Annotated in this window: 58 protein-coding genes and 5 pseudogenes (1 of these 63 only partly in view); 36 read left to right on the top strand and 27 right to left on the bottom strand. The window is 59.2% G+C overall.

All coding sequences use genetic code 11. The features are described from left to right. Nucleotides 1-1,721, bottom strand: partial view of a heavy metal translocating P-type ATPase gene (locus BM225_RS18940; RefSeq protein WP_058123748.1) — the 5' portion only. Its footprint begins 790 nt before the window's first position; only the first 1,721 of its 2,511 coding nucleotides appear in the window; it begins with the start codon at nt 1,719-1,721; its stop codon lies off the left edge, out of view. A gap of 152 nt (nt 1,722-1,873) precedes the next feature. On the opposite strand from BM225_RS18940, the gene BM225_RS18935 reads away from it, so the two are divergent. Beyond that, a complete protein-coding gene (locus tag BM225_RS18935) occupies nt 1,874-2,074 on the top strand; it encodes a heavy-metal-associated domain-containing protein (RefSeq protein WP_024099389.1) in 201 nt (66 codons plus the stop codon). 42 nt (nt 2,075-2,116) lie between these two features. Here BM225_RS18935 and BM225_RS18930 read toward each other — a convergent pair whose 3' ends face one another. The 7 genes from BM225_RS18930 to BM225_RS18895 all read right to left on the bottom strand — a co-directional run bounded on the left by BM225_RS18930 (nt 2,117) and on the right by BM225_RS18895 (nt 7,697). Continuing rightward, nucleotides 2,117-2,848 carry a DsbA family protein gene (locus BM225_RS18930; RefSeq protein ID WP_092465202.1) on the bottom strand — a complete coding sequence of 244 codons (732 nt, stop codon included), beginning with the start codon at nt 2,846-2,848 and terminating at the stop codon, nt 2,117-2,119. Nucleotide 2,849: 1 nt separating this feature from the next. Next, entirely contained in the window at nt 2,850-3,332 is a 483-nt protein-coding gene (locus BM225_RS18925; protein ID WP_058123693.1) for a c-type cytochrome, read from the bottom strand. Next, a complete protein-coding gene (locus BM225_RS18920; RefSeq protein ID WP_092465201.1) occupies nt 3,329-4,723 on the bottom strand; it encodes a multicopper oxidase family protein in 1,395 nt (464 codons plus the stop codon). The genes BM225_RS18925 and BM225_RS18920 overlap by 4 nt, the downstream gene beginning before the upstream one ends. A 43-nt stretch (nt 4,724-4,766) precedes the next feature. Then, nucleotides 4,767-5,684, bottom strand: a complete 918-nt coding sequence (locus tag BM225_RS18915) for a c-type cytochrome (RefSeq protein WP_092465200.1) — start codon at nt 5,682-5,684, stop codon at nt 4,767-4,769. Between the two features lie 2 nt (nt 5,685-5,686). Next, nucleotides 5,687-6,280, bottom strand: a complete 594-nt coding sequence (locus BM225_RS18910) for a c-type cytochrome (protein ID WP_007803403.1) — start codon at nt 6,278-6,280, stop codon at nt 5,687-5,689. 369 nt (nt 6,281-6,649) lie between these two features. Beyond that, complete coding sequence (locus BM225_RS18900) at nt 6,650-7,108, bottom strand: c-type cytochrome (protein WP_078523124.1); 459 nt, start codon at nt 7,106-7,108, stop codon at nt 6,650-6,652. 28 nt (nt 7,109-7,136) lie between these two features. Further along, nucleotides 7,137-7,697, bottom strand: a complete 561-nt coding sequence (locus BM225_RS18895; protein WP_078523123.1) for a L,D-transpeptidase — start codon at nt 7,695-7,697, stop codon at nt 7,137-7,139. Nucleotides 7,698-7,852: 155 nt separating this feature from the next. Between BM225_RS18895 and BM225_RS18890 the strand changes: the two genes are divergently transcribed. Both BM225_RS18890 and BM225_RS18885 read left to right on the top strand, forming a co-directional pair. Next, nucleotides 7,853-8,155, top strand: coding sequence for a DUF2933 domain-containing protein (locus BM225_RS18890; RefSeq protein ID WP_043754567.1), 303 nt, complete (start codon nt 7,853-7,855; stop codon nt 8,153-8,155). A 283-nt stretch (nt 8,156-8,438) separates the two neighbouring features. Then, a complete protein-coding gene (locus BM225_RS18885; RefSeq protein WP_078523122.1) occupies nt 8,439-10,568 on the top strand; it encodes a protein-disulfide reductase DsbD family protein in 2,130 nt (709 codons plus the stop codon). Between the two features lie 28 nt (nt 10,569-10,596). Here the strand turns inward: BM225_RS18885 and ccmI are convergent, their stop codons facing one another. The 7 genes from ccmI to BM225_RS18850 form a co-directional block, all read right to left on the bottom strand. Next, nucleotides 10,597-11,748, bottom strand: a complete 1,152-nt coding sequence (gene ccmI, locus BM225_RS18880; RefSeq protein ID WP_092465198.1) for a c-type cytochrome biogenesis protein CcmI — start codon at nt 11,746-11,748, stop codon at nt 10,597-10,599. Continuing rightward, nucleotides 11,745-12,218 carry a cytochrome c-type biogenesis protein gene (locus BM225_RS18875; RefSeq protein WP_078523121.1) on the bottom strand — a complete coding sequence of 158 codons (474 nt, stop codon included), beginning with the start codon at nt 12,216-12,218 and terminating at the stop codon, nt 11,745-11,747. Before BM225_RS18875 ends, ccmI begins: the two co-directional genes overlap by 4 nt. After that, a complete protein-coding gene (locus tag BM225_RS18870) occupies nt 12,215-12,781 on the bottom strand; it encodes a DsbE family thiol:disulfide interchange protein (protein ID WP_007803389.1) in 567 nt (188 codons plus the stop codon). Before BM225_RS18870 ends, BM225_RS18875 begins: the two co-directional genes overlap by 4 nt. Before the next feature lie 8 nt (nt 12,782-12,789). After that, nucleotides 12,790-14,790 (bottom strand): heme lyase CcmF/NrfE family subunit, encoded by a 2,001-nt coding sequence (locus BM225_RS18865; RefSeq protein WP_092465197.1) that lies wholly within the window; start codon nt 14,788-14,790, stop codon nt 12,790-12,792. Nucleotides 14,791-14,855: 65 nt separating this feature from the next. Then, a complete protein-coding gene (locus BM225_RS22220) occupies nt 14,856-15,161 on the bottom strand; it encodes an SHOCT domain-containing protein (protein ID WP_233486461.1) in 306 nt (101 codons plus the stop codon). Beyond that, on the bottom strand, nt 15,097-16,563 hold the full coding sequence (locus tag BM225_RS18855) for an ATP-binding protein (protein WP_024099404.1): 1,467 nt from the start codon (nt 16,561-16,563) through the stop codon (nt 15,097-15,099). The genes BM225_RS22220 and BM225_RS18855 overlap by 65 nt, the downstream gene beginning before the upstream one ends. Next, nucleotides 16,563-17,285, bottom strand: a complete 723-nt coding sequence (locus tag BM225_RS18850; RefSeq protein WP_058123704.1) for a response regulator — start codon at nt 17,283-17,285, stop codon at nt 16,563-16,565. The genes BM225_RS18855 and BM225_RS18850 overlap by 1 nt, the downstream gene beginning before the upstream one ends. 188 nt (nt 17,286-17,473) lie before the next feature. On the opposite strand from BM225_RS18850, the gene BM225_RS18845 reads away from it, so the two are divergent. The 7 genes from BM225_RS18845 (at nt 17,474) to BM225_RS18815 (ending at nt 22,106) form a co-directional block, all read left to right on the top strand. Then, complete coding sequence (locus BM225_RS18845) at nt 17,474-17,947, top strand: rhodanese-like domain-containing protein (RefSeq protein WP_024099405.1); 474 nt, start codon at nt 17,474-17,476, stop codon at nt 17,945-17,947. A gap of 89 nt (nt 17,948-18,036) precedes the next feature. Next, nucleotides 18,037-18,474, top strand: a complete 438-nt coding sequence (locus tag BM225_RS18840) for an ion channel (protein WP_040104431.1) — start codon at nt 18,037-18,039, stop codon at nt 18,472-18,474. 161 nt (nt 18,475-18,635) lie between these two features. Further along, nucleotides 18,636-19,085 carry a DUF6010 family protein gene (locus BM225_RS18835; protein WP_024099407.1) on the top strand — a complete coding sequence of 150 codons (450 nt, stop codon included), beginning with the start codon at nt 18,636-18,638 and terminating at the stop codon, nt 19,083-19,085. A 3-nt stretch (nt 19,086-19,088) separates the two neighbouring features. Then, a complete protein-coding gene (locus tag BM225_RS18830; protein WP_038008367.1) occupies nt 19,089-19,751 on the top strand; it encodes a TVP38/TMEM64 family protein in 663 nt (220 codons plus the stop codon). 1 nt (nt 19,752) lies between these two features. Then, entirely contained in the window at nt 19,753-20,739 is a 987-nt protein-coding gene (locus BM225_RS18825) for a cation diffusion facilitator family transporter (protein WP_038008366.1), read from the top strand. Nucleotides 20,740-20,745: 6 nt separating this feature from the next. Continuing rightward, complete coding sequence (locus BM225_RS18820; protein WP_009807996.1) at nt 20,746-21,657, top strand: sterol desaturase family protein; 912 nt, start codon at nt 20,746-20,748, stop codon at nt 21,655-21,657. Continuing rightward, nucleotides 21,654-22,106, top strand: coding sequence for a DUF411 domain-containing protein (locus tag BM225_RS18815; protein ID WP_009807995.1), 453 nt, complete (start codon nt 21,654-21,656; stop codon nt 22,104-22,106). Before BM225_RS18820 ends, BM225_RS18815 begins: the two co-directional genes overlap by 4 nt. Before the next feature lie 5 nt (nt 22,107-22,111). Here BM225_RS18815 and BM225_RS18810 read toward each other — a convergent pair whose 3' ends face one another. Beyond that, nucleotides 22,112-22,726, bottom strand: coding sequence for a Crp/Fnr family transcriptional regulator (locus BM225_RS18810; RefSeq protein WP_052068523.1), 615 nt, complete (start codon nt 22,724-22,726; stop codon nt 22,112-22,114). Nucleotides 22,727-22,753: 27 nt separating this feature from the next. Between BM225_RS18810 and BM225_RS18805 the strand changes: the two genes are divergently transcribed. The 3 genes and pseudogenes from BM225_RS18805 to BM225_RS18795 all read left to right on the top strand — a co-directional run bounded on the left by BM225_RS18805 (nt 22,754) and on the right by BM225_RS18795 (nt 25,402). Further along, on the top strand, nt 22,754-23,278 hold the full coding sequence (locus BM225_RS18805) for a hypothetical protein (protein WP_038008363.1): 525 nt from the start codon (nt 22,754-22,756) through the stop codon (nt 23,276-23,278). 106 nt (nt 23,279-23,384) lie between these two features. Next, nucleotides 23,385-23,708 (top strand): annotated as a pseudogene (gene petA / locus BM225_RS18800) (ubiquinol-cytochrome c reductase iron-sulfur subunit); the annotation flags it as partial. A 77-nt stretch (nt 23,709-23,785) separates the two neighbouring features. Then, nucleotides 23,786-25,402, top strand: a pseudogene (locus BM225_RS18795) (ISL3 family transposase). A gap of 25 nt (nt 25,403-25,427) precedes the next feature. Here BM225_RS18795 and BM225_RS18790 read toward each other — a convergent pair. The 7 genes and pseudogenes from BM225_RS18790 to BM225_RS18760 form a co-directional block, all read right to left on the bottom strand. Beyond that, nucleotides 25,428-25,881 (bottom strand): annotated as a pseudogene (locus BM225_RS18790) (L,D-transpeptidase); the annotation flags it as partial. A gap of 140 nt (nt 25,882-26,021) precedes the next feature. Next, nucleotides 26,022-26,579, bottom strand: coding sequence for a methyltransferase family protein (locus tag BM225_RS18785; RefSeq protein WP_009807988.1), 558 nt, complete (start codon nt 26,577-26,579; stop codon nt 26,022-26,024). After that, nucleotides 26,576-27,493 carry a cation diffusion facilitator family transporter gene (locus BM225_RS18780; RefSeq protein ID WP_009807987.1) on the bottom strand — a complete coding sequence of 306 codons (918 nt, stop codon included), beginning with the start codon at nt 27,491-27,493 and terminating at the stop codon, nt 26,576-26,578. The genes BM225_RS18785 and BM225_RS18780 overlap by 4 nt, the downstream gene beginning before the upstream one ends. Then, nucleotides 27,483-28,238 (bottom strand): transglutaminase-like domain-containing protein, encoded by a 756-nt coding sequence (locus tag BM225_RS18775; protein WP_092465208.1) that lies wholly within the window; start codon nt 28,236-28,238, stop codon nt 27,483-27,485. The genes BM225_RS18780 and BM225_RS18775 overlap by 11 nt, the downstream gene beginning before the upstream one ends. A 95-nt stretch (nt 28,239-28,333) precedes the next feature. Next, on the bottom strand, nt 28,334-28,930 hold the full coding sequence (locus BM225_RS18770; protein WP_009807985.1) for a cation efflux transmembrane domain-containing protein: 597 nt from the start codon (nt 28,928-28,930) through the stop codon (nt 28,334-28,336). Between the two features lie 198 nt (nt 28,931-29,128). Further along, nucleotides 29,129-29,455, bottom strand: coding sequence for a YnfA family protein (locus BM225_RS18765; protein WP_009807984.1), 327 nt, complete (start codon nt 29,453-29,455; stop codon nt 29,129-29,131). Nucleotide 29,456: 1 nt separating this feature from the next. Then, nucleotides 29,457-29,885 carry a MerR family transcriptional regulator gene (locus tag BM225_RS18760; protein ID WP_039965742.1) on the bottom strand — a complete coding sequence of 143 codons (429 nt, stop codon included), beginning with the start codon at nt 29,883-29,885 and terminating at the stop codon, nt 29,457-29,459. 172 nt (nt 29,886-30,057) lie between these two features. On the opposite strand from BM225_RS18760, the gene BM225_RS18755 reads away from it, so the two are divergent. From BM225_RS18755 to lnt, 10 genes are read left to right on the top strand one after another with little or no spacing between them, the layout of a single operon-like run. Next, the gene (locus BM225_RS18755; RefSeq protein ID WP_232617642.1) at nt 30,058-30,660 is read left to right on the top strand and encodes an SCO family protein; all 603 of its coding nucleotides are present in this window, start codon (nt 30,058-30,060) and stop codon (nt 30,658-30,660) included. Nucleotides 30,661-30,665: 5 nt separating this feature from the next. Continuing rightward, a complete protein-coding gene (locus tag BM225_RS18750; protein ID WP_009807981.1) occupies nt 30,666-31,088 on the top strand; it encodes a disulfide bond formation protein B in 423 nt (140 codons plus the stop codon). Further along, entirely contained in the window at nt 31,085-31,744 is a 660-nt protein-coding gene (locus tag BM225_RS18745) for a DsbA family protein (RefSeq protein ID WP_009807980.1), read from the top strand. Before BM225_RS18750 ends, BM225_RS18745 begins: the two co-directional genes overlap by 4 nt. Nucleotides 31,745-31,767: 23 nt before the next feature. Then, complete coding sequence (locus BM225_RS18740; protein WP_009807979.1) at nt 31,768-32,235, top strand: copper chaperone PCu(A)C; 468 nt, start codon at nt 31,768-31,770, stop codon at nt 32,233-32,235. Then, entirely contained in the window at nt 32,235-32,861 is a 627-nt protein-coding gene (locus BM225_RS18735; protein ID WP_009807978.1) for an SCO family protein, read from the top strand. The genes BM225_RS18740 and BM225_RS18735 overlap by 1 nt, the downstream gene beginning before the upstream one ends. Then, a complete protein-coding gene (locus tag BM225_RS18730; protein ID WP_092465196.1) occupies nt 32,858-34,231 on the top strand; it encodes a M23 family metallopeptidase in 1,374 nt (457 codons plus the stop codon). The genes BM225_RS18735 and BM225_RS18730 overlap by 4 nt, the downstream gene beginning before the upstream one ends. Nucleotides 34,232-34,234: 3 nt before the next feature. Continuing rightward, complete coding sequence (locus BM225_RS18725; RefSeq protein WP_009807976.1) at nt 34,235-34,690, top strand: DUF411 domain-containing protein; 456 nt, start codon at nt 34,235-34,237, stop codon at nt 34,688-34,690. A gap of 12 nt (nt 34,691-34,702) precedes the next feature. After that, on the top strand, nt 34,703-35,485 hold the full coding sequence (locus BM225_RS18720; RefSeq protein WP_027238629.1) for a ZIP family metal transporter: 783 nt from the start codon (nt 34,703-34,705) through the stop codon (nt 35,483-35,485). A 28-nt stretch (nt 35,486-35,513) separates the two neighbouring features. Beyond that, a complete protein-coding gene (gene lspA, locus BM225_RS18715; protein ID WP_092465207.1) occupies nt 35,514-35,972 on the top strand; it encodes a signal peptidase II in 459 nt (152 codons plus the stop codon). Beyond that, the gene (gene lnt / locus BM225_RS18710) at nt 35,939-37,546 is read left to right on the top strand and encodes an apolipoprotein N-acyltransferase (protein ID WP_102856007.1); all 1,608 of its coding nucleotides are present in this window, start codon (nt 35,939-35,941) and stop codon (nt 37,544-37,546) included. The genes lspA and lnt overlap by 34 nt, the downstream gene beginning before the upstream one ends. Here the strand turns inward: lnt and BM225_RS18705 are convergent. Both BM225_RS18705 and BM225_RS18700 read right to left on the bottom strand, forming a co-directional pair. Next, nucleotides 37,527-38,039: a L,D-transpeptidase family protein gene (locus tag BM225_RS18705; RefSeq protein ID WP_009807972.1), complete on the bottom strand. Its 513-nt coding sequence runs from the start codon at nt 38,037-38,039 to the stop codon at nt 37,527-37,529. The genes lnt and BM225_RS18705 overlap by 20 nt on opposite strands. A 63-nt stretch (nt 38,040-38,102) precedes the next feature. Further along, nucleotides 38,103-40,457 carry a heavy metal translocating P-type ATPase gene (locus tag BM225_RS18700; protein ID WP_092465195.1) on the bottom strand — a complete coding sequence of 785 codons (2,355 nt, stop codon included), beginning with the start codon at nt 40,455-40,457 and terminating at the stop codon, nt 38,103-38,105. Between the two features lie 182 nt (nt 40,458-40,639). Here BM225_RS18700 and BM225_RS18695 point away from each other — a divergent pair, with 182 nt between their 5' ends. Continuing rightward, nucleotides 40,640-40,924, top strand: coding sequence for a hypothetical protein (locus tag BM225_RS18695; RefSeq protein ID WP_092465194.1), 285 nt, complete (start codon nt 40,640-40,642; stop codon nt 40,922-40,924). Nucleotides 40,925-40,972: 48 nt separating this feature from the next. Here the strand turns inward: BM225_RS18695 and BM225_RS18690 are convergent, their stop codons facing one another. Beyond that, nucleotides 40,973-41,635: a L,D-transpeptidase gene (locus tag BM225_RS18690; protein WP_092465193.1), complete on the bottom strand. Its 663-nt coding sequence runs from the start codon at nt 41,633-41,635 to the stop codon at nt 40,973-40,975. Between the two features lie 103 nt (nt 41,636-41,738). Here BM225_RS18690 and BM225_RS21680 point away from each other — a divergent pair, with 103 nt between their 5' ends. Then, nucleotides 41,739-41,933: a hypothetical protein gene (locus tag BM225_RS21680; RefSeq protein ID WP_123618725.1), complete on the top strand. Its 195-nt coding sequence runs from the start codon at nt 41,739-41,741 to the stop codon at nt 41,931-41,933. 280 nt (nt 41,934-42,213) lie between these two features. Here the strand turns inward: BM225_RS21680 and BM225_RS18685 are convergent, their stop codons facing one another. Beyond that, nucleotides 42,214-43,293: a hypothetical protein gene (locus BM225_RS18685; protein WP_092465192.1), complete on the bottom strand. Its 1,080-nt coding sequence runs from the start codon at nt 43,291-43,293 to the stop codon at nt 42,214-42,216. Between the two features lie 226 nt (nt 43,294-43,519). Between BM225_RS18685 and BM225_RS18680 the strand changes: the two genes are divergently transcribed. From BM225_RS18680 to BM225_RS18625, 11 genes and pseudogenes are all read left to right on the top strand, one after another. Next, nucleotides 43,520-44,401, top strand: coding sequence for a recombinase family protein (locus BM225_RS18680; RefSeq protein ID WP_092465191.1), 882 nt, complete (start codon nt 43,520-43,522; stop codon nt 44,399-44,401). Between the two features lie 134 nt (nt 44,402-44,535). Continuing rightward, the gene (gene repA / locus BM225_RS18675; protein ID WP_040179904.1) at nt 44,536-45,729 is read left to right on the top strand and encodes a plasmid partitioning protein RepA; all 1,194 of its coding nucleotides are present in this window, start codon (nt 44,536-44,538) and stop codon (nt 45,727-45,729) included. Then, nucleotides 45,713-46,642, top strand: coding sequence for a plasmid partitioning protein RepB (repB, locus tag BM225_RS18670; protein WP_092465190.1), 930 nt, complete (start codon nt 45,713-45,715; stop codon nt 46,640-46,642). The genes repA and repB overlap by 17 nt, the downstream gene beginning before the upstream one ends. A gap of 213 nt (nt 46,643-46,855) precedes the next feature. Beyond that, a complete protein-coding gene (repC, locus tag BM225_RS18665) occupies nt 46,856-48,067 on the top strand; it encodes a plasmid replication protein RepC (protein ID WP_092465189.1) in 1,212 nt (403 codons plus the stop codon). A gap of 180 nt (nt 48,068-48,247) precedes the next feature. After that, a pseudogene (locus BM225_RS18660) lies at nt 48,248-48,637 on the top strand (ParB/Srx family N-terminal domain-containing protein); the annotation flags it as partial. 48 nt (nt 48,638-48,685) lie between these two features. After that, entirely contained in the window at nt 48,686-49,396 is a 711-nt protein-coding gene (locus BM225_RS18655) for an IS6 family transposase (RefSeq protein ID WP_092465188.1), read from the top strand. Between the two features lie 43 nt (nt 49,397-49,439). Beyond that, nucleotides 49,440-49,844 (top strand): annotated as a pseudogene (gene scpB / locus BM225_RS18650) (SMC-Scp complex subunit ScpB); the annotation flags it as partial. A 176-nt stretch (nt 49,845-50,020) separates the two neighbouring features. Next, the gene (locus tag BM225_RS18645) at nt 50,021-51,103 is read left to right on the top strand and encodes an AAA family ATPase (protein ID WP_092465187.1); all 1,083 of its coding nucleotides are present in this window, start codon (nt 50,021-50,023) and stop codon (nt 51,101-51,103) included. Nucleotides 51,104-51,134: 31 nt separating this feature from the next. Then, complete coding sequence (locus BM225_RS18640; RefSeq protein ID WP_245780549.1) at nt 51,135-53,474, top strand: S8 family peptidase; 2,340 nt, start codon at nt 51,135-51,137, stop codon at nt 53,472-53,474. Between the two features lie 105 nt (nt 53,475-53,579). Next, entirely contained in the window at nt 53,580-54,152 is a 573-nt protein-coding gene (locus BM225_RS18635) for a hypothetical protein (protein WP_092465185.1), read from the top strand. A gap of 1,141 nt (nt 54,153-55,293) precedes the next feature. Further along, nucleotides 55,294-55,821, top strand: coding sequence for a hypothetical protein (locus BM225_RS18625; protein ID WP_092465183.1), 528 nt, complete (start codon nt 55,294-55,296; stop codon nt 55,819-55,821). Nucleotides 55,822-55,878: the final 57 nt, after the last annotated feature.

Genomic DNA, 55,878 nt, shown 5'->3' with positions numbered 1-55,878 from the left:
ACGCCGTAACCTGTGACCGATTGAAAGCCTTCGGCCCCCGCAAGAGGTGCGCCCTCGGCCCGCGCGGCACGGACGATGGCGTCCGCGACAGGATGCTCGGAGAGCGACTCCACGGCGGTGATCTTCGAGAGCGTTGTTGAACGATCGAACCCTTCGGCCAGCACCAGGTCAGTCAGTGCGGGTCGCCCCTCGGTCACCGTGCCTGTTTTGTCGAGGGCGACCACATCAACGGAATCAAGTTGCTGCAAGGCGTCGCCCTTGCGGAACAGGACACCCATTTCCGCAGCACGTCCCGTCCCGACCATGATCGAGGTCGGCGTCGCAAGCCCCATCGCGCAGGGGCACGCGATGATCAGCACCGACACACCGGCGATCAGCGCCATTGTCAGGGCCGGATCAGGCCCGAAAACCAGCCAGACCAGCACGGTCGCCGCCGCGATCGCCATGACGGCAGGTACGAACCAAAGCGTGATCCGGTCGACCAATCCCTGGATCGGCAGCTTGGCGCCCTGGGCCTCTTCGACCATGCGAATAATTTGCGCCAGGGTTGTGTCGGCGCCGACCCGGGTGGCGCGGAATTGCAGACTTCCGGCACCATTGACCGTCCCGCCGGTCACCGGATCTCCGGCACTTTTTTCAGCGGGAATCGGCTCGCCTGTCAGCATGCTTTCGTCGACGCGGCTGGTCCCCTCGATGACCTCGCCATCAACCGCGATGCGTTCACCAGGGCGCACGATGACGATGTCACCCTGAACTAGCGCATCGATCTCGATCTCTATGCTTTCACCGTCCCGCATCACGCGTGCGGTCCGCGCCTGAAGCCCCAGCAGCTTCTGGATGGCCGCGCCCGTTCTCCCCTTAGCGCGCGCTTCAAGAAAACGCCCCAGCAAGATGAGGACGACGATGACCGCTGCCGCCTCGAAGTAGACAGAGCGCAGCGTGTCAGGCAAGGCCGATGGTACGAATGTCGCAACTACGGAATAGAAGTAAGCCGCCCCGGTGCCGACCGCGACGAGGCTGTTCATGTCGGGCGCGCCCCGGAATAGGGCCGGGAAACCCTTGGTGTAAAACGTCCGGCCCGGGCCGAAGAGAACGATTGTCGTGAGAACGAATTGAAGAAGCCAACTCGTCTGCTGACCAATCGTGGTCTCGATAAGCATATGAACGGCCGGAATGACGTGGCCACCCATCTCGATCAAAAAGACCGGCAAGGCGAGGATGGCTGCAAAGGTGACCCGTTTGGCAAGCGCCAGAGCCTCTTCCTCCTTGCGCGCAACCCTGTCGTCACCGGCTTGGGCCGTTGCCACGGTGGCCGGATACCCTGCCGCGCCGCTTGCATCGATCAGATCGGATGTCGTGACAAGACCTTCGACGTAAACCACCGTCGCCGTCTCGGAGGCGAGGTTGACGTTCACCTCGACCACCCCGGGCACCGCGGCAAGCGCCTTGTCGACCCGCCCGACACAAGAGGCACAGGACATGGCCGCAATCGTGAGTTCGGCCCTGACCGTCCGCGCAGGGTAGCCCAGCTCGCGGAGAGTTTCGATGACTTCCGGAACGCGCTTGAGCGCGTCCACGCTCATACGCGCGGTTTCGGATGCAAGATTCACCGACACATCCTCTACGCCGTCGATTGCATTCAATGCGCGATCGACCCTGCCGACACAGGACGCGCATGACATGCCTTCGATCGGCAGGCTGATCTGTTTGGGTTCGGGCATATGTTTCACCTGTTTTTCCATTCGAGGTGGAATGTAGGGCTTCCAGTAACTGGAGGGTCAATGGGAGGGCGCCAAATAAATTTCTTCTCTTGACCTTCCAGCGCGGGGAAGCCCCATGTCACCGGCAGAAATCAGATCAAGGAGTGGTTCCGATGAAGTTCAGCGTTCCGGACATGAGCTGTGGGCATTGCACCGCAGCAATCGAAAGCGCAGTGAAAACCGCAGATCCGAATGCAGGCGTAGAATGTGACCTTTCTGCCCGACAAGTGCGTGTCGACAGCGTGTTACCAGCCGATCAGGTCCAAGCGATCATTCGGGATGCGGGCTATGACGTGGAACCTGCGGCCGCTTGATGCAGTGCCCGGACCACCCAGGGGCGGTCCGGGCAAGAACTTTCAGTCTTCGTCTTCGCGGGCTTCTTCGACCAAGTCGGCAAGCTGCGCCTTTTCGACAAAGCCAGGCACCAGCGCGTCACCGATCACGAAAGACGGCGTGCCGTTGAAGCCCAGAGCTTGGGTCAGTTGCATGGATGTCGCAATGTGCTCTTCGACCTCGGGGGCCTCCATGTCCTTGCGCAACTGCGCGATATCCAGGCCGATCTCCTCGGCAACGCGCAGCACGGAGGCCTCTTCCGCGCGGCCTTCCAGCCCCATCATCGCCCAGTGAAACTCTTCGTATTTGTCCTGCTTGCGCGCTGCCAAGGCCGCTTTCGCGGCGAACACCGATCCGTCTCCGAGAATGGGCCATTCACGATAGACGAGGCGAATGTTTGGATCCTCTTCGATCAAAGCCCGCACCTCGGGTTTGACCCGCCGACAATAGGGACAGTTGTAGTCGAAAAATTCCACAACGGTGACGTCCCCTTCCGGGTTGCCGAGAACCGGCGCATTCGGATCGTTCTCGATCAGATCGCGCTGGTCATTCAGAACTTGGGCCTGACTGAGCTCCTGCGCTTGCGCCTGCCTCTGTTCGAGGATCGCCACGGCCTCCATGACAATCTCCGGGTTCTCGCGGATTGCCTCGAGCACAAGTTCCTTGACCCGGGACTCTGACAGTTCGTCGGCGAGTACCGGTATCGGAAGCAAGGCAGCTATCGCGACAGTCGTGAAGGCTTGTCTGAAACGCATTTTAATTATCTCCCCGTTGTTCGTCGGCTTCTGTCCGCGCGGCCTGGACTTCGCGAACGCGGTCTGGCCAGGTGGACCGGATGAAGGCCAGGATGTTGTGAATTTGCTGGTCGGTCAGCACGTCTGCGAAACCCGGCATTCCGCTGTCGTATTCGACACCCTGACGCGCCAGAAGCGCCGCACCCCCCAGTTTTGTGTAATCGAAGAGCAGGCTGTCAGGATGATGCCAGGTGTGACCCGTCTCATCATGCGGTGGTGCTGGCAGGCGCCCATCCGCGCCGGGCGTTCGCCATTCCGGCTGGCCTTCCAGATTTGCGCCATGACAAGACGCGCAGTTGTCTGCGTAGAGCAACGCGCCTTCTTGGATGTCGGAGCTCTCCGCCTTGGACGCGCTGCCGACATCCGAGGATGCACTGGTCGAGAGCCAATAGGTGAAAGCGGCTGCGACAACAGTGATCGGAACGGACCAAACGAGATACCTCATGTGACCCGCATCCAGGTTGTCATGCCGGACGCGGCGTGGCTGAGCATGTGGCAATGGAACAGCCACTTGCCGGGATTGTCCGCCGTAAAGGCGATCTCGCGGGACTCGTTGCCAGCCAACAGGATCGTGTCGCGCATCGGTCCGAACGCGCCGTCGGGGCGCAGCTCACGGAAATGCATTCCGTGCAGGTGCATCGCATGTGGGAACACGGTCTGGTTCTCGATCTTCAAGCGCACCGGCTCGTTCAGGGATAGATCGGCCAATGGCGTGTCGGTCATTTCGGCGACATCATTCAGGGCCCAGAATTTGCCCGCTTGGGCAAGCTGACGGAATCCAAGACGTTCCCCGCCAAGCAATGCGGACTGCATTCGCCCCATTGCCCCGCCGGACATGACCAGTCGCAAATCACGCGCATCGGCAAGGTCCGGGGCGTGTGCCGCGGGGTTCGGCGGCAACGGCAGTGGCTTGCCTCTTGGTACTGAACTGGCTGTGCCGTTGACCAGAAAACTCACCAACGGGGTCAGTTGATCATCATCGCCGATGCGAAGCAATTGGGCGGTGCCGCCTTCATCTTCGGTCACATCCACAATTAAGTCGACGCGCTGTGCCGGGCCGAGGATCAACTCACCGTCAATCTGCTGGGGTTGGCCGATTGGCATTCCATCGACGGCCACCCTCCAGCCACTCAACCCCGAGAGCGTCAGCGGGAAAATCCGCGCGCTTGCTGCGTTGATGATCCGCAAGCGAATGCGTTCGTTGCGCTTCGCGGACAAGGTCAGTTCATAGCGCCCATTGGTCGTGATAAAGTTGCCGATGCGTCCACCGTGGCTCATCATCATAGGCTGCTCGAAATTGTCGAAAAGCTGCCCGCTTTCGGGATCGAGCAACCAGTCCTCCAGAACGATGACTTCCTCGCGGTCGATGTCCGGTCCATTGGCCTCTTCGACGATCAAAGCACCGCGCAAACCACGCGCGACCTGCTCGTATGAGCGATTATGCGCGTGATACCAATAGGTGCCCGCGTCCGGTACGACGAAGTCGTAGTCAAAGGTTCCACCCGGCGCTACGGCCTCTTGGGTCAGCCCTGAAACGCCATCCATCGCGTTGTCGATCCGGATTCCGTGCCAGTGAACCGAACTGGGATCGGGTACCTCGTTGCGAAACCTGCGACGCACCCGATCGCCTTGTGTGACCCTGATTTCCGGGGCCGGAACGAGGCCGTCATAGCCCCAGATCTCTGTTTCCGGGTAGGTGTCCGGAAGAAGCTGTCGACGTGCAACCTTGGCAATCAGGTCCTCGAACGGGGTCGCGGCAAAAGCCGACTGCGGGATGGCCGCCGCGCAGGCCGCCAGTGTTGCATGGCGCAAGAAATCCCGACGTGTTTGTCTCATTTCGATCCTCGAGAAAGCGGGGGCGTGTTGCCCCCGCGTGGTGTTAGTTCGACGCGGGGTTCTCCGCCTCGACCGTGTACTTGTTCAGCAGGAAAAGCGCCATCGCTTCGCGATCGGCAGGTGTCAGAAACCGAGTTCCCTCGCGAACCACTTCCGCCATGCTGCCGCCGAAAGCATCGCCCGAAGGGGTGATGCCGGTCTGGAGCGCATAAGCGAGGTTTGAAACCGTCCAGTCATTTTTGACCAGGTCTTTTGGCCGTATCGCGGGGGCCTTGCTGCCACCGGGAAGCTGGGCGTTGCCTGCAAAGGAAGCACCGATATCGCGGCCTCCCGCAAGATTGCGCGGCGTATGGCAGGCTCCGCAATGTGCCGCACCGCGCACCAATTCCCGTCCTCGATTCCATGCGTCGCTTCGCCCTTCAATCGGTTCGGTATCCGGATCGTAGAAGAACGCCGCTCGCCAGAGCTTCAGCCCCCATCGTTGGTCGAATGGGAAGCTGACATCATTTTCTGGTGCAGGCTCGTCCACGGGCGGCACGGTTTGAAACGCCGCCCAGAGGTCAGCGATATCCTGATCAGAAAAATCCGCATAGAAGGTGTACGGGAAAGACGGATAGTACGGCGTTCCATCGGGGCCGATGCCTTGCCGCACGGCTTTTGCGAACTGTTCTGCCGTCCATTCGCCCATGCCATGTTCCGGGTCTGTCGTCAGGTTGGGCGGGTAGAACGTTCCGAACGGGGTTTCGAGCGGCGCCCCTCCGGCAAGTGGTGCGCCGCCCGCTTCAAAATTGGTATGACAGGCAATGCACCCACTGGCGCGCGCCAGATATGCGCCCCGGTCGACATTGCCCTCTATTGCAATCGGAGTCACTGCACTGCCGACAGGCCATGCAATCACGACGCCGAGGCTGGCCGCGCCCAGCACGGCGGCCCCGCTGACGAGTGTCAAGAACCGGCGCATGGTCAGTCTTCTTCCGCCCGGAAGCGTTCATGGCATGCGGAACAGACCTGGGTCGTCATCGCGAATGCTGCGTCGGCGGGCATTTCGGCAATGGCGGCCGCATCCATCATGTCGCCTCGGCCCATCATCGTGCTCCCGCCCATCATGGTTGTATCGCCTCCCATCATTGACCCGCCGCCCATCATCGAGGCGCCATCCATGGAGGTATTGCCGCTCATGCCGCCCAATCCATTGTCGGCTGCGCGTTCCAGGCCCTCAGAGTATTCTTCCAGCTGACTTGCCAATGCCGCGAAGCGCTCCCAGTCGGTCCACACCTCGTCCTTGGCTTCCGAGGGCATGCCCCCTGTGCCCTCTGGGAACAGCTTTGTCATGCTCTCACCGGCGTGCTGCTGGAACAGGCGCGCGGCATCGCGCACTGTTTCTGCGTCATAGGCCGTTTCGCCCCGCATCATCGGGGCCACGGTCTTGACCGCCTTCCCCATTGCAAGCATGGCATCCATGCGCTCTTTCACGATGCCGGTGGCACCGCTATGCGCGAATGCCGTGACCGCAGTACCTGCAATCAACACTGCCGCTACGATAGTCGTCTTTTTCATGTCTTCGATCCTTCTTTGGGTCTGCTTTTCGAGCGATGTGAAATCAGACCCACCGTCGCGGCGGTGGAGGATCGCTGGTGGGGCGCAACTCGGTTCGTTGGGTCGCGCCGTCTTGCATGACGGCTTTCAGAAAAGAAGGCTCGTACGCCATGTTCGGCTGAAGCAATAACGCTGCCGGGACAGAACAATCGAGGCCTGGATGGCAGTGGCCAGAGGCCTCGGTCCATGGCCCTGCGTCTTCGTGACCATGGTATTCCTGCCCCAACGACGTTTCACCATGATATACCGGCGCCTCTGGCACCCCGAGAACTACAAGGAAAAGGCCGAAAATGGCCGACAGAATCCATCGGTTCGTCTTCGACCAACGCATCAGTTGATCCCGTTGGCCCGCTGCAATTCGCGGACATAGGCGGCCACCATCTTGACGTCTCCTTGGGTCAATCCCTCGATCTTAGGCATATTACCGAAATTCCAGTGATGTGCACGGACGCCGTTTTGAGCTGCCAGAACAAAAGCCATGTCCGAATGGTGGCTCGGTTCGTAGATCTTGTGCACGAGAGGCGGCGCAACACCGTTGCGACCGGCGGCATTTTCGCCGTGACACTCGGAACACTTTGCCTCGAATATGCTCTTTCCAAGCGCCGCCTGTTGCGAGAGTTGGGAAGGCAGCTGGACCTGAACGATCGGGCCGCCTTCAGCGATCTCACTTGTGTCGGGTGGCGTCATGGAGTGGCCAACCGCTGTATCTTCCGCTCCAACGAACTGCCAAACGGCAAAACCCCCGCCGATAACAAAAACGGCACCAATCAGCGCAGTCAATTTGTCCATGCCTGTATCTTCCGCCTTGCCCGTTCGGTCAGATGAGTTTGACTTGAGTGCCGACAGGTGCCCGCTCGTAGACTTCCTCGATCTGTGCGTTGAACAGGCCGATGCAGCCGTTTGACGACCGGCGGCCGATCTTGCGCGTATCCTGTGTCCCGTGAATACGGTAGTACTGCCACGACAGGTACAGTGCACGAGTACCCAATGGGTTGTCCGGATCACCCCCCTCGACACGAGCCGGCCATTCCGGATTGCGTTCCCGCATGGAGGGCGTTGGCGCCCAGCTGGGGTTTTTGCGTTTTTCCACCACTTCGGTGTAACCGCGTTTGGTGAGTTCGTCGGTCAGCGGAACGGACGTTGGGTAGATCCGCATTTCGCCATCTGATGTCCAATGCTGGAGCGCCTTCGTCACGGTATCGGAGATGATGATCCCCTTTCCGAGTGCGTCGAAGTGATCTTGCCAGTCATGAACTCGGAAAGAAGAAATGTTGCGGCGAATGGTTTCGGCTCGAACCACGCTTGGTGCAACCAAAGCGACAGCCGCATACCCCAACAGGCTTCGTCGATTGATCTTGTTGTTTCGCGATGTCGTCATGACACACTCCTAGCCTACGGTTTGTACATGTCTTTTACGGGAGACCCGGCATCAGGCAACCTGACAAGGCCGCGAGAAGTGTATCCATTTGTATCCTTGACCTTACCCTGCTGGAGGGTCGCAAATGACGCCGGGAACGAGACAAAGAGGGTGTCATGGACCACCACAGCCACAGAAAAAAGCCGATCACGGACAGGCTCATGCATTATGGTATGATGGCGTGTTGCGTCGTCATGCTGCTGCCCGTTGCGGGGTTTTTTCTTGCCGGCGGCACATTGGCGGGCATGTGGGGCAATGCAGCGGCTTTCGCCCCGCTCCTGCTGTGCGTTGGGGCGCATCTCGTGATGCACAAGTTCATGGGAAAATCGTGCCATTCCGACAAGGCAAAGGATACTATCGAGGAAACGACCGAGCCCATAACCTCCGCGATTCCAGTCGTGGTCCGCGACAGGCCGTGATGTGCGCGGGAAGGTACGCGTAGGCGCGTTGCTGTTGTCGGGTTTCATGCTTGGGGGATGTGCAGGAAGTCTTGAAGACTGCTCGGATCGCGGCGCTATCGTGTCCACGAAGCAAGCGTCAGACCTTCTGCCGGATGGGTGTCGAACCCTTTCATCTTCTGCGACTGGCGTTGCGCGAATTGTCTGTGCGGACGGTCGTCAGGGTTTTGCCACAGGTGGACTTTGACGCAATTTCCGCCGTCCTGGCGAAATCTGCGGAAAATATGGGAAGGAAGTAGGTATCTTGATCGATTGCCTTTTGATCCTGCGACGGGTTTTGCTTATTCCCTTCGTGCTCCTGGCCGTTGTCTCTGGAAGTGTCGCGGCAGCAACCTCTGCTGAATACCAGAGCGCGCCACTCACCGCGCATCTCATTAGTGTACAGGACGGCGTTCCCGAGAACACACAGACTCTGTCAGCCGGGCTTCACCTTCAACTGAACGAAAACTGGAAGACCTATTGGCGGTCGGCGGGCGAGGTGGGAATACCGCCTTCGGTCGAATGGAGCGGTTCCGAAAACGTCGCAGATGTCGAATTCATGTGGCCCGCCCCGACGCGCTTCACCGCCTTCGGCATCGAAAATTTTGGTTATGCGGGTGAAGTCGTCTTTCCGCTGCGCATAACGCTCGAAGATCCCGGCGCACCTGTGACTCTTTCCGCGCAGGTCAAACTGCTGGTGTGCTCCAATGTCTGTGTCCCGGAAGAGTTTGACCTGTCACTTCGCCTCGGACGGGGCAACGTCATCGACAGCACTTCGGCTGGGCTGATCGGTACGTTTTCCGAGCGCGTCCCCGAAGGGGCCAAGACGAGCGGCGTCAGCGAGGCAAATGCCTTCATCGACGAAGACCTCACGGAGTTGATCGTCAGCCTTCGCGTCGATGAACCACTCCAGTCGCCGGATGTGTTTCCCGAACTGGGTATGGGTGTTGCGCTTGGCAAACCCGATATCCGTTTGGGAGAAGAGGATCGTTTGCTTTGGGCGCGCTTGCCGATCCTCTCGTCGAATACGGATGTGACAGTGGCTCCGTCGATTACCGTCACCGACGGCGAGAACCGGGCCTTCACGATCATCGCGGATCGCGTGGCGCAAGGAATAGCACCACCCTTTGAGCTGGCCGCCACGACACCGGACATGATGGAACTGATCTGGATTGCCGCGATCGCGCTGCTGGGCGGATTGATCCTGAATGTGATGCCCTGCGTGCTGCCGGTGCTGTCCATCAAGGTGTCGTCTGTGCTCAAACACACCGATCACGACACAACCCGTGTCCGGTTCGGTTTCGTCGCTGCCAGCGCCGGCATCATGACGTTCATGTGGGGTCTGGCGCTCGTCCTCTGGGCGCTCCAGACGGCAGGCCTCAGCGTCGGGTGGGGTCTGCAGTTTCAAAGCCCGCTGTTTCTTGCGGTGATGATCGCTGTTCTGCTCGTCTTTTCGGCAAATCTGTTCGGAGCGTTCGAGTTCGCCCTTCCACACGGCATTCAAACGCGGCTTGCAGGGGCCGGTGGACGCAACGGGTATTCCGCCGACTTTTTCACTGGCATGTTCGGTGCCGTCATGGCGACGCCTTGTTCGGCACCGTTCCTCGGCACCGCTGTGGCCTTTGCTTTGGCCGGGCGTGGCTTGGACATCCTCATAGTCTTTTCGAGCCTCGGGTTCGGCCTCGCCCTGCCCTATCTCGTCATCGCCGCGTTCCCGCGTCTGGTCGCATTCATGCCTAAGCCTGGTCGATGGATGCTGGTCATCAAAAGCGTCATGGGGGTCTTGTTGCTTGCAACCGCCGTGTGGCTGTTCTGGGTGCTCGACGGTGTCGCCGGGTTTGTGTCTGTCATCGCGGTCGCGGCGTTGTCCGGTCTCGCCGTTCTGATACTATCTCTCCCGAATGTGCAGTCCCAGTTCAGGTGGTCTATTGCCATAGCCAGCCTTGTCCTGGCCATTGCCGCAGGTCCTCTCTTGCAGCAATCAGCACCTGCGCGTTCGACGCCGCAGTTGGCAATGGCTTGGATCGCATTTGATCGTTCGGACATAGCGAAACGCGTGTCCGCAGGAGAGGTCGTTTTTGTCGATGTGACCGCTGACTGGTGCCTGACTTGCAAAGCGAACAAGACACTTGTCATCGACCGGGAGCCAGTCCGGAGCGCGCTTGAAGCGCCTGGAGTCACGGCGATGCAGGCAGATTGGACACGCCCGGACACGCGCATTTCCCGCTACCTTGAGAGTTTCGGCAGATACGGCATCCCCTTCAATGCCGTCTACGGACCATCGGCACCGAACGGCATTGTGCTGTCCGAATTGCTAACAACCGAAGCCGTGATGGACGCCTTGGCGCAAGCCAGCGGTCGGGATGTTTCCGCAAAGGTTGCCGGACAGGAGTGACCTGCCCGGGCGGGACACCGACCAGCAGTCAGCCGCCGAGCCGCTCAAGCGCGGCACGGACCGCCGCACGCCGAGGATCACTGGCGGGCTGCTGCTCCAACAGCGCTTCAGCCTTGCGGTAGGCCTCAACGGCGCGATCGGGCTCCTCAAGGACCGTATAGGCGTTTGCCAGCCGCATCCAACCATCCAGATCGTCCGGTTCATCCTCAAGACGCTCGGCCAGCCGCGAGACCATCGATCGGATGAACTCCGCGCGGTCCGCGTCATTCATCTCCGACGCCGCCGCGACATCTGCCGCACTCGGGCCGGGTGGGGATGTCGGCCCGCTGGGTAGATTGACGACCGGGAGGTCAGCTGCCGCTGCAATCCGGTTGATCTGCAAAACGTATGTTTCCATCCAGGGCACGAACGTCTTTTCCTGGTTCAGCCGGGAAACGAGCAGATCGTAGGCCTTACGCGTCTCTTCTTTTTGAAGATGGTAGAGAGACTCGAAATAGGTTGCCGCAGGATTGGATGGGTCAAGTTCCAAAGCGCGATCAATGGCCAATTTCGCCCGTGGAATAACAACGCCATCATTGGCAACCGCGACAGCCTCCGCCAGCATGGAGAATGTCGCGGAGGTGGCATCCTCCCGTTTGGCGACAACTTCGAATGCTTCGACAGCATCAACTGTTCTGCCCATGCGCTGATAGGTCTGGCCCAACAGCATCCACCCTTCGCTGGGGCCGCCGGTCGGATCGGATATAAGCCTTTCGCGAAGTTGTATTGCCAGCGCCGTCACTTCATCAGTCTGTGCGCGCTCCTCTGCACGGGCAGCGAAGGCCATTGAAGGCACCTCCGGCGATCCCATTGTCAGGTAGTAGCCCGCGGCAATAACCGGCGCGAGGACCGCCGCGACAACAAGAGTGCCTCTGCCACCACTACGGGACGATCCGGCTTTTGGTTCCAAATTGCGGGTCGTCGCGAGGATCCGTTTCTTGATCTCGAGTCTGGCTGCTTGAGCTTCTTGTTCAGAAATCAAACCGCGGTCCATGTCTCGTTCGATTTCCTGCATCTGATCGGCGAGGATGGCCGGTACCGCATCTCCTCTGGTGAGAGTGTTCGATTTGGACAGCAGCAGCGGGTAGAGGACTATTCCGATCGCGACCAGCGTCAGAAGACCGAAAATACCCCAGATCATGACGCATCCCCCGCTTCGTTTTGTCTGAGAATCTCGGACACGGTGTTCTCATCCTCCGCGCCCAAATCTTCAAAAGCCTCTTGCTTTCGCCGACTCATCAGTACCCCGCCACCAACGAAAACCCCGATCAGAACGAAAGCGATCGGCGCAAACCAAAGCGCGTAGGTCGCAGGCTCCAGAGGCGGTTTGAGCAGCACGTAATCCCCGTACCGCGCCCGAATGTATTCGATCACCTCCGCGTCGCTGTCTCCGGTGACCAGTCGCTCGCGTACGAGCAGACGCAAGTCCCGCGCCACACCCGCGTTCGAACTGTCGATGTCCTGGTTTTGACAGACGACGCATCGCAGATCCTTGGAAATCTCCCGCGCACGCTGTTCCAATACCGGGTCGGCCAGCATTTCGTCTGGTTCGACCGCATTGGCGGCAAAGGGAAAGAGCCCGATGCAAAACGCGAAAATCAACTGTCTCATGATGCTGCTCCCTTTGGCAGTGCGCCTGCCTGCTTCAGGGCTTGCGTGAACCGTTCGACGGCGTCCGGACCCACGACCGGCCCGACATAGCGAAACAGAACAGTACCATCGCCATCGACGATGAAGGTTTCCGGCACGCCTGAAAGGCCCCATTCGATCCCTGTCCGGCCTGAAAGGTCGGACCCGATCCGTTCGTAGGGATTGCCGAGGTCATTGAGCCACTTCACGGCATCTTCTGGTTTGTCTTTGTAGTTGATGCCGAACAACCGCATGCCCTCGCGTTCGACAAAGCGTGTCAACACGGCATGTTCCGCGCGGCAGGGCACGCACCAGGACGCAAAGACATTGACCACGACCGGTCGTTCGTTGCCTACAAGATCGCTTCGGGCCAGGCCGGGTGTCTCCAACCCCGGCACGGGATCGAGGTCGAACGCCGGGGCCGGTTGCGAGATCAGGACGGAAGGGATCTCGTTGGGATCCCGGTCGGGATTGAGCCCCCAGAGAAAAAAACCCCCGAATATGACCGCCGCAATAAACGGCAGCCCGGCAATGAGACGTTTCATCTTCTCTCCTACTCGGCAGGAACAGCATCGCTGGCTGGCTGTTTGGCGCGGCGCGGCGCCCCGACCCTCAAACGGCGATCCGACAAGGACAAACAGCCACCGATCACCAGCAGGATCGAGCCGATCCAGATCAGGTTGACGAGCGGTTCATAGAGGATCCGAAGGGTCCATGCTCCGGCGTTGTTCACTTGATCGGAGGCTGGCGTTGCAATCGACGTATAGAGATCACCCGCCAATGTAGAGCGGATGGCCGACTCCGTCGTCTGGCTTTCCGCGACCGGGTAATACCGGCGTTCTGGGAAAAGCGTCGTGACCAGCTCGCCATCCCGACGGACCACAAGGGTGCCGCGATCCGCGATGTAGTTCGGCCCTTGAACCTGTGTGGCCCCTTCGAAGGTGATGTCGAACCCCGCGATCGTGACTTCGGTCCCGGGGGCGGCAAAGACGATCTCCTCACTCTTCCATCCGGTCGAGCCGATCATCCCCATCATCAACACAGCGACGCCGGCATGGGCGAGTGTCATACCGTGAGAGGCGCGTGGCAGGTTGCGCGCGCGTCTCGCGCTCTCTGCAAGGGGAACCTCGAACAGGCGGATGCGTAGCGCCCATTCCCGTAGGGTTGCAAAAAGCAGCCACGCTGCGCCAAGGATGGCAAGATAGGCCATGATCGGCCCACCGTTCAGAAGATACCATGCGGCCAAAGCTGCGATGAACGCCAGAACGACCACGAACCGAATGCGATCGAGCAACCCGGCGATATCAGCCCGCTTCCACGACAGGAATGGACCAAGACCCATGAACACGACCAGCGCCAGCATCATCGGAATGAAAGCCGCATTGAAGAAAGGTGGACCCACCGAGATCTTGTCCCCCGTGATAGCCTCGAGGATCAGCGGATAAAGCGTCCCGAACAGAACGGTTCCCGTAGCGGCGGCCAGAATGAGGTTGTTCACGAGCAGCCCGGCTTCGCGGCTGATCGGGCGAAACAGACCACCCGGCTCCATTTCGGGCGCCCGCCAGGCGTAGAGCGCCAGCGACCCACCGATGGACACGGCCAGCAGACCCAGAATGTAAAGCCCGCGCTCTGGATCGACGGCGAAGGCATGCACGGAGGTAAGCAGGCCGGATCGGACAATGAACGTGCCGAGAAGTGAAAGCGAGAAAGTCAGGATGGCAAGCAGGATGGTCCAGCTTTTGAACGCGTCGCGCTTTTCGGTGACGATGGCGGAATGCAGCAGCGCCGTGCCCAGAAGCCAGGGCATGAAGCTCACGTTCTCGACCGGGTCCCAGAACCACCAGCCGCCCCAGCCCAGTTCATAATAGGCCCACCAAGATCCAAGAGCGATACCTGCCGTAAGGCTGACCCACGCGGCCAATGTCCACGGGCGGACCCATCTGGCCCAGGCTGGATCGACGCGCCCTTCCAGAAGAGCCGCAACGGCAAAGGAAAATACGATGGAGTAGCCGACATACCCGAAATACAAAAGCGGCGGGTGCATGGCGAGACCCATGTCCTGAAGCAACGGGTTGAGGTCATTGCCGTCGAGCGGCGGCGGAAACACCCGCTCGAAGGGGTTCGACGTCAGCAGCAGGAAGGACAGGAAGCCGACGCTGATCCACGCCTGCACCGACAAGGTGCGCGCCTTGGTCTCGGCGGGGATGTTCGATCCGAACCAGGCGACGCCCGCGCCGAACACCGCGAGTATCAGGATCCAGAGCAGCAGCGAACCCTCATGGCTGCCCCAGGTCCCGGCCACCTTGTAGAGCATCGGCTTGAGCGAATGGGAATTCTCGACGACGTTCCTGACGGTGAAGTCGCTGGCGATGAAGGCCTGCATCAGCGCTGCGAAGGCTATGGCCACAAACAGCACTTGTCCTATTGCCGTCGCCTGGGCGGATTTCATCCAGACGGCGTTTCCACGCGATGCACCTGCAATCGGCAGAACGCTTTGAACAAGTGCGAGGGCCAGCGCGAGGGCCAGTGCGAAGTGACCAATTTCCGGGACCATGGCGTTCTTTCCTATCCAGTGTCGGTGGGCGTCGCGTCGGACGGCTTTGGCGTCCGCGGCGGGGTCTATTCGTCGAGCGTTGCTTTGCGGTGACGGAACTCTTCTTCGTCGATTTCCCCATTCGCAAAGCGGCGCCGGAGCGCTTCCTGCGCGTCCGAGTCCGGGGGACGGGTGCCATTGTCCCGCAGCCTGAGTACCAGAAACACGATCAATGCGATCACGGCGCCCCAGAAGGCGAGCATCATGAAGCCGCCCATAAAGCCATAGCCTCCGCCCCATATGTGACCTGTCCAGGAGCCTGGACCATCAGCTCGCGCCATGCTGGCGGGCAAGCTGGCCAGCAACGTTGGAATGAGCGTTTTCAGTTTCATCTGTTTCTCCTTCGATTAGTTCGCTTTCATCCAGTGGGATGGTGACAACAGCGCGCAAACCCGCGCTGTTATGGTTGACCAGCTGGATATCGCCGCCATGGGATTGGACGATTGTCCTCGCGATTGAGAGCCCAAGCCCATAACCGCCCGTTTCCAGAGACCTCGATTGCTCGAGGCGATAGAAGGGATCGAAGACCTTTTCCAACTGGTCGACGGGAATGCCGGGCCCATTGTCATCGATGTTGAGTACGAGGTTCGAACCGTGGGTCGCCCAGCTGACTTTTGCGGCACCACCGTAGCGAACGGCGTTCTCAAGCAAGTTCCTCAGTGCCCTTCGGAACGCGTTGGGTCGAAGCCGCACGGCAACATCATCACTCGGGGCAAAGGTGCAGTGTGCCGCCATATCGCTGCACAAGCTGTCCAGAAAATTGCGCAGATCGACCACTTCGGAGCCTTCTGATCCGGTAAGGCCCCGTGCAAAGGTGAGCGTCGCTTCGACCATACTCTGCATCTCTTCGACCGATGCGATGAGGCTGTCCCGCGTCTCTTCTTCGTCAACCAGCTCCGCGCGGACACGCATAGCAGTCAACGGCGAGCGTAAATCGTGACCAAGCGCTGCGAGCATCCGTGTCCGATCACTGACAAACCGGGTCAGCCGTCGTTGCATGCGGTTGAAGGCGACGGTCAGATCCCTGACCTCGGTCGGCCCTGCGACGGTCAATTCAGGCACATCCTCGCCCCGGCCAAGATGGTCCGAGGCCTTCGACAGGTGCCGCAAAGGACGCGTCAGGCGCGTCATGACAAACCAGAAAATCGCCACCAAAAGCAGTCCGGCGGAAATTCCAAAGGTCAGCATCGAATAGAAAGGCCATTGGATTGGTGGACGCTCGAACCGCGTTCCGACATTCAGCCAACGCGCTCCCTTAATGGCGATCGACAGGTTCATTTCAACCGCTGTCAACTCTCCGCGCATCATCGCGAGATGCATTTCCGTCATTTCGTCAGAAAGATTGGGCAAGGGCCTCAATTCGCCCTCGATCTCGTGCAGTTCAACGCGAATATCGCGGCTGTAGCTATCGTCCATTAGCGCACGGATACGCCCTTCAACAAGGTCGCCATGCGAATGACTGGTGTGTTCCACACTCGGAGCGTCTGACAGATCAAACCGGATAAGTGGTGAATTTGCCGCGCGAAGGATGGAATTCTGCAGGTCCAACGGGGCCTCTTCGATCAACCGCGCCACATTCGCTGCGCGTCCAGCAGCCTCGAACCCCAAAGCAGCACGGATGGCCAGGCTGCGCTCGTCAGCGAACAGGAACAGGCTGATCGCCTGGGCCACGACAAGTGCCGCGACCACAAGCAGGATCAACTGGCCGCTCAGAGATCTCATCGCACGGCGCATCACGGCGCATCCTCGACATCGGCAGCCAGGCAGTATCCGCCGTTCCGCACAGTCTTGATGACACTCGGTCGCAATACATCCGGCTCGATTTTGCGACGGAGGCGGCTGATCTGATTGTCGATGGTGCGATCCATCGGGCCTGCCGTCCGACCAGCGGTCAGGTCAAGCAACTGGTCACGGCTGAGCACCATCCTCGCGCGTTCCAGCAGGACCGCCAGCAATTTGAACTCGGAGGTCGTCAATGGCGTTTCGGTTGCGGCCTCGTCAATCAGCACCTGCCGGTCGGTATCCAGTATCCAGTGCGCAAAACAAATCTTCCTCCCAGCCAGGGTTCCGGCCACGGGTTCGTCGCGGTTGCTTCTCCGAAGAACCGACTTGATGCGGGCGAGCAGTTCTCGTGGATTGAATGGCTTGGCGAGATAATCGTCCGCACCGATTTCCAGCCCCACGATCCGATCCGTTTCCTCACCAAGCGCCGTTAGCATGATGATCGGAAGATCACCTTCTGGCGCAAGTCTGCGGCAAACCGACAAACCGTCCTCGCCCGGCATCATGACATCGAGCACGAGCAGGTCGAAGTGACCGGTGGCCAGCTTGGCATCCATCTCCACGGCATCCCTGGCGACGGTCGTGCGCATTCCGTTCTTCTCCAGAAAGCGCGCGACGCTTTCACGTATCTGTGCGTGGTCATCCACGATAAGGATATGAGGTGGCGGTCCCATGGTGTCTTTCCTAAATCATCGTTGCATCGTGTTTCATGGGCAGAATTGTAGCCATTTGTATCAGGTCAGTCCCTTGCTACAGATGGATACAAATCTGTGCCTGCACCGTGTCGTGCTCCCGGGTAGCGTTGCTGGCATGTTATGTGACCTTTGGGATCGCAACCGATCAAAGGATGAGGTTTTCGAATATGGCTCTTGATTTGAACCGGCGCCGTTTCATTCTGGGTGCTCATATGACGGTGCTGACCGTCACGGCGTCACCGCTGCTGGCGCAGAGCCGATCTGTCTGGTCGGCAGAGAATGCCTTTGACGCGCTTCTATCGGATACGGCGCGGATCATCGATGTCAGAACGCGCGAAGAGTGGCAAGAAACCGGCGTAGGTGCTGGTGTATGGCCGATAAGCATGCACGCGTCCGGTTTTCCGGACCGATTGTTCAGGGCGAAGGAACTGAGCGGTGATCGCACCGTTGGACTGATCTGCGCCACTGGCGGACGCTCCGCATCGCTGCTTCGAGCGTTAAGACAAGCTGGTTATTCGGGCTACGCCGATATCTCGGAAGGGATGTTGGGATCAGGCGAAGGGCCTGGCTGGATCGCATCGAACTTGCCGACCGTTCCGGTGGATGTCGCCCTGAACGGGTTGCCCCCCGCGTTGGCCTGACCTGTGAAGAATCAATCGGTCCAGTTGTGCTAAAAAGCCTGATGTATGGTCAGATTGACCTGTTTGAATAGGAAGACGGGTTTGGGGGTATGACCGAGTTGATGGCCATGTTTGTCGGAATATGCGCGGCGATCCTGATGGGAATTGTCCATCATTATGCGTTGTCGGGCATTCTGAAGTTTTCCCCGCAGCGGTCGGATGGCTCCGGCTTTCGGATCATCCTGACGTTTTCCGCGTTGCTGTTGCTGCACGTATTGGAACTTGTGACGCTCGCCGTGTTCAACACGATGGTGGTGGCAAGCGTTCTGCCGCAATCGTTCAGCAACAGCCCGCCGATGTTTCAGGATGTTCTCTATGTTACGGGCATCTCGTTCTCGACCCTTGGCTATTCGTCCATAGAGGTGGTCGGGCCCTTTCGACTGTTGCTGATGCTGCAATCGCTTTTGGGCTTCATGTTGCTGACCTGGTCAGCGACGTTTCTTTACTCAGCCTGCCAGCAAGTCTGGCAGAAGGCGAAAGATGACTGAAAATCGCCACGCGCGTCGGACATGAACCGGGCGTCAGCGTCAAATGCGTCCTGATATCGGTCCTTTGACCTCCCCGTGGAACGGTTGAGTGAGCGCCGCGTTGCGCGCGTGGATGAATAACCCTTGACCTTCCAGTTGCTGGAATCCCTAGGTACCAAGCCATGGCACAGATTTTCAAAAAGACAGGCGATCACTTATCGCACCATCGACACGGGGATATCTTGAAATTTCCCGTATGGGTTGGCGTGTTGATTGTCTTGCTCTCAATGCCGGCTCACTTGTTTTTGGATGAAAAGAGCTCGATAGCTCTTGCTTCGATCACGCTTGCTTTGATTGGCGGTGCCTATATCGGCTTTGGCGCCGCGGACGGCAGAGCGCGCGTGTTCTGGGCAGAGCTCGCCGTGGCCCTTTTGTTCGGCTCGGCAGCCTTCCTGGGGCTGATATGGCATTGGGCCTTCCTCCCCTTGGGCTTGGCCCTGCACGCCCTTTGGGACATGTCACACCACAATTCTTATCGTCTCGCCCGGATTCCGAACTGGTATATTCCATTCTGCGTGGCCTTTGACCTTTTGGCAGCGACGTTCTTCGTTCTGCTCTATGCCGTGTTTTGATCCATGATGATGCGCGTTCTTCTTATTGCGGTGTTCCTGATGGGAGTCGTCGCATTGGCCTTCCCGGACGTCCTTGGCGTTGACATTCGCCTGCCGGATCGCGCGGAAATTGACCGCTGGATCGAGGCGGCAGGTCTTGCCGGACCAATTGTCATCGTGGCGCTTATGACAATCGCTATCGTGGCAAGCCCCCTGCCCTCGGCGCCGATCGCACTCGCCGCCGGAGCGGCTTATGGACACACGTACGGGACGCTCTTCGTCGTTCTAGGTGCGGAACTCGGTGCGCTTGCCGCCTTTGGTCTGGCCCGCGGCCTGGGTCGTCCCTTCGTTGAGCGTCATCTCGGTCAGAAGATTAACGCAGGCCTGTTCGGGTCCCAGAACACTCTGACCTTCCTGGTCTTCGGCAGTCGCCTGCTGCCGTTTCTGTCCTTCGATATGATCAGTTACGCCGCAGGTCTGAGCAAGCTGCATCTTTGGAGGTTCGCGCTGGCCACGATGGCCGGGATTATTCCCGCAAGTTTTTTGCTCGCTCACATGGGCAGCCAGGCGATGAACGGAGATGCCCGCACCGCCACATGGACCGCGCTTGCGCTCGGTGGCTTTACGGGCCTGTCGGTTCTCTTTGCCGCGACGCGAAAGACCGGTACGCAACGGGAGGAGAGCTGATATGGCCAATCATTCTCACGCTGGACACATGCCGAGTTCCGGCAAGGCCCTTGTGATTTCTGCCTGGCTCACCGGCGTCTATTTCATGATTGAACTCGCCGTCGGGCTCTGGACCGGCTCGATCGCCGTCCTGTCGGATGCGTTTCACACCCTGTCGGCGGTTGGCGGTGTTCTCGTGGCCATCATCGCGAAGCGGATTGCGCGCCGTCCAGCGGATTCGGCGCGCAGTTTCGGATGGTACCGCGCCGAGATCATCGGCGCGCTGGTGAATGGCAGCTTTCTTCTCGGCATGGCGCTTCTGGTGATCTGGATGGGCGCGATTCGGCTCGGAAATCCGATCCACCTGGCCACGGGCCCAATGCTTTGGGTCGCCTTCGGTGGCCTGGTCACAGAGGTCATCTCGCTGGGGCTGATGTGGCAATCGAGCAAAGACGATCTGAATGCCCGCGGCGCGCTCTGGCACATCATCCAGACCTTTGTCGGCAGCCTCCTGATCATCGTGACCGCTCTCGTGATCGAGTTCACCGGCTTTCTCGCGATCGACCCGATCCTCGGCATGGCGTTCGGGGTGGTTCTCCTCTGGGCCTCCGTCGGCGTAATCAAAGAAGCGGTCCACATTCTCATGGAAGGCACGCCCGAGGGAACGGATCTCGACGCTGTGATGGCGGATCTGAACCACCAGGACGGGGTTGTGGATGTTCACCACGTGCATGCTTGGACGCTGACCAGCGGCAAACACGCGTTTTCCGCCCATATCCGCCATAGGGCACCCGCCGAGGCCGCGCACTTGCTGAACAGGGCCTATCGACGGCTGACGGAGCAGCATGGGTTTCACATGGTCACGCTGCAGCTCGAAACCGAGTGTCTCGACGAGCGCCACGCGCTGGATGTTGATATAGTCCAGATAGCGGCTGCAAAGGCTGCGCAAGAAAAGACTGATGTGCGAGATGCGCATCCGCACCCAAGCCCTAACACAGAAGGGCCATAGACTGTGATGGACACGATACTTGCCGCAGAGCCGGAGATTCGTCTGACGGCGTTTTTGAGTGTGCTGGCCGCCATGGCGCTTTGGGAACTCGCCGCCCCGCGTCGGCGGCGTGACATTCCGCGTGTCATCCGTTGGTCGAACAATCTGGCTCTTGTCGTGATCGATACGGCGATCCTGCGGTTGTCTTTCCCAATCCTGGCCGTTGGTCTGGCGGTCATGGGCGAGGAGCGGGGTTGGGGTTTATTCAACACTATCGGCGCGCCGTATTGGTTGGCCGTTGTCCTGTCCATGCTGCTTCTCGATCTGGCCATCTATTTGCAACACGTCATGTTCCATGCCGTCCCTACGTTGTGGCGTCTGCACCGGATGCACCACGCGGACCTCGAGTTCGACGCCACAACGGGATTGCGCTTTCACCCGATTGAGATCCTTATCTCGATGGCGATCAAGCTAAGCTTGGTCGCAGCGCTTGGTCCGCCCGCCGTCGCGGTTTTGTTGTTCGAGATCATCCTCAACGCCACGGCACTCTTCAACCATGCCAACATCAACCTGCCGAGACCAGTCGACCGGTGGCTCAGATGGATCGTCGTCACACCCGACATGCACCGCGTGCATCATTCTGTCGATCCGCGCGAAACCAACTCAAACTACGGCTTCAACCTGCCGTGGTGGGACCGCCTCATGGGTACTTACGTTGCCCAGCCCGCGAAGGGCCACGAGGGAATGACGATCGGCATCGAGCAGTTTCGCACGACGCGCGACCTCTGGGTCGACAAGATGTTGATCCAGCCCCTTCGCGGGCCGGCAAGCGGGCACGCCCTGGATGCACCCGCCCTCTCGCCGACAGAGCAGGAACAGCCTCTGGACTCTCAAACACACAGTTCTACGGTCTCGGATACTTCAAAAAGGAACACATGATGAAAAGACGCACATTTTTGCTGGCCGGAGCGGCTGCCACACTCCCCCTGCGAGCACTGGCCAACACAGAACCGGTCATTAAAGTCCTGAAAACCCCCACCTGCGGGTGCTGTACCGCCTGGGTCGATCATGTCCGGCAAGCGGGCTTCACGGTCGAGGCGCAGGATGTCGATCAGGATGCGCTTTATGCGTTCAAAGACCGGCTACAAATCGCTCCGGAACTTGCTGGATGTCACACGGCGATCATAAGTGACTATTTTATCGAGGGCCACGTGCCTGCCGCGGACATCACGCGGCTGCTGGCAGAACAACCGGTGGCGCGCGGGTTGACGGTTCCCGGCATGCCGATGAGTTCGCCCGGCATGGGCGGTCCCGGGGCTGGTGACACTTTTGATACCTTGCTTGTCGGCTCCGACGGGGTGACCTCGGTCTTCGCGAGCCACAGCTGATCGGGTCATGGGCGCAGGTGATAAATCCCGCGGGCGGGGTTTTTGACCCGCCCGTCCTGCACAAGCTTTCGCAAGGCCCTGTAGGTCGCCTCATGGCTCAGCTGTAATCGGGCGGCGAACTCGATCACGGAGCCGTCGAGCAGGCCCGCGACCAACCCCGCCAACACCCGGTCTTCTGCACGCCGGATACCCACGATCTCAAGCATCTGTCTTTGTGCCTGTATCTGCTGAGCCGCCTGGCGACCAAAAGCGCGCGCAAACTCAGGGTCGGCGAAGGCGTCCAAAACGGCATCCTTTTCGATCCGGATCAGCGTCCCTGCCTGAACGAAAACAGCATCGCAATGATAGACCTCTGAAAACACGGAAGCTTCGGCAAAGCTTGTTCCGGCTTGGGCACGGTGAATGATGAACCGCTCGCCATCTGGGCCGACCCGCTCGAGATACACGCGCCCGGTTTGCACGACATAGAGACCGTGGGTGGGACCGCCTTGGTGAAACATGATGTCGCCAACCGCGCCGGAAAAAGGGCGCAGGGCTGAACTCGGGATAAGATCATAGGGGGCTGGCAACATATGATTGCAATCATATTGCGATACGCCCGCCCCTGCTAGCGTAAACATGACAGCATCCCATTGAAGGACCCGTCCATGCGTCTCATTTCCCTCCTCCTTGCCATACTGATGGCCGCACCCGTGGCCGCTCAGCACGCCCATTCCGCGACTGGCCATGACATGGGTGGACCGCAGGAAACCGGGCAATCGGCCTTTGCCGCCCTGGCGGAGATCGTTGCGATCCTGCAGGCCGATCCCGAGACAGATTGGGAGCGGGTCGATATCGACGGATTGCGCCGCCATCTGGTCGATATGGATCTTCTGACCCAAGAGGCCGTGGTCACCCGCACCCTGCGGCCGGAAGGGGCCCGGTTCGAGATTCGGGGCACCCCCCGTGTTCTCGAAGCCATCCGCGCCATGGTGCCCGCCCATGCGCCCTTTCTTGCGGCTGAAACCGGCTGGGACGTTGTCACGGAGGAACTCGAAGATGGCGTGGCGCTCAGTGTCGATGGCGATGCCGCTCAGATTCAGGGACTTGGTTTCTTTGGCCTGATGACCATCGGGGCGCATCACCAGGAGCACCACCTCATGATGGCAAAAGGCGCAGCCCCGCACCATTGACGCGCCGACACGGCTTGTTTGTTGATCCGTAGAGAGGTGCACTGACAAAACGTTACATCTCGCGTGTTGACCTTCCCGCGCGGGAGACATGGACACATGTCCCGTGATGGAAGCGTCAGAGGATACCGCGCGCAGGGATTTCCTGTATTACGCAACGGCCGGGGCGGGGGTCGTGGCCGCAGGGGCCGCGCTCTGGCCACTGGTGAACCAGATGAACCCTTCCGCCGATGTCCGCGCCTTGGCACAGATCACTGTCGACATTTCCGATCTCGCGCCTGGAACGCAATTGACCGTCAACTGGCGCGGAAAACCTGTCTTTATCCGTCATCGCACAGAGGCAGAAATGGCTCAGGCTCGGGCAGAGGCGGTCTCTGACCAGCCTGACGGCAAGGCGCGCAACCCCAATCTGCCCGCCGATGCGCTGGCGTCGCGTAGCCCTTAATTGGGCTCTGCCTCACTTTGTGTGGCGCAACTATCCTGAAACAGGAAAATTCAGGAGGGATGGTTGTGAGCTCGAAGAAGCATTGGTCGCCCGGGGCCGAAGTTTCGGTTCAATGCGTTGAGCGAAGTGATTTCGGCGGGTGGATCGTATCGGGCAGTCTGACACCAAGCGGCATCTGCCCAGACTGTGGATTGCATTCACGCCGACGTCACGGCTGGCGGCGTCGGCGGTTGCAGGATTATCCCGCCCATGGAGAGGAGGTAACGGTTGATCTCGCGATTTGCCGTTGGCGATGTTTGGCACCCGCTTGCCCACGCCGGACTTTCGCAGACCAACTCACCTCGATTGCGCATCCGTTTGCACGTAGCACTTCGCGTGTCGGGGAGATTGTCAGTCATCTTGGGCATGCAACCGGCGGACGGCCTGCCGAACGGCTCTTGCACCGTTTGGGCCTTGGGGTCAGCGATTACACGGTGCTCAGGCAGTTGAAAAAGCGTGCTCAGGGCACCGCCAAGCCGCCGACGGTCATCGGGATTGACGACTGGAGCTGGCGGAAGTCGCAAACCTACGGCACGATCATTGTGGATCTGGAGCGTCGCGTGGTGATCGACATTCTTGAGGATCGAGATGTCGTCACCTGCACCAACTGGCTCAAGCGACACCCCGAGGTGAAAGTGATTAGCAGAGATCGGTGTGGTCTCTACGCCTAGACTGCACGGCAAGGGGCACCGCAGGCGAAGCAGGTCGCTGATCGGTTCCATATCGTGCAAAACCTGCGGCAGGCCATTGAGGAGCAAATGAACCTCCACGGCCCTGAGACCGGCAGAGCGCTGCTGGCCGACGCCGACAATATCACCGCAGCCGGCAGCCTTCTGAAGTCACGCCTTGCGCACAGGACATCTCGGGAAGAGATTTTCACCACCATCCATGCGCTCCGAAATCAGGGGCTTAACTGTAGCGAGATCGGGCGACGAACAGGGTTCCCGCGCCGCAGCATCGCGAAATGGCTGCAGTTCGAGACGCCACCGGACCGCAAACAGGCCGCTTTGAAACCGACTTCGCCGTGGTACTTTGAAGAATTCCTGAGCCAAAGCTGGAAGGACGGCATTCGAACAGGCAGCGCCCTGTACCGTATGATCCAAGAGCGTGGTTACGAGGGGAGTCAGTCGCATTAAAAGCGGCTGGGGGCGGGCGGGCGCAGAGCCGAAAAGCAAACGAAGGGCCCCGCCGTGGAGCACCAGATCCTGGAGCCGGTCCGGGGCCCGGAAACGGGGCATGCGATCTCTCCGGTCATTGCGGCCGCGCTGTGCATCAAACCCAGCGGAAAGCTCACCTCGGATCAGGCGCGGAAAGTCGACACGCTCAAAGCCGGTTCTCCCGCCTTCACAACGATGCGCAGCCTCGCCATGCGTTTCAACGGTATCATGCGTGGCCGCCAAGCGGGTCCGCTCCCTGCATGGATCGACGACGCCATCGAAACCGGCCTGACGCCCATTGTGCGCTTCGCCCGCACCTTGAACCGGGACTTCAATGTGGTCAAAAAGGCGATCGAGATGCCCTGTAACAACGGCCAGGCGGAAGGTCAGATCAACCGCCTGAAAACCCTCAAGCGCGCCATGTACGGCCGAGCCGGTCCAGAATTGTTGCGGGCGAGAATGCTACCGTTCCGCCACACAGATTGAGGCAGAGCCCAATTAAAGGCTACGCGACACAACCGTTTGATGACTGGCGCCCGATCTTGCGTGTGTCCCCGGTCCCGTGCACCCGGTAATACAGCCACGACAAATAAAGCACGTGGGTTCCAAGCGGGTTGTCAGGACCCGGCGGCCAATAGTCAGGCCATTCGGGGTTGCGCTCTTTCATTGATGGAGTGGGCCGCCAACTGGGCCTCTCCACCTTCCTTATAACCTCTGTATATCCTCGGCGGGTCAGCTCTTCCGAGGCGGGGACACTTGAAGGGTAGAGTTTGTAAACACTTTCGTCTTCCGACCAGTACTGGACTGCACGCGAGTCAATGTCGCACATAATTGCACCGTGCTGAAGGTTATCGAAGTGGTCTTGCCAGGGATCCGCACTGAAGGACAGAAATATTTCTGCGTACCGCCGAGGGCTCCTGCTCCTGAGCACGGAGAAGGGAAGGTGTTCCCAGAAGTCCGATCATAGTTGTCGAGACGAACTGGCACCGTGTTTTCTTTGAATCAGTAATATACTTTGCCTCGCCCTTTTGTTGATGAACGGATACGACCTCTAGCTGCTAGAGCTTCAACCGAAAATTGATGACGTTCTCGTGAGGCGGCGAGACTAGAGATATCTACGTGTTTCAGCGCAATAGTTGCGATACTTGGTGCCGTATTGTTCGCACAGCCATGGCTCTTCTGCGAGCGGGGCAAGGGCCAGCGCGGCAACTCCAACGATGACGACAGGCCAAACCCAAGGTGAGGCGAAGAGAAGACCCAAACCTATTAGGATGGCCATGTCGGCAAGATACTGCGGATTCCGAGAGAAACGGTAGAGACCCGAAGTGATCAGCTCGTCTCTCACCCCACTGGTGGCTTTCAGTCCAATGATGAATGCCCCCCACCAGGCGATCAGATTTCCGATTGCGATCAAGAACGGCCCGACTGCCCAACGGAGCGCGTTGGGCATAGAAGCGGATTTCCAATCCACGATGCCCAAACCGATCACCGCCCCAAACACGGCCAATGTGAGGCCCCATGCAATGATTGGTATGACTGAATGCTCTCTGTTTGGAGGCCAGATGCGCTTGGACGGGCGGACGATCGACCAAAGGAGCGCACCAATCAAAACCAGACCGGACAGCAGGCCTACGACCACTAGTATGCCTTGGGCAATCGTCATGAGCGGTGTCCGAACACCTGCGCCTCCTGATGCGCATTGTCGGTCGCTTCGAATTCAAGCGTGGAATGCTCGATTGAGAAACGTTCATGCAGCACCGATTTGACGTTTTCTTTAATTTTGTCGGCCTCACCCATCCGGTCGCGTTCGACAACAATATGGCAGTCCAATGCCGCAGCGTTCTCCTGCATTTGCCACAGGTGGACATGATGCACGTCCACAACGCCATCGACAATCTGGATCGCTCTGACCACGTCATTTCCATCAATATCTGGTGGGCTCCCAAGCATCAGGGTTCGAATTGGGGCCCCTATTTCGGTGAAGGACAGATACAGGATGTAGAGCGCGATGCCGATGGTGATGGCCGGATCCACCCAACGCATATCATAAAGTATAATGAGCGTCCCGCCGACTATGACGGCCACTGAAGCCAACGCGTCCGAAAGGTTGTGGAGAAACAGCGCGCGGATGTTCACGCTCCCCTTCTGCATCGAATAGGTCAGCATTGCGGTCAGCGTGTCGACCACAAGCGCAATTCCACCGAGAATGACGACGGTCCACCCCATGACTTCGGGTGGATCAATCATGCGCATGCCACCTTCGTAGATCAGGTAGAAGCCGATCACGATCAGGGTGGTGTAGTTGATCAGGGCAGCGACGATTTCGACCCGGCCATAGCCGAAAGTCATGCGCTCATCGGCCGGGCGGCGCGCGATCTTGCGCGCGGCGAAGGCAATGACAAGCGAGGCCATATCGGAAAAGTTGTGCAGCGCATCGGCGATAAGTGCTAGACTGCCCGACAATATGCCCCCGACGATTTGCGCAACAGTAAGTAGCCCATTCGCCCAGATCGCGATCGCAACCCGTCGATCCCCAGAATTCGGATCGATATTCGCGTGCCCGTGATCATGCGGCATTGGCAGGCTCCTCATGCGCGTGTGTCGCGCGTCGGTCAGTCTTCAGGCGGCCGCTGCGGAAACCACGTACGCGCGCATTCATCCAGTGGCGTATTATATGACGGTAAAGGGCACCACGCAGCCTTCCAAAGGATTGCTCATGGGACAAATAGAAGGCGTCGGGCGTATCGTACACGCCGAAATCTTGCACGATGCCGGTTTTCTGAATGTAGGTATCTTCTCCGTTCCAGGCGACGGGAGGCGCGCCAAGGCAATCCGTGCCCGCGCCATAACCGCAGAGACTGTCCGTGTCCGAGAACGATCTTTGCAGGACTTCGAAGAAAGCGTCATCCAGGATGAAGCCTTCAAGGTTGATCCAGGCCCCTTGAAATTCGATCTCTACCCACGAGTGGAGAATTTCCTCTGGAGCAAGCGGATACACCAACTCTGGGACAACACCGCGCTGCAAGCCTTTGTGGATCGTAAACCCATGCAACCGGCAACGAACGCCAACACCACGCAGCAGCGCCATTAAGAGCGTGCCTTTCGTATTGCACTGCCCGTAGCCGTCGGAAAGTACCTCGGATGCGGGGATGTCGTCAGCTCGATTGTATCCGAACGCAATTTCATTTCGAACGAAATCATAGGCAGCTCCGATCCGATCGTATTCGGATAAGTCGCGCCAGCTGCGGCTCTCTATTAGATGCGCAAGAGGCGCGGCATCAAAATCCAGTAGTTTGGTGGGTGCAAGTAGGGGGTTGGTTATCTGCAACGGAGTCGCTCCTCGAATCGTCTTGGAACAGACTAGTCTCTATAGTTACTGTAGCTTCAACCCCTTCTTTTAGAAACGATCTCTCGCAACTACTTGTCCGTGTGAACTGCTTTGTGGTGTTCACCGTGTGCGTCGCGTAGGATATTGACACCGCCCCAGGCCGCGATCCCGGCGATAATCACACCGACGACTAGGTCGGGCCAGTTCGTTCCCAGCCAGGCAACGAGGCCACCTGCGACTACGATTCCGAGGTTTGCCGCAAAGTCGTTCCAGCTGAAAGTATTGGCCGCGCGGATGTTGACGTCCGGATCTTTGAGCCGAGCGAGCAACCAGACACAAACTGAGTTGATGGCCGCCGCGATCAGCGCCATGACGATCATAACGGTGCCAAGGGGATCCGACCCACCGACATAGCGGCGCCAAGCATCATAAAGGATCCCGATGGCGAACACGATCAGCAGGCCGCCCGAGACATTCGCCGCGCCACGTTTCCATTTCGCAGACCGCGACAATGCAAACAGACTGATTGCGTAGACCAAGCTGTCTGAAAGGTTGTCGAGCCCGTTGGCGATCAGGGCACTGGAATCCCCGAAGGTCCCAGTTGCGAAAAAGGCCGCAGCAAGACTGATATTGAGACCGAGAACGATCCAAAGTGTGCGTCTTTCTGCTCGTTTTTCTGCCGCCATACTTCCCATTCCAATTTGTGAACTATGATCTTTCAACCTCTCTGGCAGATCAGGGTTCCGGATTGATTATTGATGGTCAGTTCCACGTACGACCGTCGGGAGCTTTCAGGCAGGCGCCCCAACCAATGCAGAGCATAGCCCTTTTTATGGGGCGATGAGATCGCGATTTGAGACGGTTTCAAGTTCAAACCATAAAGTTCAATTGGTTCGTGGCGCGGCCAGTATTATAGCTGCGCCGAGCAAGCAAACGGCTGTGCCAAGCGCATCCCACCTGTCCGGTCTGTGACCCTCTGCAAGCCACATCCACAGTACCGAAGCCGCAATGTAGACTCCGCCATAGGCGGCAAAGGCGCGGCCCGCAGCAACCGTTTCGACTTGCGCCAGAAGCCACCCGAATACCACCAAGGCTACAATACCGGGTACGAGCCAAGCCGCGGATGCGCCGAGGCGCCACCAGCTCCAGATCGCGAAACACCCGGCGATCTCGGCCAAGGCCGCAAGCGGGTATGCAAGCGCGGCAGGCATCTCAGGCGCCGATCTCGTCATGTTCGGTCAAACATTCGGAATGATCCCGCAACACCTCAAGCACCTTGCAATCGGCAGTACGTCCACCGCTGCATTCGTGAACCATGCGTTTCAGTTCGGTGCGCAGCGCCTTCAGACGGGCCATGCGCTGCTCCACCTGCTTTAGCTGGCGACGCGCAATCGCGTCGGCTTCTTCGCAGGGCCGATTGGGCTGGTCGCTGAGGTCGAGCAGCTCGCGGATCGCATCAAGCGAGAAGCCGAGTTGTCGCGAATGGCGGATGAAGGACAGTCGGTCGAGCTGTGCGTTGTCATAGCGCCTCTGTCCGCCTTCAGTCCGGCCAGGTTCGGGCATGAGCCCGATCTGCTCGTAGTACCGAATGGTCTGCACCTTTGTGCCGGTCTTCTTTGACAGAGTGCCGATCGTGAGCATCTTCGCCTCCATGAAAAAGTTACAGTCTTTGTAGGTTTTGCCGCCCCAATAGACAAGTGCCGGATTCACAGACGCGTGAGTTTAAGCCACAACGTGATTTCGCGCTTGAACCTCTAGTAGCTAGAGGATGTAAACGCGACAATAATCAAGAACCAAAATCAGGCGCGCAGGTTTGTCCCTTACATCGGCACAGAAATTTCTTTGGGTTTTGGCAGGCGTCGCGTCGCTTGCCTTCGTATGGCTTTTGCTCTGGTCGGACTATCGCGCTGACCGCGCCCGAACCGACAACGATCCAGCGTTTGTCGCTGCATTCGAATTGACGGACCACCAAGGTGTGGTTCGCACGGAAGAAGACTTTTCGGGGCGTTGGATGTTGGTATTTTTCGGCTTCAGCAACTGCCCCGATGTCTGCCCGACGACACTGTCTGAGGTCGCGGCGGTGATGGACGGTCTGGGCGACAATGCCGCGAGGGTCCAGCCGATTTTCATAACCATCGACCCCGAACGGGACACGCCCATGGCACTCGCCGAATTCGTTCCGCTGTTCGATGCGAACATCATCGGGCTGACAGGTACGCCCGAACAGATCGCCGCTACATCCGAAACGTTTCCGATCTTCTTTGAACGCATCGAAGAGGCTACAGCTCCGGATGGCTACACAATGGGCCACACGTCACATCTGTTTCTATTCGACCCCGAGGCAGGCTTTGCAGACTCATGGCCCTATGGCACGTCCGCTGAAGAGATTCTCGCCGATCTGGAAGAGAGGATCTGACCGACATGAACCGCGTACCCGCAGAAACCGCCCTCGGGCTGGCATGGATCGTTGCCCTCGTCGCCTCGCTTGCTGTACTTTTCATCGGCGAAGTGATGGGGCAGACACCCTGCGTGCTGTGCTGGTTCCAGCGCGCCTTCATGTTCCCGCTCGCGATCATTCTCGGCCTCGGCCTTTGGTGGCGAGACGGCAGCGTCGGGCGCTATGGCATCGCTCTGGCGCTTGGTGGTGGCGTGGTCGCCCTGTGGCACATGGGCCTCTACGCGGGCCTGATCCCCGAACGCATCCAGCCCTGCACGGCCACCGGCCCCTCTTGCACCGATGATAACCAATTGGTCTTCGGCATTCCGATCCCGCTGATGGCGCTGGTCGCCTTCGCACTGATCGGGTTCCTGTCGGCACTTTCATTGAAGGAAACACAAACATGAATCGACGCGGCTTAATCCTGTCCGTTCTCGCCCTCGGCGTTGCCGGTTTCGGCGGAGCCACTTGGTACGCGACTCGCCCCGGCCCCGCGGCCGAAGCAAAAACCGTTGCGCCGGAACTCGCGGACGCGATGATCCGCTCTTACTCGCCCATCCTCGGACCTGCCGACGCGCCCGTCACGATTGTCGAATTCTTTGACCCGGCCTGCGAGGCTTGCCGCGCCTTCCATCCGATCGTGAAGGACATCATGGCACAGCATGGAGATGCCGTCCGCGTCGTTATCCGCTACACCGCGTTTCATGGCGAGGCATCCGAGGAAGCGATCCGCGTGCTCGAGGCAGCACGCATGCAAGGCGTTTACGAGCCGGTGCTCGAAGCCGTTCTGCGGGATCAGCCGAGATGGGCGTCGCACGGCGCGCCTGAGCCCGGTCTGATCCTCCAGATCGCCGCCACTGCCGGACTCGATGCAGAGGCCGCGCGCACGCAAATGCTGGCACCGGATGTCGTTGCGATCCTGAATCAGGATCGTGCGGACGTCGAAACCGTGGGAGTTCGCCAGACTCCTACTTTCTTTGTAAACGGCAAGTCGCTCGATCCATTCGGGGAGGCAGAACTGCGTCGATTAGTGGCCGCGGAAGTTGCTGCCGTGCAAAGCTGAATGGAAAAGGCAGGACCAAAACGATGAAAAAGATTATTATGACGGGCACACTGGCCGCGCTCTTGACCTTTGGAGGGCTCTCAGTACCCGCACTGGCCGGACCCGTGGATGTCGTCGTCGAAAGCGCCTGGTCCCGCGCCTCCATAGGGATGAACCGCCCCGGGGCCGCCTACATGACGATCCGCAACACTGGCGACGAGCCGGTGACGCTGATTGGTCTTTCAACACCCCTCGCGATGATGCCCGAGATCCACGAGACGAAGACCAATGCCGAAGGTGTGAGTTCCATGAGCGCGGCAGGTGAGATCGCGATCGCCCCGGGCGAGAGCGTCGCGCTTGAGCCGGGCGGCCTCCACGCGATGTTGATGCGGCTACAACAACCCATGACGGAAGGGGAAACCTTTCCGCTGACCCTACTTTTTGTCGACGGGGGCGAGGTGACAGTCGAGGTGCCGATCCTTGGCATCGCCGCACGCGGACCGGAAGACTAATGCGACGAAGGACGATCGCAGGATACGGCGCGGCCGGTGCCGGTGCAATTGCCTTGACGCTCTTCGTCGGTTGGTGGCGGGTCGACGGACCCGGTGCGCCCGAACCTATCGAGCAGCGGCCTATGGCTCTGACCGAGATGGATTTCCGCCTGACTGACCATGAAGGCAACGAGGTCGGGCCGGAAACCCTGATCGGGCGACCGACGATGGCGTTCTTCGGTTTCACTTACTGCCCCGATGTCTGCCCGACCACGCTCTCGGACATTTCAGGTTGGCTCGACGATTTAGGAGACGAAGCCAAACAGTTGAACGTGGTTTTCATCACGGTCGATCCCGAGCGCGATACCGTCGAGGCGATGGCAGAATATGTCAGTTATTTCCACCCAGCGATCCGCGGCTGGACGGGACCGGAGGGGCAGATTGCGCGCATCGCGGACGGCTTCCGCGCTGCCTACGAGCGGGTGCCCACGGAAGGCGGCGACTACACGATGAACCACACGGCCAGCGTCTTCCTGTTCGGTGCCGCTGGACGGTTCGTCACCATGATTGACTATCATGAACCGAGGGAATTCGCGGTACCGAAGATCCGCCGCGCGTTGGAAGAAGAAACGGAGGGAGCGACATGAGGCTCAGAACTCTTGCGGCAGGTGTCGCGCTTGCGGGGACCGTTTCGGGGGCGGCTATCGCATTCTTCGATGTTCTGTCGAAAGAACCCGTGCCGCCAGAACTTGCCCAGGCAGGTAGCTGGATGCCCCAGCGTCCTGAAGCTCCCCGGAGCCTGGATATTCCGTTGTCGCTGCCAGCTACGGCGTGGGTGGAAGATACACCCGGCTTCGGCCCCTTGCCCCTGCTGCAGGCCGCTGTTGTTGACAGGCCGATGCAGGCCATCGAACCGCCCCTGTTGACTTGGTCTCGCGACATCTCTTCTGGTGAAACGCTCGACTCCTTGCTTTCCGAAGCCGGTCTTGCGGGAGCCGACAGGGCGGAAGTCGCCCTTGCACTTGGCGCGGAATACGATCTGCGACGGTTGCGGCCGGGGAATTCGGTCACTGTTGTTTCGACTATGGATGGCAGCCCCCGCACCGTCTCGCTCGCCGTCGAGGACGGGGTGCGGATCGAGGTGCTTTTTGGCGAGCAGGTGTCCACGCAGGTCGTGGCGCCGGATCCGGAGATCGTAACCCTTGCTGGGGAGGCCGTGATCGACACCTCGATCTTCGCGGCACTCGACAATGCCGGCATCCCCGCCCGATTTGCCGTGGACCTTGCGCAAATGCTGGGTGGAACCGTGGATTTCCGCCGTGAGATGGCTGGAGGCGAGACACTAAGGCTTCTCTGGCGCGAGACGCGCGTCGGCGATGACAAGATCGGACAGCCGGACCTCGCCTTCGCCGCACTGGAAATCGGCGATTCGCTTTACGAGATCGTTTGGCCGGACGACGGCAGCGGTCAGGCGACGATCTACGTCGATGGCGAGGTGCTTCGCGTCTTTGCACAGCCAGTCGAGGGCGCGCGCCTCAGCTCGGTGTTCGGGCGCCGCACACATCCTGTCTACGGAAACGTCCGGATGCACACCGGCGTCGATTTTGCCGCGGCAAGCGGGACGCCGGTACGGACGACGGCACCGGGCCGGGTCAGCTTCATCGGCTGGCGAGGCGGTTATGGACGCGTGGTCGAAATCTCCCATGGCTCCGAGACCATGACGCGCTACGCGCATCTCAGCGCCGTGTCGGAGGGCCTAACACAGGGCCAACGCGTGGCGGCGGGAGATGTGATCGGCCGCGTTGGCGCAACCGGCACAGCGACAGGTCCCAACCTGCACTACGAAGTCCTCGTAGATGGGCGTCCGACTGACCCTCTCTCTGACGACAGGCTCGCCGAAGCCGCAGAGAACGAGGTGGATGATACCGCCGCGCTGTTGCGTCTGACCGAGGCGCGCGCGCTTCTGACTGAAAACCTTGACAGCGAAATTGCCCAGACGACAACCGAAAGGCTCTGACCCATGAAACGCATGACCCAAGCTCTGACCATCGCGCTCGCCCTGTTCCCGGCGGCCCAGGCCCTCGCAGAGGCAACAGCGATAGACGTCCGCAAGACCAACGGATGCGGCTGCTGCCTGTCCTGGATGAACCATCTCGAGGAAAACGGATTCGCGCCGACGGGCGAGAACATGTTTGGCGGGTCGCTGGTTCGTTTCAAGCTCGACAACGGCGTGCCGCAGCGCATGGTCTCCTGCCATACCGCGCTCATAGAGGGCTACGTGATTGAAGGCCATGTCCCGGCCGCTGATATCCGCCGCCTTCTTGAGGAACGCCCGGACGCCGTCGGCCTCGCCGTTCCGGGAATGCCCTATGGCTCGCCCGGCATGGGGCCGGAAGAAAACCGTGAAGCTTATGATGTCTTCCTCATCCGCGAGGACGGGTCGACCGAAGTCTTTTCAAGCTACGCCGAAGGATAATCTGGCCCGCTTATGGAAAACCTGTCTCCGATAATGCTCGGCTTTCTCGGAAGCCTTGCCGCCGGATCGCTCACGGCAGTCGGAGCAATTCCCGTGCTGTTCGGGCGCATCCCGTCGCGGGCGACGCGCGATCTGTCGCTCGGCTTCGCTGCCGGCGTCATGCTCTCAGCCTCGTTCTTTTCTCTGATCATCCCGGCGTTGGATGCGGCGGAGCCGATGTTCGAGAACGGCGCGATGCCTGCGGCCATCGTTTGCGTCTCGATCCTTTTGGGCATGGGGGCCGTTGCATTGATGAATGAAAGGCTGCCGCACGAGCATTTCAGAACGGGACGCGAAGGGCCCGAAGCGGCGTCCTTACGGCGGGTCTGGCTGTTCATCATCGCAATCACGATCCACAACTTCCCGGAAGGCCTCGCGGTCGGAGTTGGCTTCGGTTCCGGAGGTATGGAAGGCGGTCTGCCACTCGCCATCGGCATCGGGCTTCAGAATGCGCCTGAAGGGCTGGCCGTTGCGGTATCCCTGTTGGGCGAAGGATATCCGAAGCTGCGCGCCTGGGGCATCGCCGCGCTAACGGGAATGGTCGAGCCGATTGGCGGTTTGCTCGGGGCCGGCATCATCACACTGTCGGAACCGCTGCTGCCATGGGGCTTGGCCTTTGCCGCAGGCGCCATGCTTTATGTCATCAGCCACGAAATCATCCCCGAAACCCATCGCAGCGGCCATCAGAACAAGGCAACGCTCGGCTTGGCCGTCGGGCTCGTTTTGATGCTTTTTCTCGATGTTTGGTTGGGGTGACGCAATGCCAGTGCATAAACTATCTCCGGTGATCGGCATTTTTGCGGCGCTTGCCGCTTTCGTAATCGATCAGATCACAAAAGCCATTGTTGTGGCGAATGCGGCCTCTTTAAGCACTGGAATCGCCGTGTTTCCAGGTTTTAACCTTGTCTTTTATCGCAATGATGGCGTCACTTTCGGATTACTTGGCGGCGCACCATGGTGGAGCCTCATAGCTCTCGCTCTTGCCATCTGCGGCTGGCTGGGGGTTATGCTGTTTCGCGCCGAAAATGCGGTTGAAACGCTCGCTTACGGAGCGATCATCGGTGGAGCCTCGGGCAATGTCATTGATCGTGTGCGGTATCGGGCTGTAACGGACTTCCTGGATTTCTACATCAACTCAACGCATTGGCCTGCCTTCAACATGGCCGATGTGTTTGTCGTCAGTGGCGTGGGGCTCTTGCTCGCCGCACCCTGGATCAGTGCGCGGCGTCCGATCAAGTCGTGAAGCCGGCAATTCTGAACTGCTTCGCTCTGCGCAAACGTCTGCTCTCGCGGATGACGCTTGGTTTCGCCGCCGGGCCGCTGACCGTTCTAACCTTCCCGCCTTTCTCGATTCTCCTTCTTGTTCCCGTTGCCTATTCTGCGTTGTTTGTCGGTCTTCGCGACCTCTCCTTCGGGCGTGCTTTTCTCGTCGGCTGGGCGTTTGGTCTCGGCCAGTTCGGTTTCGGGATTTCGTGGATCGCGGAAAGTTTCTACGTCGAACCCGAGCGTTTCGGGGCGCTGGCGACCCCGGCCGTCGCGGGATTGTCCGCAGGTCTCGCGATTTTCCCGGCCATTGCCGCCGTGCTCTTCGTCGAAATCGCGCGGCGCGGAGCCATGGGCAGTCTCCTGGCCTGCCTCCTGTTCGCGACCTCCTGGACCGCGGCCGAGTGGTTGCGCGGTCACGTTCTGACAGGTTTTCCGTGGAACCTCGCCGGCTACGCTCTGGTCGATTACGCCGCCCTTCGCCAGCCCGCCGCCTGGGTGGGAAGTTATGGGCTAAGCTTTCTCACCGTGTTCGTAGCGGCACTCCCCGGCGCGGCTCTCATGGCGGTCGGGCGACAACGATTGATCATCTCGCTAATGCCGCTGGCCGGCATCGTGACGATGTGGGCCGTCGGCACGCTTCGCCTCCAGTCGGATGCACCACAGCCACCGGATGTCGACCTGCGCATCGTTCAGGGCAACGTTCCCCAAGAGGAGAAATGGGCGCCCGAGAACCGCGAGGCGACCTTCGCGCTCTATCTCGAGCTTTCAACCCAGCCCGGCGATTTCGACGTTCTTCTCTGGCCGGAAACCGCCTTTCCCGGGTTCCTCGATGAGGATGCCCAGGCGCGGGCCCGCATTGCCGCTGCGCTACCGGACGGCAGCGTGCTGCTAACCGGAGTGCCGGACCGTGTACTGAGCGAGGATGGCACCCGATATTTCAACACCGTCCAGGCTTTTGACGATACCAATGAGATCCTGACCGGATACGCGAAACACCATCTCGTGCCCTTTGGCGAATACGTGCCATTCCGCGGCTGGTTGCCGATCGAGCGGCTGACGGCGGGGCTGGGCGATTTTACGCCCGGACCGGGTCCGCGCACCCTTGCGCTTCCGGGTATGCCGCTGGTCGCCGTGGCGATCTGCTATGAGATCATTTTCCCGGGCCATGTGGTCGACGACATGTTCCGACCCGACTGGATTTTTAACGCGACGAACGATTCCTGGTTTGGAACCAGCATCGGACCCGAGCAGCATCTGGCTTCCGCACGTATGCGCGCCGTAGAGGAAGGCCTTCCTGTCATCCGAGCCGCGAATACGGGCATCTCTGCGGTCATCGACGCGAACGGAGAGATCATTGCGCGGCTCGATACAGGGGAAAGGGGCATCATCGACGCTGATCTTCCCTCAGCGCAGCCGCCTACGCCATATGCGCTTTTCGGGGACTGGATGTTGCTGGCGCTCATCTTGGCTTCGTGGAGCTGGGCTCTGGCGGCCAATGCGACGGCTAACTACCGCCGCATGAGAAAGACCGTCATGCAAAGATGTGGATAGGCGTTCCGTCCTTCACCATTGCATAGATGTCCTCGATCTGCCGATCTGTGACTGCGATGCAGCCAGCTGTCCAGTCGCGGATGTCCGTCGGGTCGATGCCGGGGCGTGGACCACCATGGATGAAGATGTCGCCGCCGGGGGAAAGGCCCTGCGCTGCGGCAAAGGCGATGTCGGCCTCATTTGGATAAGAGATGCCAACTGAAAGATGATACGTACTTTCAGGGTTGCGCTTATCGACTATGTAGGTGCCCTCCGGGGTCCGACCGTCTCCCTCGAATTGCTTGTGACCCTGAGGAGCGAAGCCCAGCCCGATCGGATAGGTTTGCAGCACGCGATCGGATCCGTCGAGAACAAGCAAACGCTGTCCCTTGTAGAGCCGAAGTCGCGTCACTTCGGGTCCGTCATAGCTGCGGAACTTGCCGGCACAGCCCGACAAAAAGGCCGCTAAGCCACCCAACAGGACGGCGCGGCGGGGAAATCGGATGGTTTTCACTGCTCGATGCCTCTTTCGTGAGGTCTGATATGGAAATAATGTTACCTTGCAAATGCCGCGTGATCAATGTCCGTGGGCAAGCGCGGCCTTTGCGATCTGTGGCCCAACCTGCTCGCCACCGGACGGCGGTGCCTTGGCCTCTTGGCTGTTGAGCAGGCGCAGGGCGTTCGCCACCACCAGCAATGACACACCCACGTCGGCTGCAATAGCGCCCCACATCGATGCCATTCCGAACGCGGTAGCGACAACGAAAACTCCCTTGGTCGCCAAGGAAATACCGATGTTCTGATGGATAATCGACATTGTCCGGCGCGAATGACCGATCAGCCAAGGCACCTTGCCGAGGTCGTCGGTCATAAGGGCAATGTCCGCCGTCTCGATTGCCGCGTCAGAACCAACCGCACCCATCGCGATGGCATAATGCGCGCGCGCCATTGCGGGTGCATCGTTCACCCCGTCGCCGATCATGGCAACCATGTCATGAGTTTTGACCAGTTCTTCGATGGCTGTCACCTTGTCTTCGGGCAGAAGCTCAGCGCGCACCTCGTCGATACCGACCTCGGCGGCAACGGCGCGCGCTGTTCGCTCGTTGTCACCGGTCAGCATAACGATGGTTTTCACGCCTTGCGCGTGAAGTTGCGCCACGATGCCCTTGGCATCAGGGCGGATGCGATCGCGCAGTTCAAGAATGCCCGTCACGCCGGATTCATCGCCGACAGCGACAAGGGTGCTGCCGGCGCCTTCGATCCGCTCCCGCAGATCCTTCGGAATGGCGTCGCCGAAACCCTTCTCCTCGGCAAACCGGTCCGACCCCAGCCAGATGGACCGTCCGTCGGTGCGTCCTTCAAGTCCCCTGCCGGGAATGGTGCGGGTATCCTCTGCGGCGGACACCTTGACGCCGTCGGCCTCCGCCCGCGCGAGAATGGCACGCGCCAAAGGGTGCGACGAACGTGCCTCCAGCCCTGCGGCGAGGGTCATCAGATCTTGTGCTGAAGCCCCGCCCAGCGGGTGCACCGCCGCCACTTCCGGCTGACCCATGGTGATTGTGCCGGTCTTGTCCATGGCCAGCGCCGTGGTCCTGCCCGGCGCCTCTACATAGGCACCGCCCTTGATGAGGACGCCCGCCCGCGCCGAAGCGGTGAGCGCTGCGACGATGGAGACAGGGGTCGAGATGACCAGAGCGCATGGGCAAGCGATCACCAGCAGCACGAGGGCATTGTAGAACCAGTAATCCCAGGCTCCGCCGAAGATAAGCGGCGGCAGTAGCGCAATTGCGACGGCGAGAGCCATGACGATAGGCGTGTAGATGCGGGCGAACTTTGCCACCCACTGTTCCACCGGCGCGCGGCGGGCATGGGCGTCGCCGACCATGCGGATGATCTTGGCCAAGACGGTATCCGAGGCGACCTTCGTGGCGCGCACAGTTAGTGTACCTTCGCCGTTGATCGTGCCCGCATAGACCTCGTCTCCGGCCTCTTTGGGTATCAAGGCACTTTCGCCGGTGATCGGCGCCTGGTCGACCGCGCCCGCGCCACCCGTCACCTCGCCGTCGAGCGGGATACGGTCGCCACCGCGTACAATAAAGCTTGAGCCTACGGCGACTTGCACCGCCGGCATGTCGGTCTCGCTTCCGTCATCGTGGATCACGCGCGCCGTAGGTGGCGCAAGATCCAGGAGCGCCGACACAGCGTTCCGCGCGCGCCCAACGCTCCAGCTTTCGAGAAAGAGGGACAGCGAAAAGAAAAAAGCCACTGTCGCTGCCTCGAAGAATTCACCGAGCCCGATGGCTCCGGCGACTGCGACAACCATCAGCAGGTTCATGTCGGGCGACAGCCGACGTGCGGACGACCATGCCTTCGGTGCCACAAGCCAAACGCCGAATAGGATAGCAACTGCAAAAAGCCCTGCCTCGGCCAGCGGCATCGGCGCTTCGCCGTGCCCCGCGAAGAGGCCGAGCGCCCCCCCCATACCGGTCTCGACGATGTGCCAGAGAAAACCCGCCGCCCAGAAGCCGCCGCTGAGAGCCGTAAACAGCCGCTGTCGTGCAAGATGGGCCGCTTGGTCGACCGACGCGTTCTCGGCATTCCACGGCTTCGCCGTCATGCCGGTGCTCGCGACAAGTTCCGCAACTTCGTCGTCCGATACACTCTTTGCGCTGTCGAGAATGGTCATCCTCCCGTTGATTACATCGAACGCGAGATGCTCGGCCCCGCCGATCTGCGGGCCGATTACCTTATTCAAGATCGCGACCTCCTCGGCGCAATCGAGGCCAGACACCTGAAAACTGCGCCCGCCGGTTGGCGCGGGAGTCGTCGGTGCGATGTCGCCGCACTTTCCGGCGCTACCACAGCAACTGCCGCCGCTTGCCTGGGCGTCTTCGGCGTGATCGTGATCGTGGCGGTGGGTGTCGGACGGCATGAACGGACCTCTGGATTCGGGTGCTTTGTCATGACATAGCCCCTACAGTAGCTAGAGCTTCAAGAGAAAAGTTCGGTGGTATTTCCGTTTGTTTTCTTGCTAGACGGTCCGACGACAGCCTCAATCACGGCGTGAGGCATAAAAAGCCGATACGAAGAAAAACAGAAAAGAAAGGAAACTCGATGCAGGTTTTGATGCTGAAGCAAAAAATGATGGTTGCGGTGGCGCTTTTGCTCACGACAGGATGCGCCATCCAGCCGACAGGGCCGGACGACACGGCAGACCAGACGGGCAACGTTCCCGAAGCCGTGGTTGCGATGGCTGCTCCGGATCAGGATGTTGCAACCGCGCGCCTCGTGCCGGAAGACGGCTGCTATTGGTACGAACACAGCGGGCCGGTCGAAACGACGCTGCTGCCGTTGCGCACGGCGAACGGTAATCCGATCTGCGTGGCACGCGAAGCTTGAGGACGCGTCAGACGTTGCATCAACGCGCCTCAGACCTACGCACCACACTCAACTTCGCGCGGTGACACTGTCCTCCGCTGAGTACAAATGTGCCGTCGATTCGATCTCAACGTTGGGATAAAGTTCGTTAATGTGAGCCATGACCATCCGCACGCAACCCGAACTGGCTCGACCGCCGATACTTCTCGGATAGGGCGTGCCGTGTATTCGAAGATAAGTGTCGCGGCCTCCGACGTACAGATAGATGGCTCGTGATCCCAAAGCGTTTTCGGGGCCGGGTTCCATCCCGTCGGCCCATCGTGCGTTTTCCGGATCCCGCTCGATCATGTTCTGGGTCGGTGTCCAATGCGGCCACCTCACCTTGCGTTTGATCGTGTAGACCCCAGGCTCGTATAGGTTGCCCCGGGCAATGGCCACACCGTAGCGCATTGCGGTCCCGCTCTCCTCGATATGATAGAGATACCGCGCGACCGCATCGACATGGATGTCTCCTGGCACGAGCCCGGGTTTCGCAATCACGCGTTGGGGCAAAAAGCGCGGGTGTAGGCCCCAAGGGTTTGACGCGGCCGGATCGAATCCGGGCGGCGTGACTTGCGCGTCCCATTCAGCCTTCTGTGCCTCGGTGGGCCAGGTATCGGCCAACAGGGGGCTGGAAACAGACGCGGAGAATAGCGCCGTTGTTGTTTGAATGAAGTGTCGTCTTGTCAGCATGTCGTACCCTTTCGGTTCCCACCAGAATCTATGGCAAGAACGGTATCTGTTCACTTTGATTAGATAGGACTTCTAGTGGCTAGAGGTTCAAGGACATATTTTCGTGAAAACACACGATCCTTGTGATCCGCAATTTACCATCCGCTACTACGAAAAGATCGGCGCGCCGCCCAGCCTGACCCGGCCTGTTCCCGAGACCACGGTTGCTGCAGAGTCAGATCCTGTCGAAGCTGGCTATGGAGGAAGGCCATATCGCCCGCTTCGCCTGAGCAGCGAACGGCAGTGTGGTGAACTTTGACTTGCACGGTGACGGGGGCAGGCAAAGCAGCAACGACAAACAGGGCCGCGCAGTGTCCAAAATACCGGGCGTCTTGCTCGCCGCCTTCACCAGTCATCATAGATGGTGAAGGCACAACCGCACGGAAGCGCCGGCCACAGCGGCCTTGCGCACTGGCGAGGAGTATCTCCAAATTCGAGCACCTTGATTGCCAAGGTTCCGGCGGGCTTTGCCTCCTCCTACCGGAACTTTGGCCGACTGGCACGCACCCGTCAGGATACCGAGCGATGACGCTCATCTCTTAGGTCGTGGTGCGCCACATCCGGAACCGGCCCTGCCCGGTCACTTCGCAGATCAAACCCCGCGCTTCCATCCAGACGAGGTTGCGCTGGACGGCGGCGCGGCTGGCACCGGTCAGGGTCTCGGCCATTGGGGCGGAGACGAGGGGCCATTCGGCCAGCACGGCGCGCAATGCTGGTGGTGTCTTGCCAGAGAGCGGGGCCATCATGGTTTCCGCCCGCGCTGACCATGCCTGGATATCGTCGAGGTGCCGCATCGCGGTCAGGCATGCTGTTTCCATTCCCTCGAGCCAACGCTCCAAGCGCTCAGCTGGTGGGCCACTGGCGCGCAGCCCCCCTGCCCCGCGCATAGCCAGAGGCGCAAAGATGGCCCCTCCATTCGAATTCGGGCCTTCGCTGGCGGCAATGCGTGCGGCGGTAACCGCCGCTTCCATCCGGTCGCCCTGTTGCCCGAGGCCCGCAAGGCTCCAGAGGTGAAGCCCCATGCAGGCGCGTGTGATCGGGTGCAGGTCGACGGCTTGCGCCATCAGGTCAAGCCAACCGCCCGCGCGATCCGCAAAGGTTTCGGCTTCACCTGCTATGTTTTCGGGGTCACGGCGATCGAGGAAGGCGGACAGGTCCACCTCTGGGCCGGGACCGCCTGTTAGACGCCGCACTGCCCATCCGACACGCGCGAGCGCTGCAGTGTTGTCCTGCACGCCGGACAGGCGCATGGATATCCAGAGCGCCAGCCGATCCGGGCCAATACGGTCACCCACAAACCAGCTGAGGTCTGCCGCCTCCATCAGCGCGAGCCTGTGCCGCCAGCCTTTCGGGCCACGGCGCAGCCGGTCATCCAACGCGCCGATCCGACCAGCCACACGGGCGAGACGCGCGGCATTAACCGCCTCTGCCTTCCGCCAATCGTCGAGGACTGCGGTTTCACGCAGCTCTGCTCTCGGTCCGGGCAGCAGATAATCCGGCTCCACTTCCATCGGACCGGGCAGGAACCACAGGTCGTCCTCAGACGTCTCTTCAAGCCCCTCCGAATCCACTAGAGGATCGTCAAAACTATCATAATGTGTAGATACTTGAGGCTTCATATGTGCAAAATACGGCACTTTTGCATTTTACCCAAGTGTTTTGTCAGGGTGCGCCCACACACCTTATATAGCACGTGCGCGCGGTGGTCTGCGAGATCTCTCTGATCACGCTCAGCGTATGGAATCCAAGGGGTTTTTGATGAGCAGCACCACAGAGAGAGCGGTTGCATTCGTTTACAAACGGTCGTTTATTAGAGATATATAAAATTGCAAACGGCTCTTTTCCATGCCCCTGATAGGCTATGCGCGTGTATCCACAGACGATCAGACCCCCCTGCCCCAGTCCGAGGCCCTTCAATCTGCGGGTTGCGTGGAGATCTTTGAAGAGCACGCCTCGGGCGGCAATCGGGCGCGTCCGGTGCTTGCACGTGTGCTGGAGCGGATTGGCAAGGGCGACACGTTGGTTGTCGTACGAATCGACCGGCTTGCGCGGTCTCTGTCTCACCTTCTCGAGGTGATTGAGCGTTTGGAGGCCAAGGGCGCCTTCTTCCGCTCCCTGCAGGACCCCATCGACACCTCATCCCCGCAGGGCAAATTCACGCTACAAGTTCTGGGCGCTGCGGCCGAGTTTGAGCGCGCTCTGATACGTGAGCGCACCAAGGCCGGGCTTGCCTCGGCACGCGCCAAAGGGCGCGTAGGCGGCAACCCTGGACTTCGCGCCAAAGACCCCGCCGCGCTGCGCAAGGTGCGGCTGGCGCGACAGGACGGCTACATGGAGCGCTTGAACGAAACTGCGCAGGATTGGGTGCCCCATGTGCGCCGTTTGCGCCCCGATATGGCTTGGGAAGACGTCCTGCGGATCATCAATGGCCCCCTGCCCCATGATCGGCGCTGGACGCAAAGCCGCCTGCTCCGCGCCGTGAAGGCATACGTGGCGGACGGATTCCTGCCTGCTGAAGTGCTTGGACGCGCTGGACGTCGCGAAACCGACGATCGCCTGCCTGCGATTGTCGCCGCAATCAAAGGTGCTGACCCGGAGATCACCTTGCAGGCAATCTGCGACCGACTGGAATCCATGCGTGAGCGCACCCCTCGCGGTCGCACCAGCTGGCAGCCTTCCTCAGTCAGAATGCTTCTGGAGCGTGCTGAAAAGCTGGGGCTCCTCTGAGGATCACACTTGTGTTGGCCTAACCGATTGCCACTAAATCTAGAAAGTGCTTGCACGAATCTGGTTGGTCGGGCAATAGTCTCGAAAAATAACGCGCGGTCACATAAAAAACGCGCCCACGGATCGGGGCAGACATGAGCGAAGTAGAGCAGGATCTAGACATCGCCATCGGGCACTACGCGGAACTTCTCGCGTCGAACCTGCATGCTCAGCGCGCCGCACACTTCCCTCCGGATGCAAAGAAGGTGATGCGCACTTTGACCAGCGGCGAAGCTGCTGAGCTCCTTGGCGTCGACCATACCTATCTTCGGAAGCTTCATCGAGAAGGAAAGATCGTTGACGTTGAGACGACGGCTGGAAGTCATCGTCGCTATACGCTCGACGATATCTGGGAAATCCGGCAGACGCTTGAAGGAAACGCAAAAAAGTCTGGAACTTACGTGCCCGGGCGTCGCGACGGTGACGAGCTTCAAGTTATTTCAGTGGTGAACTTCAAGGGCGGGTCCGGCAAAACGACGACGTCTGCTCACCTCGCTCAGCGCTTGGCGCTCAAGGGGTACAGGGTTCTTGCGATCGATCTCGACCCCCAAGCATCTCTTTCGGCTCTTCACGGAATCCAGCCAGAACTCGACCTTATGGAGGGCGGAACCCTCTATGATGCCGTTCGCTATGACGATCCGGTTCCGATCGCCGAAGTGATCCGCAAGACCTACATCCGCGGCCTTGACCTTATCCCGGGCAACCTTGAACTCATGGAGTTCGAGCACGAGACGCCTGCTGCTATCCAGCGAGGCGGAGCGAAAGCGTTCTTCGCGAGAGTTCATGACGCACTCGATAGTGTTGAAGCGAACTACGACGTTGTTGTGATCGACTGCCCGCCGCAGCTTGGTTTCTTGACGATGTCAGCACTTTCCGCGTCCTCGGGTGTCCTCGTGACGGTTCACCCGCAGATGCTTGACCTCATGTCGATGTCCCAATTCCTGCGAATGACCGCGGATCTCCTGGGAGTGATCAGGGATGCAGGCGCAAATCTGCGCTTCGATTGGCTGCGCTTTTTGCCGACGCGATACAAAGTCGGCGACGCGCCACAAACCGAAGTCATCGCTTTCATTCGCGGACTGTTCGGGAGGTCGGTCCTGACCAATCACATGGTTGAATCGACCGCAATTTCTGATGCCGGCTTGACCAAGCAAACGCTCTACGAAGCTGACAAGAAGGACTTCACGCGTCAGACGTTTGATCGTGCGATCGAATCCATGAACGCAGTGAACGATGAGATCGCTGAAATCATCCAGAACACATGGGGGCGGAATGGCAAGAAAGCCTAAACTTGGCCTGCCGCTGCAGACCCTTCGCAACGCTCCTGACGCTCTTGAAGGGCGCCGACTGCGTGGCGGTGTATTTGAGATCGATCCGGCGCAGATTATTTCCGAAGGACGATTGGATGACAGGCTTCAGATTGAAGTTGAGGGTCTGAAGAATTCAATCTCCAAGAACGGTCAGCGTGTGCCTGTCTTGGTCCGCCCACTGGAAGGCGATCGCTACAACCTGATCTATGGCCGCAGACGCCTGGAAGCATGTCGCGAGCTCGGTATCAAAGTTCGAGCCATCGTCACGGAAGTTGATGGTGATCAAGCGCTTCGAGATCAGCTTCTCGAGAACCAAGAGCGTCGTGATCTGAGCTTTATCGAACGTGCGCTTGTTGCGACGGCGCTTCTGGACGGTGACCATTTGGAAGGGGCTGAGCGCACCAATCGAGGTGTCGCCGAAGTCCTTAACCTCCACGAAGCTGGGGTTTCACAACTCTTGAGTGTCGTTCGGACGGTCGGCGAGGATCTCATCCAGGCAATTGGTGCGGCTCCCGGGATTGGTCGCCCGAGATGGGAAGAGCTCAAAAAGGCTTTGGGTGCCTACGACGGTGATCGAGACCAACTGCAAGCCGTAGCTCATGCAGCCAAGTCCGAAAGTTCCGGCTCGGTCGATGAGGTTTCTGAGCGTGCGTTTCTCGCAGTTCTGGCAGCTGCGAAGAGCCCAGAGAAGAAAGCAAACCCGTCTAGAAAGGGCGTGTCTGCTTTGGCGATCCCCGGTGTCGGAGCTGCGACGGTTAAGACCGGCCGCCAAGGCAAGCAGCTTAAACTCGATCTGACTACGGATGAACCTGATTTTATCAGCTGGTTGGAGGGCAATGCCCCAAAGCTGATTACCGAGCTTCATGAGCGCTGGAAGCGTTCAGGAGACTGAGGAAGAGCAACCAACAAGAAGGAGGCACGATACAGGCAAAAAGAAAAAGGCCCCGAGAAGCTAGCTTCACGAGACCTTTGTAAGGTTTCGCACCGGGATCAGCCCGCTACAAAATCTCAGTTTTCGCACTTCTGAATGTAGCGTTCTGGCCCCTACCCCGCAAGCGCAAAGCGATTCGCGGGCCCTAGAAATTTTGCCTTCGTGAACGTTTTCATGGAGTACACACCGATTTCGCCGTTTATGCGGCCCATCTCGCACGCCCATCTGCGCGTGATCGAGCGACCCGAGGCATCTGTTCCGGGCAGACCCGTCAACAAGTGGGAACTCCTGCGCGAGCTCTCCAAGGCGCAAGCGGCCTTTGGCGTGTCAGAACGTGATTTGACTGTTTTGCAGGGGCTCCTCAGCTTCTTTCCAGACGACGCACTTGGCGGGAACGCCGAGATGGTAGTCTTCCCCTCGAACAAGGCGATCTGTGAGCGCCTGAATGGTATGCCCTGCTCCACTATGCGTCGTCACCTCGCGCGTCTTGTCGAGGCTGGTTTGCTCCAGCGGCGTGATAGCCCCAATGGAAAGCGCTACGTCCGCAAGCACGGCGAAGAGCGCGTCGCCTTTGGCTTCGATCTTTCCCCGCTCTACTGCCAGTCCGAGGAGATAGCACGGGCCGCAGAGGCCGTACGTGAGGCTGAGGAGCGCGTCAGGCGTCTGAGAGAGGTTGTAAGCCTCATGCGACGTGATCTCGCGGCCCTCGCGGAGTTCGGAGACGAGATGCAGCCAGGCCTAGGCATCTGGGACCAGCTTCGTGACAAGGCTATCCTCACAGCGCGCGCGCTTCGCCGTAAGCTTTCAATTGAGGACCTCGCGGCATATCGAGCCGATCTTGAAGCTCTCCTCGATCAGGCACGCAACATCATCGATGGTTCTGAAACAGAAGAAATGAACACCAATGATGCTCGATCTGAGCGTCACCATCATAATTCAAATAAAAAATCTATAGATCTTGAACCTGCTTTAGAAAAAAGCGGAGCGGCGGCCGGCGTGCCAGATGTGGACAGGGATGAGCCCGTGGCTGACGTCGATGAACAGGACACAAGACAGCTGCCAAAGATCCCGCTGCACCTGGTGATTGCGGCATGTCCCTCGCTCAAGACCTTTTACCAAGGCGAAATCCGGCATTGGCACCAGCTTTTCGATGCGGCATGCCATGTGCGACCAGCCATGGGGATCAGTGCATCTGCATGGGAAGACGCGCAGCGGTTCATGGGTCCGGAGCAAGCGTCGATCGTCGTTTCTGCCATGCTTGAACGCTTTGAGGACATCAGATCGCCTGGTGGATACTTGCGAGCTCTAACTGCCAAAGCTGTGGCCGGTGAGTTTTCCTGTGGGCCGATGGTCATGGCATTGATTGGACGACGATCTGCAGCTTAACAGCTGTTAAGGTTGAGAGACTGCGTACTGTTCCGCCACCTCGGGACTGACGACTTAACAGCTGTTAAGGTCCTGTCTCGGGAGCGTCAGAACAGGAGAGGGAAAGGTTTGTTGGTTTGAGGGGTGACGGGAAGTGAGATCGGAAGAGTGGCTTCCGGGGCCCGTCATGGAGAAGATCTGATGGCGAAATCTGCCCAGAAAGTCACCCTGTCCCCGTCCCGGGACATTCCCTTTGACAAGCTCGTCCTGAGCCAGGCCAACGTCCGGCGCATCAAGGCCGGCATCTCGGTCGAGGAACTGGCCGAAGACATCGCCCGCCGCGGGCTGCTGCAGAGCCTGAGCGTTCGGCCCGTTCTGGCGGATGATGGGTCCGAGACCGGCAAGTTCGAAATCCCCGCTGGCGGCCGGCGCTTCCAGGCCCTGTCGCTCCTGGTGAAGCAGAAACGTCTGGCCAAGACGACGCCCATTCCCTGCATCGTGCGGGATGCCAATTCTGCCATCCTCGCCGAAGATGACTCGCTCGCTGAGAACATGCAGCGCGCTGCCCTGCATCCACTCGATCAGTTCCGCGGGGATTGCCAACTTGTTTGCGGAGCGGTGATTGGTTAGGCGTTGGGTATGAATACACCATCCTCCATGCCGCGCCTGAAAGGCTACCGTTTCCCTCGTGAAATCGTTGCATATGCCGTCTGGGTCTATCATCGCTTCGCGCTCAGCACGGCGGATGTCGAGGATCTTCTCGCCGATCGGGGTGTGATGGTCAGCCGGGAAACGATCCGAAAATGGGTGAACCGCTTTGGCCGTCACTTTGCCGATTGCATCAGGCGCGACAGACCGGCCGCGGGCGACAAATGGCACTTGGATGAGGTCGTCATCCCAATCAACGGCAGAAAATACTGGCTCTGGCGGGCGGTCGACGCGAACGGCGACGTCCTTGATATTCTCGTTCAGCCACAGCGCAACGCCAATGCTGCAAGACGTTTTCTGGCAAGGCTGATCGACCGGTTCGGTGAACCCCGTGTCATCATCACGGACAAGTTGCGCAGTTATTTCAGGCCGATCCGGGACCTCGCACCGGGCGCAGATCATCGCGCACACAAGGGCTTGAACAACCGGATCGAAGCATCACACAGACCAACACGGAAACGCGAGAAGTTGATGGGGCGGTTTAAATCTCCCCGGCAGGCACAAAGATTTCTGGCTGCCCATGATCAGATCAACACCGTTTTTCGCCCACGACGCTATCAACTCTCCGCCGTCTCATACCGCCACGCAAGGTCCGATGCTTTCGACCTCTGGAGAGGCTATGCTGCCGAAATGACCGCCTGACAGGCAGAGGTCTCGCCTCTCTCAAACAGGTAAAAACAAGTTGGCAATCCCGATTGCGCAGGTCGCTGGTGGCTGGATGTTTCGGACACGGCCCGTTTATGCGCCTGCCATACGCGCCGCGGCAGATGTGGGCGATCAGGTTCTGGGCCTCAGCGCATTCGATATCGCCGTCCTCGGAGCGATCGCCTACCACCAGCCGATCACCCGCGATGGGCTTAAGGACATCTTTGGCAAGGAAATCAGCCGGGACCTGATCGGGCGGCTCCATGCACAAAGCCTGATTGGAGCAGGTCCAAGGTCGCCTCGGCGCGGTGCGCCATACACCTATGTAACCACGGAGAAGTTCCTGGTGGCGTTCGGGTTGGAGAGCCTGCATGATCTGCCCGATAGGGAGCAAATGGAGGATGCAGGTTTTCAGGGGGAGCCACTTCAGGTTGGCGTTACCTGAGTTCCCACTCATTATCACAGTCTGCTTCCTGCCAACATTGGTTGCGGGAAAAGGGGACTCGAGCGCCACACCCGGCGGAAAGCACCGCGATTTTTCTGGTCCGTTGGATGATTTACGTATAGAATCGCAACGGAAAGTACGTCGATAAAAAACCTTGAAGAAAGAGCAGTTTAATCGTGGCATCCGCCCAGCAAATCATCGGTCTCGTGAAGAGTCATGCGGAGGGAGACGCCGATCGTTTTTACGATCTGGCGATGCAACTCTCTGCAGCCGAAGAGCAGAAGGGGCATACCCGGCTGGCTGAACAGTTGCGACAATGGGCAGAAGCAGGGCAGAAGCTGCCTGCGAAGCGAACCCCTGCGATCACTCCTATCGCAACACCCCGCGGTGATTTAGCGGAGTTCCTTGCCGCGTCCTATCCGACCGAGCGCCTCGACGATGTCATCTTGCCAGACAGGATCGAGAGCGAACTCGCGCATCTCGTTGTCGAGATGCGCATGCGTGAAAAGCTTGAGGCAAAAGGGTTGAAGCCACGGCGACGCGTTCTCCTTTCCGGTCCTCCCGGAACCGGCAAAACCCTGAGTGCTTCGGCGCTTGCTGGTGAGCTGCAGTACCCCCTCTTTTCGGTCATGCTCCACGGGCTGATCACGAAGTTCATGGGTGAAACAGCGCAGAAGCTGAAGATGATTTTCGATGCCGTCAAGACGACGCGCGGTATCTATCTCTTCGACGAAATTGACGCTTTGGCTGCGGCGCGGGGCGGTGAGAATGACGTCGGCGAGGCCCGGCGGGTTCTGAACTCGTTTCTGCAGTTCTTGGATGAAGATACTGGGCCTTCAATCGTCATTGCCACTACAAACCTGCCGGGAATTCTTGACCGCGCGGTGCTGCGCCGCTTTGATCTCGTTTTGCCATATGTCATGCCCGATGGCCCGGCCATTCGGCAGGCGCTCGAACGCCGCCTGATCGGATTCTCGCTGGCTCGGATGGGATGGAAGCGGGTGACGGATGTGGCTTCAGGTCTCTCGACGGCCGATGTTGTGGCGGCAGCGGAAGATGCCGCTCGACGTGCCGTGCTGAATGATACCGACAAAATTGCGACAAAGGATTTGCTTGATGCCCTCGAACGCCGACGGTCGCTCCAAGAATTAGGGACCGATGACAATGGCACGAGACCTTCCGCACTTCCACCTTCGCAATCTCGGACAACCTCGCCCGTTCCAAGCAAAGGGCGGGGGCGGGTCCAAAAGACCAAGTGATGTCCCCAATCGCGCGGCGCACGCCCAAGCATTGCTTCAGGCCATCGACGCGCTGCCGGATGTTCCAGCAGCCGAGCTTCCTGGCATCTATCTGGAAGTCCGCTCCCGAGTGGACGAGCGTCTGAAGAAGGACAGCTTAGACGCCAGCGGCCTGAAGCTTCTCCGCATCGAGGATGCTCCAGTACCCGGTGGCGCCGAAGAGCGCGCGACGGTGTTTGCGACAGCCAAGGGTATCGAAAAGCTGCGCAAGAAGGTCGAGCAGTTTCGGACTGAAGACACGCCTGATCGCGAGAAAGATGGTGAAATCGTCCCGGGGCGTCCTAAAAACGCGGACCTGGTGCAAAGCGTTGCTGCCATCACGGAAGCAGGGTTGCGTGCCCTTTGGCGCAGCCCTCAAGGCAAATTTCCCGGAGCGGATGTTGCGACCGTCTGGGAGGTTTGGCTCGAGCCTCAAATGACCGAAGCCTTCGTTGCAGCCGCGCCAAACTACGGTGTCACAGTGGGAGCGGATCGGCTGGAGTTTCCCGAAGATACCGTTGTGGTCGTACTGGCCGATCGCGATCAGCTCGCTCAGGCCGTCCGCCGACTGGGAGGCGTGCGCGCTCTTGCCGCTCCGACCATCACAGCAGAATTCTTCGACGGCTTGCCAGTGGCCGAACAGGCGCAGTGGGTTGACGAACTCGCGGGTCGTGCGACCTATACCGATAGTCTCGATCCTGGCTACGTCACGCTTTTGGATACTGGTGTTAGTCGCGCGCATCCTCTCATTCAGCCGGCGCTCAGCGTGGATGACCGACATGCCGCCAATCCGGCTTGGGGGCTGGAGGATTTGAAGGGCCATGGCACGCAGATGGGAGGACTGGCGCTCTTTGGTGATCTGACGCAGAAACTGCACCAGATGAATCCGGTTGCGGTCGTAAATCGTCTGGAATCCGTGAAGCTGCTGCCCGATGCAGGGATGAATCCGCATCATCTCCTTGGCGCGATAACCAAGCAGGCGATCAATGCGGTCGAGCAGGTCGGCCCCCGACGCCGAACCTTCACCATGACAACGACAACGGGGGAGGACACACCGCATGACGGGGCTCCGACGTCCTGGTCGACTGAGGTTGATCAGCTCGCCGCCGGTATTTCAGGTGAGGTGAAACAACAGCGCCTAATGCTCGTCTCAGCAGGTAATACCGATAACTTCACCTTTGGTGCTGGAAACTACCTCGACCGCTGCGATCACGAGGACAACGAGATCGAGTCGCCGGCCCAAGCGTGGAATGTTGTGTCTGTCGGAGCCTTCACAGAGAAGACCGTACTGCCAGACGGAGAGCCAGCCCAAGCGCTTGCGCCATTCGGCGACTTGTCGCCAGCTTCGAGAACTGCATCGTGGTCGTCCCATTGGCCGAATAAGCCGGACGTCGTCCTTGAGGGTGGAAACTGGGCGCTAAGTGCCATGCCTCCGCCAATGCGGCACGGATGGTTATCACTCCTTTCGACCCACCACACATATCCGGTCCGATCCTTCACATTCACCTTCGACACCAGCGCGGCGACAGCGCTTGCAGCGAAGGACGTAACGGAACTCTGGTCGGACTATCCGACGCTTTGGCCCGAGACAGTTCGTGGTCTTTATGTGTCTTCAGCGCGGTGGACGCAGCAGATGCGTGCACATCTGCCGGCCCAGCCGAACAAGGGTCACTACACGCCCCTTTTTCAGCGATACGGATATGGTGTGCCGGACATGGTCCGTGCCCGCCGCAGCGCGTCGAACGCGCTGACCCTCATCGTGGAAGACACGATTACGCCTTACGGAATTTCTGAAAAGACCGGCGGTGATGTCCACAATGAAATGAAGCTGTTCGCCCTTCCCTGGCCCGTTGAGGCTTTGCGCGCGCTCGGCAATGGCGATGTGACCTTGCGGGTGGCACTCAGCAGCTTTATCGCTCCAAACCCGTCCGAAGCCTCGCGCGGCGTTCGGTACCGCTACGCGTCCCACAACTTACGTTTCCAACTCAATCGCGCTGGCGAGAACGAAGCCCAATTCTTGGCTCGGATCAGCAAGGCAGCCGAACAACCCGATGGTCCTGCAAACGACGAGGATGATCTTTGGGACTTCGGTAGCAATCGGCGCCATGTTGGATCCCTCCATATAGATCAGTTGACGTGTAAGGCTTCAGATCTAGCGCGGCGCAACTTGCTGGCCGTTCACCCTGTCACCGGATGGTGGAAGTCGAAAAAGCTTCTGGACGAAGGTTTGCCATCTGTGCGCTATGCGCTGATTGTCGAGATCGATGCAGGCGAGCTCGAAGCGGAGCTTTATGCGGAGGTTCAGGCTGCAGTTGAAGCACTCATTGCAGCCCAAGCGGTGATTGCGGTCTAGGCCGCGCAGTTGTTCGGGTTGCTTTGAGGTAACGCGTTACTGTTCGCCGCAGGACGAAAATGGAAAACGGTAGGGGCGGCTTCATCCCCCGGTGGTGAGGTAACTATGAAATACTGGAACACTGGGGATGTCGTCGTCGACAGCATTCTTCAGAAACTGGAAGGGTTTGGAACTTGGCACTCAGACAGCGATGCAGAGAGCACGCATCAGTTGTTGTCCGGTGTCATTCATATTCAAGAGATGCTTCCTGGACTTGTTGCAAGGCACTTTCGATTTCCGAACCTATTTGTCGGCAATGCCCACTTTTCTGGGTCCCAAGGTTATAGGCGCGAATTGATTGAAGGAATCACGAGCGCCATCGACAAGGGGCTGGTAGCAGCTGCGGCAGATCCTATGCTTGGCCGAGATAGCAATCCTGACTTTTCTGATCGGCCAAGAAGCAGAGGTGAGGAGATCCTCGATGCGCTGACAGCCTTTGAGAAAGACCGTGACCAAGCCGCGCTGAGTCGACTAAAGATGGCCGTCAGTCCAACCGGATTGCAATCGCGTGTGAACACAATTGAAATGCTGATGAATAGGAAGCGGTCTTACGGTAACCAGTCCCCTGAGGTCGCTTTGCTTTCCGAACTTGGCCGACTGGAGTTCGAGGCACGTGGTTATCAGGGGCAGAAGGCATAGCTACCACTTCTTTCTAATTGAGTCGGGTAACAGGCAATTGTCGTAGATATCAAAATGCCTGCTCTAGCTATGATCCACGCATCAACTTACGCTCTCTGGAACCCACCTCGACTGTTCACCCAAATCCATTCGCGGCCATCGCAATTCGCCCTTTATCTGAGTTGCATGACATGCTGGTCGCAGCAGTCGTTCCGTCCACAAATGTTGTCGTCGATCTTTTTCCCCTGACTCGGTGGGTCATTCTGCGCAGGTAAAAAAGACCTGCGCCTGCCCCTATCGATCCGCCTTGAGTGCGGTCGGGCAGCCTGCAATCTAACAAAGCCAATGCGACGAACATGGTGGACCAAGCATCATGCGCATGGTCGCCTTTATGGATCATGGATCATGTGGGCCGCATGCGCTCTTTTGCAATCTGCTGAAGCCGCTGAAGCGCCTTATTGCGGCAGGACGCAGAGGTTGGGCACCGTGACCTCCGTTCGATGCAGGAGTGTCGGCCTCGTGCTGAATATCAGAAACAGCGCTTAAATTTGGGATGGTATGCCATTTTGAGGATGGTGTCTCGTCTACCACCATCACGGCCCTGAATCGAGCGCGATGATTGGATTCAGGCAGCCTCCACGGCCGAAAAAGCTCCCGAATGGCTTCGGAACTGGACACCAATCCCGCAAAGATGCGGGGTTATTGTCGCCATATTTGATCGACGAGTGCGCGTTGTGCTGATTTCCCTGACAACGCACCCTGTCAGACAAGTTGGCCATGGCCATCGGGTCTCTGCCCTAGCCCAATAACTCTATGTCTCTGCAGCAGGGTCGACCAACGCGCTGCGCCGAAAATTTGCGATTTACTTGAAATAAACTTCCTCAGGCCTTTAGCGGAAATTGATGGTGAGACTTACGCGATGTGGCTGATCAATAAGGTGGCCAAAAAAATCGCGAAAATCTAAAAAAATTGCTTTTTGGGCCTGTTGCTTTTTCGACAGGCTCTTATTTCGCCACGACTGATGAATGATCTGATCGCAAGAAATCAGGAACTTGGATCATTTGGGGGTCGCAATCATCTTGGGTGTTTAAGGCGCCCCAGATGGCCCAAACGGACGCGCAATACCGCGCTTCGTAACAAGAAAGAGGAAAAAAGCAGGACAATGAAAATTAATCTCAACAAAGAGCACGCAGTTGAAGCAATGCTAAAAACGGTTAACGGCAAAGCAAAAAATTTCACGATCACGACCAGCTCTCATCTCAAGAGCTACTATGTGGAGCTCGCCGAGAAAAAACTCGCGGAGGTGCTGCCGAAAGCCGCGTGGACGGGTGCAACAGTTGAATGCCGCCCGGAGGGCCCCTCATCTATGTCCTATCGTTATTCAGCAAAATCGACCCGTTGCGTTTTGAAGCGCGGAGCAAAGGACTGGTTTCTCGTGAGGGTTGAGAAGGATCGCGTTTATCCGCAATCTCGCAAAATTTGCGATGTGACGTTGACGGATAAACAAGCTCTGGCATCCATCGAGCATCGTAAAGCGCTCTTGGTTCGCGACTATGGTGTGTCCGAAGAGGTTTTGTATTCCCGTGACATTCCTGTTCCTGTGGCTGCTAATGACAACAGCGCACCGAGTGCCGCGACAGCTACCGACGAACGGCATTGCCAACTTGCTGAAGCACCTGAGGGCGTCTAGCGTTTTGGCATGATGATACCAGCTGAGATGCCGCGCCTGAAAGGCTATCGTTTCCCA

Origin of the sequence: Donghicola eburneus (assembly GCF_900115865.1) — a bacterium.
In the GTDB taxonomy this organism is placed as follows: Bacteria; Pseudomonadota; Alphaproteobacteria; order Rhodobacterales; family Rhodobacteraceae; genus Donghicola; species Donghicola eburneus.
This window is presented reverse-complemented; position numbering and strand designations above follow the sequence as displayed.

Coding starts and splice junctions, on each gene's coding strand:
- BM225_RS18935 (WP_024099389.1), top strand. CDS start 1,874: ATGAAGTTCAGCGTTCCGGACATGAGCTGTGGGCATTGCACCGCAGCA.
- BM225_RS18930 (WP_092465202.1), bottom strand. CDS start 2,848: ATGCGTTTCAGACAAGCCTTCACGACTGTCGCGATAGCTGCCTTGCTT.
- BM225_RS18925 (WP_058123693.1), bottom strand. CDS start 3,332: ATGAGGTATCTCGTTTGGTCCGTTCCGATCACTGTTGTCGCAGCCGCT.
- BM225_RS18920 (WP_092465201.1), bottom strand. CDS start 4,723: ATGAGACAAACACGTCGGGATTTCTTGCGCCATGCAACACTGGCGGCC.
- BM225_RS18915 (WP_092465200.1), bottom strand. CDS start 5,684: ATGCGCCGGTTCTTGACACTCGTCAGCGGGGCCGCCGTGCTGGGCGCG.
- BM225_RS18910 (WP_007803403.1), bottom strand. CDS start 6,280: ATGAAAAAGACGACTATCGTAGCGGCAGTGTTGATTGCAGGTACTGCG.
- BM225_RS18900 (WP_078523124.1), bottom strand. CDS start 7,108: ATGGACAAATTGACTGCGCTGATTGGTGCCGTTTTTGTTATCGGCGGG.
- BM225_RS18895 (WP_078523123.1), bottom strand. CDS start 7,697: ATGACGACATCGCGAAACAACAAGATCAATCGACGAAGCCTGTTGGGG.
- BM225_RS18890 (WP_043754567.1), top strand. CDS start 7,853: ATGGACCACCACAGCCACAGAAAAAAGCCGATCACGGACAGGCTCATG.
- ccmI (WP_092465198.1), bottom strand. CDS start 11,748: ATGATCTGGGGTATTTTCGGTCTTCTGACGCTGGTCGCGATCGGAATA.
- BM225_RS18875 (WP_078523121.1), bottom strand. CDS start 12,218: ATGAGACAGTTGATTTTCGCGTTTTGCATCGGGCTCTTTCCCTTTGCC.
- BM225_RS18870 (WP_007803389.1), bottom strand. CDS start 12,781: ATGAAACGTCTCATTGCCGGGCTGCCGTTTATTGCGGCGGTCATATTC.
- BM225_RS18865 (WP_092465197.1), bottom strand. CDS start 14,790: ATGGTCCCGGAAATTGGTCACTTCGCACTGGCCCTCGCGCTGGCCCTC.
- BM225_RS22220 (WP_233486461.1), bottom strand. CDS start 15,161: ATGAAACTGAAAACGCTCATTCCAACGTTGCTGGCCAGCTTGCCCGCC.
- BM225_RS18855 (WP_024099404.1), bottom strand. CDS start 16,563: ATGCGCCGTGCGATGAGATCTCTGAGCGGCCAGTTGATCCTGCTTGTG.
- BM225_RS18850 (WP_058123704.1), bottom strand. CDS start 17,285: ATGGGACCGCCACCTCATATCCTTATCGTGGATGACCACGCACAGATA.
- BM225_RS18845 (WP_024099405.1), top strand. CDS start 17,474: ATGGCTCTTGATTTGAACCGGCGCCGTTTCATTCTGGGTGCTCATATG.
- BM225_RS18840 (WP_040104431.1), top strand. CDS start 18,037: ATGACCGAGTTGATGGCCATGTTTGTCGGAATATGCGCGGCGATCCTG.
- BM225_RS18835 (WP_024099407.1), top strand. CDS start 18,636: ATGGCACAGATTTTCAAAAAGACAGGCGATCACTTATCGCACCATCGA.
- BM225_RS18830 (WP_038008367.1), top strand. CDS start 19,089: ATGATGATGCGCGTTCTTCTTATTGCGGTGTTCCTGATGGGAGTCGTC.
- BM225_RS18825 (WP_038008366.1), top strand. CDS start 19,753: ATGGCCAATCATTCTCACGCTGGACACATGCCGAGTTCCGGCAAGGCC.
- BM225_RS18820 (WP_009807996.1), top strand. CDS start 20,746: ATGGACACGATACTTGCCGCAGAGCCGGAGATTCGTCTGACGGCGTTT.
- BM225_RS18815 (WP_009807995.1), top strand. CDS start 21,654: ATGATGAAAAGACGCACATTTTTGCTGGCCGGAGCGGCTGCCACACTC.
- BM225_RS18810 (WP_052068523.1), bottom strand. CDS start 22,726: ATGTTTACGCTAGCAGGGGCGGGCGTATCGCAATATGATTGCAATCAT.
- BM225_RS18805 (WP_038008363.1), top strand. CDS start 22,754: ATGCGTCTCATTTCCCTCCTCCTTGCCATACTGATGGCCGCACCCGTG.
- BM225_RS18785 (WP_009807988.1), bottom strand. CDS start 26,579: ATGACGATTGCCCAAGGCATACTAGTGGTCGTAGGCCTGCTGTCCGGT.
- BM225_RS18780 (WP_009807987.1), bottom strand. CDS start 27,493: ATGCCGCATGATCACGGGCACGCGAATATCGATCCGAATTCTGGGGAT.
- BM225_RS18770 (WP_009807985.1), bottom strand. CDS start 28,930: ATGGCGGCAGAAAAACGAGCAGAAAGACGCACACTTTGGATCGTTCTC.
- BM225_RS18765 (WP_009807984.1), bottom strand. CDS start 29,455: ATGCCTGCCGCGCTTGCATACCCGCTTGCGGCCTTGGCCGAGATCGCC.
- BM225_RS18760 (WP_039965742.1), bottom strand. CDS start 29,885: ATGCTCACGATCGGCACTCTGTCAAAGAAGACCGGCACAAAGGTGCAG.
- BM225_RS18750 (WP_009807981.1), top strand. CDS start 30,666: ATGAACCGCGTACCCGCAGAAACCGCCCTCGGGCTGGCATGGATCGTT.
- BM225_RS18745 (WP_009807980.1), top strand. CDS start 31,085: ATGAATCGACGCGGCTTAATCCTGTCCGTTCTCGCCCTCGGCGTTGCC.
- BM225_RS18740 (WP_009807979.1), top strand. CDS start 31,768: ATGAAAAAGATTATTATGACGGGCACACTGGCCGCGCTCTTGACCTTT.
- BM225_RS18735 (WP_009807978.1), top strand. CDS start 32,235: ATGCGACGAAGGACGATCGCAGGATACGGCGCGGCCGGTGCCGGTGCA.
- BM225_RS18730 (WP_092465196.1), top strand. CDS start 32,858: ATGAGGCTCAGAACTCTTGCGGCAGGTGTCGCGCTTGCGGGGACCGTT.
- BM225_RS18725 (WP_009807976.1), top strand. CDS start 34,235: ATGAAACGCATGACCCAAGCTCTGACCATCGCGCTCGCCCTGTTCCCG.
- BM225_RS18720 (WP_027238629.1), top strand. CDS start 34,703: ATGGAAAACCTGTCTCCGATAATGCTCGGCTTTCTCGGAAGCCTTGCC.
- BM225_RS18700 (WP_092465195.1), bottom strand. CDS start 40,457: ATGCCGTCCGACACCCACCGCCACGATCACGATCACGCCGAAGACGCC.
- BM225_RS18695 (WP_092465194.1), top strand. CDS start 40,640: ATGCAGGTTTTGATGCTGAAGCAAAAAATGATGGTTGCGGTGGCGCTT.
- BM225_RS18690 (WP_092465193.1), bottom strand. CDS start 41,635: ATGCTGACAAGACGACACTTCATTCAAACAACAACGGCGCTATTCTCC.
- BM225_RS18685 (WP_092465192.1), bottom strand. CDS start 43,293: ATGAAGCCTCAAGTATCTACACATTATGATAGTTTTGACGATCCTCTA.
- BM225_RS18680 (WP_092465191.1), top strand. CDS start 43,520: ATGCCCCTGATAGGCTATGCGCGTGTATCCACAGACGATCAGACCCCC.
- repA (WP_040179904.1), top strand. CDS start 44,536: ATGAGCGAAGTAGAGCAGGATCTAGACATCGCCATCGGGCACTACGCG.
- repB (WP_092465190.1), top strand. CDS start 45,713: ATGGCAAGAAAGCCTAAACTTGGCCTGCCGCTGCAGACCCTTCGCAAC.
- repC (WP_092465189.1), top strand. CDS start 46,856: ATGGAGTACACACCGATTTCGCCGTTTATGCGGCCCATCTCGCACGCC.
- BM225_RS18655 (WP_092465188.1), top strand. CDS start 48,686: ATGAATACACCATCCTCCATGCCGCGCCTGAAAGGCTACCGTTTCCCT.
- BM225_RS18635 (WP_092465185.1), top strand. CDS start 53,580: ATGAAATACTGGAACACTGGGGATGTCGTCGTCGACAGCATTCTTCAG.
- BM225_RS18625 (WP_092465183.1), top strand. CDS start 55,294: ATGAAAATTAATCTCAACAAAGAGCACGCAGTTGAAGCAATGCTAAAA.